This is a genomic window from Pseudomonas ulcerans, from assembly GCF_036324125.1.
Taxonomy (GTDB): domain Bacteria; phylum Pseudomonadota; class Gammaproteobacteria; order Pseudomonadales; family Pseudomonadaceae; genus Aquipseudomonas; species Aquipseudomonas ulcerans.
Genome location: NZ_JAZDQN010000052.1, coordinates 1 through 41889, shown reverse-complemented (window position 1 = coordinate 41889; position 41889 = coordinate 1). Strand labels below are relative to the sequence as shown.

The following is a 41889-nucleotide window of genomic DNA, read 5'->3' as shown; positions in this document are numbered from 1 at the left end:
CGCGATGGCCGCGAAAGGCGCCGGTGGGAGGGGACCCGGAGCGAAGCGTAGGGCCTGATGTGGGAGCGAGCGGTTTTCGTCCATTTTGCCAAGACAAAATGGACCCGCCGTAAAGGCGGAAAGCGCCGGCGCAGTCGCCGCCGCGACCGGATAAGCTCGCAGCACCAGCACCAGCACCAGCACCAGCACCAGCACCAGCACCAGCACCAGCACTACAAAGCAAACGATGTGTTGATACTGATGCCCATGCCGGGGAGATTCAGCCCAACTGGTCGAGCAAGCCCTTCAGCTTCCCGCACCCGACCTCGTCCAGCGGAAACACCGGCGCCCGCGGCACGCCGCAATCGATCCCGGTCAGCTTCAGCCCGGCCTTGACCGTCGCCGGCAAGCCACCCTTGAGGATGAAGTCGAGCAACGGCAACTGCCGGTAGAACAGCTCCCGCGCCCGCTCCAGGTCATTGCCGGTCACCGCCCGGTACAACTGCTGGTTCAGCACCGGGATCAGGTTGGCCGCCGCCGTGCACCAGCCGGTGGCGCCGGCGATGAAGGCTTCCAGGGCCAGCGGATTGCAACCGTTGTAGTACGGCACCTGGCCTTCGCCCAACTGCTGCAGGGCATGCATGCGCTGGATGTCGCCGGTGCTCTCCTTGACCATGGTCACGTTCTCCACCGCCTTGACGATGCGCAGGATCAGTTGCACCGACATGTCGGTACCGCTGGTGGCCGGGTTGTTGTAGAGCATGATCGGGATGCCGATGCTGTCGCCGATGCGCTGGTAGTGACGCAGGATCTCCGCCTCGCTGAGCTTCCAGTAGGCCGCCGGCAGCACCATCACCGCGTCGGCGCCGTGTTCTTCGGCAAAGCGCGCGCGGCGGATGGCGTTGGCGGTGGTCAGGTCGGACACGCTGACGATGGTCGGTACGCGCTTGCCGATATGGCTGAGGCTGAATTCCGCCACCTGGCTCCATTCGCGGTCGTTGAGGTAGGCGCCTTCGCCGGTGCTGCCCAGCGGGGCGATGGCCTGCACGCCGCCGTCGATCAGGCGCTCGATGGACTGGCCGAGGGCAGCCAGGTCGAGGCTTTCGCCTTCGCGGCCGCTGAACGGGGTGACGGTATAGCCGATGATGCCGTGGAAAAGAGTGTTCATGCGCAAGGCTCCAGAGCGGTCAGTTCAGGCAGTCGGCGTGCTTGCGCAGGCTTTGCCGGGCGAAATAGTTGAAGGCGGCGCCATGGCGCTTGGGCCGGTCGATCCAGTCGTGGGCTTCGCGGGCCAGGGCCGGGTCGATCGGCTGGATGCTGCCAGCAGACATGGCCAGCAGTTGCAACTGCGCCGCGCGCTCGATCAGGTTGGCGGTGACACAGGCCTGCTCGATATCCGCGCCGGTGGACAGCTGGCCGTGGTGAGACAGCAGGATGGCACGCTTGTCGCCCAATGCCGCGGCGATGATCTCGCCTTCCTCGTTGCCCACCGGCACCCCCGGCCAGCGTTCGAGGAATGCGCAGTCGTCGTACAGCGGGCAGACATCCATGTGCGAGACCTGCAACGGCACCTCCAGCATCGACAGCGCCGCGACATGGGTGGGGTGGGTGTGGATGATGCAGTTGACGTCCGGGCGGGCGCGGTACAGCCAGCTGTGGAAGCGGTTGGCCGGGTTGGCCATGCCCTGGCCCTCCAGCACTTCCAGGTCCTCGTTGACCAGCAGCAGGTTGCTGGCGCTGATCTCGTCGAAACCCAGGCCCAGTTGCTGGGTGTAGAAGGTCCCGGGCTGCGGGCCGCGGGCGCTGATCTGTCCGGCCAGGCCGGAGTCATGGCCACGGTCGAAGAGAATCCGGCAGGTCAGGGCCAGCTTTTCCCTGACAGTCCACGTATTATCCGCCAGCGAGCCTTGCATCCGCGCAAGGGCCTGCTGGACCAGCTGGTCCTTGGGCAATGCCATTGTGTTGCTCATCGGGGTGTCCTCGGTGAGGTGAGTGCGATGTCATGGCTGGCCCGCCCCGCGAGCCTGAGAAACCAACGGGGCGGTCAATCCGGATGACACAATCAAGGCTATATGACACAAAGTGTCATAAGCAAGGGAAAAGTTGCATAGTTCACGGGGATCCACCGCAGCGCATGTCTATCCGTTTGAAATTATTGAGAAAAAAACTGGGCATTACCCTTGAGGTGCTGGCCGAGAAGTCCGGCATGACCAAGAGCTACCTGTCCAAGGTCGAGCGCGGGCTCAACACTCCGTCGATCGCGGCCGCGCTCAAGCTGGCCCGGGCTTTGGGGGTGAATGTCGAGGAACTGTTCGCCGAGGACGCGCCGAACACCACGCGCTACAGCCTGGTGCGCAGTGGCGAGCGCCAGTCGCTTGCCGGCAGCGCCCAGGGGCCGGGGTACGCGGTGCTGGCCAACCAGATCGGCCAGCGCAGCCTGCTGCCGTTCCTTATCAGCCCGCCGATGGACTTCAGCGATTCGACCTTCAAGGAGCATCTGGGCGAGGAATTCCTCTTCGTCCATGACGGCCGGGTCGAGGTGGACTTCATGAGCGAGCGGGTCATTCTCGAACGTGGCGATGCCCTGTATTTCAATGCGCAGACCCCGCATCGCCTGCGCTCCCTGGGCGAGTCGCCGGCCCAGTTGCTGGTGGTGGTGCACGACGCGGGGTAGGTCTTGCCGCTCATCCCAGGGCAGGGGGCGCGATAGCATCGCGGTTTTCCCGGCCCTCAAGGATGATCGCCATGACCCCGCCCTCCCGCGGCTACACCCGCATGCTCAATACCCTGGTCGACCAGCGCACCGCTGCCGCCCCGCGGCACAGCCCGTGGTTTCATCTCGATCCCGGCGAGCGCGCCGACTTTCTCGCCGAGGTCGATGCGCGGCTGCTGGAGATCCGCCACACCACCCTCAACGTGCTTGCGGCGCAGCACTACAGCATGCAGGACAACCCTCGCGGCATCGACGAGCACCTGGCGCTGTTGCGCCAGCGGCGCGCGGTACTGGATGACGACAGTCCGTACCGCCAGGCGCTCGACCGCGACATAGCCCTCTATGCCCGGCAACAGGCCGCCCTGCATGGCTTCGAGGGCGCCTGGCGCAAGGCCCTGCGGCTTCTGCGCGCGGGCAATGGCCTGGATTCGCCATGCCCGGGCCTGTTGCTGCGCCTGCAGCGGATGAGCGATTTGCTGCAGCGCAAGATCGACGGCGAAGGGCCCCCGCCGCGGATCGGCCTGTTCGCCCGCCTGCAGGGCTGGAAGGCAGTGGCGGAGCGTTATCGTGCAGTGCTCGACGCACCGTCGCCGGCCGCGGTCGCCGCCCTTGAACGCATTCCTGCGACGTCCGACGCCTTGCCGGTGAATCTCTCGCTGCAACTGATGGAAGAGCGTCCCGGCTACGTGCGCATGTACGTGGCCCTGGTCGACCCCAGCTATGGGCACCGATACAAGGACCTGCACCTGGAGCATGGCCGGCTGGTCACCCGTACCCGCGGCCTGATGAATTTCTCCTTCGGCACCCTGGCGCGGTCCCTGGCGTGGCAACAGCACTATCGCCTCAAGCACGAACCGCCGCAGGCCTGGTCGCCGACCTTCGCGCCGATTCGCTCGGTACTGGTGCGCACGGCGTTCATCGAGGCGTTCCTCGGCGATTACCTGGTGTCCGAGAGCAACCTGCGCGGCGGCTTCCTGGTGCGGGTGATGGACGATGGCTGGTTGCTGCGGGTGGTCAATGTCGACCGCAAGGTGTGCAACCAGATCGGCATCGAGGCGTTCGACGATCCCGCTGGCGAGGCGCGGGTGCGCAACGTGCGCCTGCCACGTCGCCTCGACGACCTGCTCAACCGCCATGCCGACATCGCCAGCTTCCAGACCATCGCGCTCGCGAGCTATGGGCGCAGTCACTACGATACCGATCGTGACGGTCGCTTCGTCAGCCTTCGCGAGGTCGAGCGCAGGCTGGGTTTCGGCGCGCGCCTGTACCTGCTGGAACTGCCGCTGCAGGGCGAGTACCTGGCTGCCACGCCATTCGCGGTCATGGAGGTGCGCGGTGGCAGGGCCAACAGTCGGCACCTGGGCGTGGCCGAAGTGCAGAGCGCCTACGCCCATAACCTGGCGTTCTTTAACCGGCTCCAGGCCTTGCGCGAGCTGGGCGAGAGTGCTTGCCCATGGCTCAACAGCACGGTAGAGCGCAGCGCTTTCATGGACCAGTGGCTGCGCTTGCTGGAACGCAATCACCTGACCCCGGGCGGGGTGCTGCCGGTGCCCGGGGTTCCCCGCGACAGCCTGCGCGATATCAAGGGCAATCACCTGGGCAAGGTGCGCTGGGAACGGGCTTTCGCCGACCGGGTCTGGCAATGGCCGGCGCTGGACCCGCTGCTGGCCGGGGTGGCGCAGCAGGTGTCGCGGCATGTCGACCTGGCGGGCCTGCTGGATGACCCGTACCTGCAAGGCATCCTGTTCCAGGCACGGCAGTGGCTGGGTGATCCGCCTCAAGGCCTGTCGCATGAGGCACGGCTCCTGGCGCTGTTGAACCGGTCGCTGGGCGTGTCGGATGGGCAGGACAGGCTCGACAACGCGAAGGGCCGCAGCCTGCGCCGGCAGGTGCTGTTCCAGGCCCTTCGCGCGCTGGCCGGTCCCCCCGGCCCGGGCAACCGCCTGCAGCGCCCGGACCCTTACCTGATCCTCAATGCACAGCCGGAATTCTTGTTCGGGGTGGACGACAGCTGGCTGGTGGCCGAGGACAAGTACCGCGGCTATCACCAGTTCGTCGCCGATCCGGAGCATCCGCACAGTCGCCGCATGAATGAGCTGGATGTGCCGTTCACCGGCGGTATCAGCGAGGTGATGCACGCGTGGTCGAGCAAGGCGCCATGGCTGCTCGATGGCCTGCCGACGCTGACGGCGTACTGGCGCTTCCAGTTGGCCAACAGCGCTTTCTGGTTGCGCAACGGCTATTACTCGCTGTTCGAGACCCTCTACCTGGCGGCTGTCGAGGAGCCGGTCGGCGAGGATGGCATCGGCGTGGCGCTGCTGGCCCTGTTCGAACGCTGCCGCGCTCTGGAGACCGCGCCCGGTGCCTTGTACGACGGGGTCATGGCGTTGCTCCTGCCAGTGCTCAATCATGACCTGACACCGGCCGACCAGTTGAGCGTGCCGCGCTACTCCGCCGCGTTGCCACTGGAGGCGCGGACTGACGGGTGATAGTCTCACTGGCGTTTTCGTACAACCCCGGGAGTCTTTTCGATGAGCAATGGTTCGACTTTCTGGCGCGATCCGGCGCTGGCCTTCATCGAGGCCCGGGGTGTCGCCGATGGGCGCAAGGTCTGTTACGCGCGGCATTCCCATGAAGGCTTCTCCATCGGTGCCATCACTGCCGGGCGCAGCACCTATTTCGACGGCCAGCGCTGGCACGAGGTGGAGGCCGGCAGCGTAGTGATGATGAACCCGGGGGTGGTCCATGCCTGCAACCCCATCGCCGACCAGCCCTGGTCGTACCTGATGCTCTACGTCGACATGCCCTGGTTGCGCGGGCAGGGTTTCGAGCCCCTGGCGCAGACCCTGAGCACCTCGCCGACGCTCTATCGGGGCCTGGTCGCCCTGTATGAGCGCCTGACTGACAGCCACTGCGCCAGCGAGGACAAGCGCCTCGCGGCCGAGTGTTTCTTCGGCCAGTTGCGCGAGCAGATCGAGGCGGCGCCGTTGGCGACAGGGCAGGGCAACGAGCGCCTGCAGCGGGCGGCCGACTACATCCGCGCGCACTGCACCGAGCCGCTGAAGCTGGAAGACATCGGCGAGGCGGCGGGGCTGTCGACTTCCTACCTGATCCGCGCCTTCAAGCAGCATTTCGGCCTGACGCCCCATGGTTTCCTGCTCGACCACCGGGTGCGCTATGCCCGTGCGCAGTTGCGCCAGGGCCGCTTGATCGCCGAGGTCGCCCATGAGGCCGGCTTCGCCGACCAGGCCCATTTGCAGCGGGCCTTCAAGCAGCACTTGGCGGCGACGCCGGGGCATTACCGTTCAGCCCAGTAGCAGGTAGCCAGCGCTGGCGGCCAGCAGGCCGGCCAGGGTGCGGTTGAACAGGCGCATGCGCCGGGGCTCTTCGAGGTGCCGGCGGATCACCGTGCCGGCCCAGGCCCAACTGCCCAGGGACAGGTAGCAGATCACCAGGTAGATCAGCGTGAACTGCCAGAGCAGGGCGCTTTCGCCCTGGCCGACGAACGCCCCGACCCCGGCGACGCAGGCCAGCCAGGCCTTTGGATTGAGCCACTGCATGGCGGCGCCATGGAAGTAGCCGGGGGCCTTGTGCGGGTCGCCGTCACCGAGGCGGCCATCGTCGCTGGCGAGTTTCCAGGCCATGTACAGCAGGAACAGGATGCCGGCCCAGCGCAGGGCCTCGGTCAGTCCCGGCCAGCGCAGCAGCACGGCGTGCAGGCCGAAGCCGATCAGCAACAGCAGCAGGCAGAAGCCCAGGGTCGCCCCGGTGACATGGCGCAGGGCGGGGCGCAGGCCATGCCGCGCGCCGGAGGCCAGGGCCACCAGGTTGACCGGGCCGGGGGAGATGGAGGAGGCCAGCGCGAAGGCGGCCATGGACAGCGACAGGCTCATGAAAGGCTCTCTCGATTGGGGGAGGGAGCCTGGAGACTATCGGCGCGGGTGGGGCGGGTATTGAAGAAAACTGCCCTAGGGCCTGAAGCGCGGACCCTGTAGGAGCGGGTTCACCCGCGATTGCGATAGTGAATTCACCGACGCCATCGTGGCGGTCCGGCGTTCCGGTAAACCCGCTCCTACAGGGTCCGTGTTAGCGCAAATACTGCTGCTCATGCTTCCTCGAACATCTCCATGAATGTCGCCACCAGCCGCCGCGAGCGCTGTTCATTGAGGCATACCAGCGTCTCCTTCAAGCGCCGCTGGCAATCGACGATCGGCACCGCGCACACCCGCGAATCGGCGCCGAATTCCGCCGCCGACACCACGCCCACGCCGATCCCTACCACCACCGCCTCCCGCGCCGCCTCGCGACCTTCCACCTGGATCGCCGGGCGAATGCGCAGCCCGGCACGGCGCATTTCCTCTTCCAGGGTCTGCCGCGTTACCGAGCCGGGCTCACGCAATACCAGCGGCGTGTCGTCGAGGTCGGCGAGGTGGATCGAGGTGCGGCCGGCCCAGGGATGATCGCGGGAGACGAAGGCCACCATGGCTTCGTCGCGCAATGGCAGGCAGAACAGGCGGGGGTCCTCGACGTCGCGACCGAGCAGGGCGATATCGGCCTGGTAGCTGAACAGGCGGGCCAGGGACTCGTCGGTGTTGCCGGTCTCGATCTTCACGCTGATGCCGGGAAAACGCTGGCAAAAGCGGGCAACCTGGCGCAGGACGTGCACCGGCGCATCCACCGCCAGCACCAGCGTGCCGGTCTGCAGGGCCCGGGAATCCTGGAGCAGTTCGTTGGCCTCCGCCTCGCAGGCGAACAGGCGCTGGGTGATGCCCAGCAGGCGCTCGCCAAGATCGGTCAGTTGCACCGAGCGCTTGTTGCGGTGGAACAGCAGCACGCCGTAACGCTCCTCCAGCTTGCGCACCTGGTCGGAGATCGCCGGCTGGGTGAGGAACAGCCGCTCGGCGGCACGGGTGAAGCTGCCGTGCTGGGCGACGGCATGGAACGCCTTGAGTTGAGCCTGGAAACCGACATTGCATCACCTGTAACAAGCTGGGCTTATATTTGAAATACGATAAATCGATTTTGTTTATCAGTGTGCATTTGTTTCCATCTTCCGGCCCGCGACAGTCATCCGAATGACTGTCCGGTCATGGGCGCCTGGCGGATGAAAAGGCGACCCATCTGACCCGGTGGCGGCCATCCGTCACCGGAGTGCGCAACACAACAACAAGACAGGCGTTTTTTTCCAATTCTGCCGGCACACTCAGATCCGAGGTCAGATTCATGAACAAGCACACCCCCGACATCCAGCGTTGGCGCATGCAGATCTTTGCCATCACCTGGCTGGCCTACGCCGCGTTCTATTTCACCCGCAAAGCCTTTTCGGTGGCCAAGCTCGGCATCGCCGAGGACCCCGACTTCACCCTCGACAAGATGGCCATGGCCAATCTCGACGCCCTCTACCTGGCCGCCTACGCTGTGGGCCAGTTCACCTGGGGCATGCTCGCCGACCGCTTCGGGCCGCGGGTGGTGGTCCTCGGCGGCTTGCTGATTTCCGCCCTCGCAGCAGTGGTAATGGGCAGCTACGCGACCTTCCCGGTCTTCGCCAGTTGCATGCTGATCCAGGGCCTGGCTCAGTCCACCGGCTGGGCCGGGCTGTGCAAGAACATCGGCAGCTTCTTCCCCGCCGCGCAGCGCGGCCGGGTGCTGGGGCTGTGGAGTTCCTGCTATGCCTTCGGCGGCCTGGTGGCTTCGCCCTTCGCCGGCTGGTGGGCCTACACCCTGGTCGGCACCTGGCACGCGGCGTTCTTCTCCAGTGCCGCCGTGGTGGCGGGGGTGGCGCTGCTGTTCTTCCTGCTGCAACGCAACAAGCCCGAGGATGTCGGCCTGCCGGCGGTGGAACCGGAGCCGCAGAGCATGGCCCCGGCCAGCCACCTGTGCAGCATCTGGGCACCGCTGCGCGACATCCTGCGCAACCGCACCGTGCTGGTCCTGGGCCTGGCCTATTTCCTGCTCAAGCCGGCGCGCTACGCCATCCTGCTGTGGGGACCGGTGATCGTCTTCGAACAGATGCCGTCGGTGGGCAAGGTCGGCGCGGCGATCATTCCCACCGCCTTCGAACTGGCCGGACTGCTCGGCCCGATCATGATAGGACTGGCCTCGGACAAACTGTTCGGCGCCCGGCGCATGCCGGCCTGCGTGATCAGCCTGGTGGTGCTGACCGTGGTCCTGGCGCTGTTCATGGGCGCGCTGCACACCGGCAGCGTGGCGCTGGTGGTGGCCCTGCTGTTCGTCATGGGCCTGACCCTGTACGGGCCGGATTCGATGATCAGCGGCGCCGCAGCCATCGACTTCGGCACGGCCAGGGCCGGCGCCACGGCAGCCGGTTTCGTCAACGGCTGCGGCTCGGTGGGGGCGATCCTCGGCGGGTTGCTGCCGGGCTACTTCGATGGCGTCACGGTGTTCATCATCTTCGCCGGCTGCGCGCTGTTTTCCGCGCTGGTCCTGCTGCCGCACTGGAACAGCCGGCCAGCGACCCCGGGACATGATCCGCAGGTGGCGCCGAACACCGCCATGGCCATCAAGCCGGTACGCACCTGAGGCCAGCACGGGCAATCGACATTTTTGTCGATTGCCCGTCGCCGCGCGTATAAACTGCACGCCACTTTGTCGGTCGTTTCCTGAACCGACACCTGAAACAAGAGAGTCGACATGGGCGCACAGTGGAAAGCCAAGCATAAAGAACAAGCTGCCAATGCCAAGGGCAAGATCATGGGCAAGCTGGCCAAGGAAATTCAGATCGCCGCGCGCAGCGGTGCCGACCCGGACATGAACGCCCGCCTGCGCCTGGTGGTCGAGCAGGCCAAGAAAGCCTCCATGACCCGCGAGACCCTCGAACGCGCGATCAAGAAAGGCGCCGGCCTGCTGGGCGAGCAAGTGCAGTACCACGCGGTGAAATACGAAGGTTTCGCCCCGCACCAGGTGCCGCTGATCGTCGAGTGCCTGACCGACAACGTCAACCGCACCGTCGCCGAAGTCCGCGTGCTGTTCCGCAAGGGCCAGCTGGGCGCCGAGGGTTCGGTGTCGTGGGACTTCAATCACGTCGGCCTGATCGAAGCCACCCCGGACAGCGCCGATGCCGACCCGGAAATGGCCGCCATCGAGGCCGGTGCCCAGGATTTCGAGCCAGCCGATGAAGGCGCGACCTTGTTCATCACCGAGACCACCGACCTGGACAGCGTGCAGAAAGCCCTGCCAGCCCACGGCTTCACCGTGATCTCGGCGAAGATCGGCTACACCCCGAAAAACCCGGTCAGCGCGGCGAGCCTCGACGCGGAAGCCCTGGCCGAGGTGGAAGCCTTCCTCGAAGCCATCGACGGGCATGACGATGTGCAGAACGTCTACGTGGGCCTGACGGCCTGAGCCATCGACACCCCAGGGGGCCGCTTTTGCGGCCCTTTTTTTGCGATTCCCCTACGACTTAAGTTCGATAGCAGCGCCGTACCATCCAGCCATACTCGACGTTCGCCCTTTAACAACAACAAACATAGGGTTATGCATCGATGAGCTACCAGCAGTGGTATGACCGCTCCATTTCCGCGCCCGCCGAATTCTGGGCGGAACAGGCCAGGCGCCTGGCCTGGTTTCGCAAGCCGACGGAAATCCTCCGCGACAATCCCGACGGCACCCATCAATGGTTCGCCGACGGCCGCCTGAACAGCTGCTACCTGGCCCTCGACCAGCACATCGAGGAAGGTCGCGGCGAGCAGCTCGCCCTGATCTACGATTCGCCGGTCACCGGCAGCCAGCAGACCTACACCTTCCTGCAGTTGCGCGACGAAGTGGCGCGCCTCGCCGGCCTGTTGCGCGAGCTTGGGGTCCAGCAGGGCGACGGGGTGGTGATCTACATGCCGATGGTGCCGCAGGCGGCCATGGCCATGCTGGCCTGCGCGCGCATCGGTGCGGTGCATTCGGTGGTGTTCGGCGGTTTCGCTCCCCACGAACTGGCCCTGCGCATCGACGTCGCGCGACCGCGGCTGCTGCTCACCGCCTCCTGCGGCCTGGAGTTCGACCGGGTCATCGAATACAAGCCGCTGGTCGACCGGGCCCTGGAACAGTCGACCCACCAGCCGCGCAAGGTCCTGGTGCTGCAGCGTCCGCAGGCCCGCGCCACGCTGGTCGAAGGCCGCGACATCGACTGGCAGGCGGCGATGATCGCCGCCGCGCCGGTGCCGCCGGTGGAGCTGGCTTCCGGCGATCCGCTGTACATCATGTACACCTCCGGCACCACGGGGAAACCCAAGGGCATCGTTCGCGAGAACGGCGGCAATGCCGTGGCCCTGCGCTTTGCCATGGAGCATGTCTACGGCATGCAGGCCGGCGAGGTGTGGTGGGGGATTTCCGATGTCGGCTGGGTGGTGGGGCATTCGCTGATCGTCTACGGCCCCTTGATGAATGGCTGCACCACGGTGCTCTACGAGGGCAAGCCGATCCGCACCCCGGATGCCGGCGCTTACTGGCGGGTGGTCGAGCAGTACCGGGTCAACGGCCTGTTCTGCGCGCCGACGGCGATGCGCGCGATCCGCAAGGAAGACCCGGACGGGCAGCTGCTGCGGCGCTATGACCTGAGCTCCCTGCGCCAGTTGTTCCTCGCCGGCGAGCGCCTCGATTCCAGTACCCATGAATGGCTGGAGAACGTCAGCGGCAAGACCGTCCACGATCACTGGTGGCAGACCGAGACCGGCTGGCCGGTGACCGCGCCGTGCCTCGGCCTGCACGGCAGCGGCGGGCGCGCCGGTTCCAGCAACCGCGCAGTGCCGGGGTATCACGTGCGGGTGCTGGACGAGGATGGCCATTTGCTTGGCGCTAACCAGCAGGGTGCGATCGTCATCGCCCTGCCGTTGCCGCCGGGGTGCAGCCAGACCCTGTGGGACGATCATCCGCGCTACCTGGAGTCGTACCTGCAGGCCTATCCGGGCTATTACCACACCGGGGATGGCGGCTACCTGGACGAGGAGGGGTTCGTCTATATCATGGGTCGCACCGATGACGTCATCAACGTCTCCGGGCATCGCCTGTCCACCGGCGAGATGGAGGACCTGGTGGCGCGCCATGGGGCGGTGGCAGAGTGCGCGGTGGTTGGCGTGCGCGACGAGATCAAGGGCCAGGTGCCCCTGGCGTTGCTGGTGCTGAAGGACGGCGTGGACAGCAGCGAGGCGCAGTTGCAGGCCGAGCTGGTGGCCCTGGTGCGCGAACAGATCGGCGCGCTGGCCTGTTTCAACCGGGTGCGGGTGGTCAAGCGTTTGCCCAAGACCCGTTCGGGCAAGATCCTTCGCGCGGTGTTGCGCAAGATCGCCGACCAGCAGCCGTACGTGGCGCCGTCGACCCTGGATGATCCGGCGGTGCTGGTGGAGATAGAGGAGGTGTTGGCGGGGTTGGCGCGGGTGGGTTGAGGATCTACACATCTCGCTCAAGCCAAGCGCGTATCTTGTGGGAGCGGGTTCACCCGCGATGACGGCGGTGAACCCAGCATCGTCATCGCGGGTAAACCCGCTCCCACAGGGGACGCGTCCGGTATTCAGCCCGGGACAAGATTGTAGATACCCATGCCGCGATCAGGCCCCTCGACGTCACTCAGAAGTCATACGTCAACCGCGTGTAGTAATACCCCCCGGTAAACCCATACGGCGAGTAGACCCCGTAGCCACTGACCATGGTCTTGCTGCTCGGCGCCTGCCGCTCGGGATACACGTCGAACAGGTTCTTCGCCCCCACGGCCAGGTTCAGCCCCTTGGTCAACTGGTAGCCCAAATCCAGGTCGGTGATCCAGCGGGCCTTGTACACCCGGTCCAGGGAACGGTCGCTGGCGTCGTTGACCTCGCGGTACGACCCATAGCGGGTCAGCCCCAGGTTGACGCTATAGCAATCCAGCCGCCAGCTGCCGCCAAGGATCAGCTTGGTCTTGGGCTGCACCCCGGCGATCAGGTTGCGCGCCTGGCGGTTCATCAGCTCGTAGTCCTTGCCGAGAATGCTCACGCTCTGCTTGTAGTCGAGGATCTCGGTTTCGTTCCAGTTCCACGCCGCCGTCCATTTCACGCTGCCGAAGCCGCCCAGGTCCTGGTCGTAGTTGCCCACCAGGTCGACGCCCTTGGTCCGGGTGTCGGCGCCGTTGGTGAAGTACTGCCCGCCGGAGGTCGAGTCGATGCCGTTGTCCACCAGGGTCTGGGTCACCTCGGGACCGAGCAGGGTACCGGTGAGAGTGATGCGGTCGCGCACGTTGATCACGTAGGCGTCGGCGGTGAACGACAAGCGGTCGCTGGGCTGGAAGGTCAGGCCGAGGCTGTAGTTGCTGGATTTCTCGGGCTTCAGCGCCTCGGCACCGAGGGCCTGGGCCGCCGCCGAATCCACCGGCAGCACGCCGTAGTTGATCGACTGGTACACGCCGTTGACCACGCCATAGGTGGTGGAGCGTGCACTGAACAGGCTGTTGGCCAGGGACGGCGCGCGGAAACCGTTGCTCACCGTGGCCCGCAGCGCCAGTTGCGGGGTGAACTCGTAGCGGGTACTGAGCTTGCCGCTGCGGGTCGCGCCGATGCCATGGTCGTAGTGTTCGTAGCGCAGCGCGGTGCCGAGGTACCACTGCGGCAGCGGGTTGAAGCCCACGTCGATATAGCTGGCGACGCTGTTGCGGTGGGTGCTGCCGGCCTCGGCCGGCGAGATGCCGTTGGTCACCTGGGCTCCCGACGCGGCGCATTGTCCCGGTGCCCGGCAGTAGCCGCCGTCGGCCCAGCTGGCCCAGTCGCCGTCTTCCACTTCATAGCCGTCGCGGCGCTGCTCCAGGCCCCAGGAAAGGTCCAGCGGCTTGCTCAGGCCGACCTCGAAGGCGCGATGCAGGTCGAGGTTGCTGGTCAACTGGCTGGCGATCCAGGTGCCGGATTCGAAGTGGTTCGGCGTGGCTTCGCCGAGGGACGGGTTCTGGTTGTTCCAGGTGCCCTGTTCGGCGGCGTTGCGCCCGTAGGTGGTGGACAGGTCCCAGTCCCAGATACCAACCAGGCCCTTGGCGCCGAACGCCGCCTGGAAGTCGTGTTCCTCGATGTACCAGGTCGGCGTGTAGCCGGACGGCCGACCGTTGGGCCCGGTGGTGATGGTGTTGACGATGGTCGGCAGGCGGAAGTTCTGCCCCTGCTCGGCCTTGCGGTACGACCAGGTGCTGAAGGAGTACAGGCTGAGGTCGTCGTCCAGCGGCAGCTCGGCGTTGTAGCCGAGGGTCAGCAGGTTGATCTTCGGCGTGCCGTAGCCGCCATAGGTGACCTTGCCGGCTTTTTCGTGGGCTTCGGCCGTGCTGTAGCCGTTGGCACTGGCCTTGTTGTCGTCGTTCTGGCTACGGGCATCCAGGGCCAGCTGCAGCACGCCGTCGTTGCCGATCTCGAAGCCCTTGTTCAGGCTCTGCTGCACGGTCTGCTTCTTGCCGTCGTAGCCCTGGCCGACGTTGGTCACCGCGGTGCCGCTGGTGTCGGCCTTGAGGATCACGTTGATCACCCCGGCGATGGCGTCGGAGCCGTATTGCGCGGCGGCGCCGTCGCGCAGTACCTCGACATGGTCGATGGCGCTGATGGGGATCAGGTCGAGGTCGGCCGGGGCGGCGCCGGCGTTGATCCCGCTGATGTTCAGGGTGGCGCTGGTATGGCGGCGCTTGCCGTTGACCAGAACCAGCACCTGCGCCGCGTTCAGCCCGCGCAGGTTCGGCGCGCGGGCCATGCCGCTGGCGTCCCAGCCGGTCTTTTCCGGCAGGGTGAAGGAGGCCACGGTGGCGCTCAGGGCTTCCATCAGGCCGGGCTTGCCGGTGGCTTGCAGCTGCTTGGCGCTGATCACGTCGATCGGCGCCGGGCTGCTGGTGACGGTGCGTTTCTCGCTGCCGCGGCTACCGGTGACGATCACGGTGTCCAGGCGCGAGGTGTCGCTGGCGGGTTCGGCGGCAAGCGCGGGGAAATTCAGGCCGGCGAGCAGCGCGGCACCCAACAGTGGGGTGCGCGCCGTCGCCGCCGGCCAAAGGGCGGGACGGGCAGTCTTCAAGGCAGATATTCCTGTTCGGGTTGGGTCCGGGCGTAGTCCCCGGTTCACGGCGCCTTGGCGGCGATGGCTTCGATTTCCACCAGCGCGCCGGGCAGCGGCAGGGCGACGACCTGCAAGGCGGTGCGGGTCGGCTTGTTGGGCTGCTCGGCCGTGGCGAAGAAGCGCGTGTAGGCGGCCTGCAGGCCGGCGAAGTCAAGGTTGTTGCCCTTGGCCGGGTCACCGACCAGGAACACCCGCAACTGGACGATATCGCCCAGGTCCAGGCCCTGTGCCTGGAGGATCCCGCGCAGCTTGGTCAGCACCGAGAACGCCTGGGTCTCGGTATTGCCGTAGGCGGCGATGCTGCCTTTCGGCGCCTTGGGGTCGGCGACATCCGGCAGGGTGCCGCTGATGAAGGTCAGGCGCGCCGAGGCCGGCACCGTGACCACTTGCGAGATGGGGAAGTTCGAGCCCGGCGGGTCGACGCGCTGGATGCTTTCGGCGTGGGCGGTGTTCAGGGTCAGGCTCATCAGGGCTCCGAGCGCCAGGCTGGTGGTCTTGTACATGGGACGTTCCTTGTCGGGGTTCAGGCGGCGGCAACGCCGGGGTTGGACTGGCTGGCGTGCTGGGCGATCAGGCCGACCACCCGCCGCGCCGATTCGGCGGCGCTGTTCTGCCAGATGCCGACCCCGCCATGGGCCAGGGCGTCGCTGGCCAGCCAGGTGCGGCCTTGCGGCTGGTTGAGAATGTCGTAGGCCGGCTGGGCCACTTCGTCGTGGACGATCCACGGCGCCTCGCTGAAGGGAATCTTCGACCAGTTCACCACCACCGGCCGGCCCAGCTTGTGCGAGTGGCCGGGGTGCAGGGATTCCACGGCGGCGCGGGACGAGGCGATCTGCGCCTGCCACGGCTTGGCGGCGAAGCCCTCGGCCACCTCGCCGTTGTTGTAGGTCGCCACCAGCACGCCCTGGGCGCTGTTCAGCCGGTCGCTCGGGTACCACAGGGTGCGTGCTTCGTGGTTGATGTAGGAGAGTCCGCCATAGATCTGGAAATCGGTTTCCCAGAAGCGCGGCGACTGCCAGGCCACCTTGTTGGCCTTGTCGCCCTGGGCCTGGCCGAGGGCGTTCTTGAAGGCCGGGGTGAAGTTGCTGTCGAGCTTGCGCAGCAGCGGCAGGGGCAGGGCGATTACGGCGTAGTCGGCGTCCTCGGTATGTTCGCGGCCGCTCAGGCGGTCGCGCCAGACCACCCGGCTGCCGCGTTCGGAGGTCTGGATCGAGCGCACCTCGGCATTCAGCTGCACGGCGTCCTTGACCTGGCGGTAGAAGGCCTTGGGGATCTGGTCCATGCCGCCCACGGGCTGGAACATGGTCGAGGAGAACTCGGGGATCTCGTCGAACACCAGTGGCAGCAGCAGGTTGCTGTCCAGCAGGCGCTTGAGTTCCACCGGGTCGCGCTGCACCGGTGTCTGGTCGCCGGCACCGGCGAAGCGGGTGTAGCCGGAGCGGACCGAGCCGCGGTACTGGCGGTCGTCGTTGAGGTCGCCGTAGACCTTGAGGAAGTCCAGCAGCGCCTTGCGCTCGCCGGCATTCAGTTCCTGGTCGAGGCTGTTGCGCTGCACGCTGCGCGCCAGCAGCTCGCTGAGGTGGCCGCGGGTGTCGTTGACCGCCTGGCGCAGCAGCAGGGGCGGCTGCGCCAGGTCCGGCTGGGCGAGGGCGTTGCGGCTGCTGTTGACCAGCACCTGCAGTTCCACGCCGAGTTCGCGGCAGTAGCCGAGGATGGTCAGGTGATGGCTGGGCAGGCGCGCGGCGCCGGCATTGAAGAACAGGCCGTCGTCGAATTCCACGGTCTGTCGGCTGCCGTCGTTGTGCTCGACACGATCGCCGTTGCGCAGGGTCCAGACCCGGCCGCCGATGCGCTCGCGGGCTTCCAGCAGTTTCACCTCGAAGCCGGCCTTGCGCAGTTCGTAGGCCGACACCAGGCCGCTGATGCCGCCGCCGACGATCAGCACGCGCTTGCCGTTGCCGGCGCGGCTGGCCAGCTTGAGTGGTTCGAAGGTCGCCGCCTGGGCGTTGCCGGGCAGGCCGAGGGCGGACAGGCCGCCGAGTGCCGCCGAATAGCCGCCGATGGCGGCCAGGCGGGTTACCAGGTCTCTACGGGTGAGCCCCATGTCGAGTTCTCCATGAATTCGCAATATCGGCATTCCGCATGCGGCCAGGGAGAACCCGCGAAGGCGGGGAGGAGCGAGGGCGGGTGGACCCTCTGGCGGCGGCGGAAATCCATTTGCCTCCACCAGGTCGGGGTCGGTGAACAGAACATAGGCGTCTGAAAGACGCTTGTGAAAGGCTTTTTGGTTCTAAGTTAATTATCAGAAAAAAGCATAAAGATGATTTATAAAATGCAATCAGGCTATTTTGTGGTCGTCCAGCCGCTGCGCCGCCACCGCGCCGAACAGCTCCACCGGCTCCTGCAGGTTGCCGAGGTAGCGCGGGTGGAACAGCCACAGGTCGACCTGGGGCTTGAAGTCGCTGACGTTCAGAACGTCGAGCTGGTCGCGGTGCTTGCTCAGCGCCAGCAGCGGTTCCGGCACCAGGCCCAGGCCCTGGCCGTTGGCGACCAGGCCCAGTTGCAGCTCGGTGCCGAAGGTTTCCAGGTTGATCTGCAGCGACAGTCCCTGCTCGCTCAGCGCCCGTTGCAGGCCGGCGCGGAAGCCGCAGCCGTCGGGGTTGAGGACCCAGCCGCGCAGGTAGCAATCCTTGAGCTTGTAGCTGCGCTTTGCGGCGCTGCCCTTGGCCGCCACCACCCGCAGTTGCATGCGCCCGATGGAGCGGCTGGCGATGCCCTCGGGGAAGATCTTGCCGGTGGGGAAGAGCGCGGCAGCGGCATCGAGGTCGCCGTTTTCCATGCGTGCGATCAGCGAGCTGCCCCAGCCACTGACCACCTGGGTGCGCAGGTCCGGGTAGGCCTCGCGGATCTGCGCCAGGGCGTCGAGCAGGACCACGTCGCCGAGGGTCTGCGGCACACCCAGGCGCAGGGTGCCGCTGGGCGCGCCGTCGCTGGCCACCAGCTCGCGCAGGGTGTCGATCTCGCGCAGGATCGCCTTGCATTGTTCGTAGACCCGCCAGCCCATGGGCGTCGGCTTGAGCGGCTTGGTGTTGCGGTCGAGCAGGTTGGCGCCCAGGTCTTCCTCGAAATTCTGCACCCGCCGCGTGATCGCCGGCTGGGTCAACTGCAACGCCTCGGCGGCGAGGTTGGTCGACTGGCAGCGGATGACCGCGACGAAGGCGTCCATGTCATCGATCTTCATATTCGCTTCTCACATAGTGTCGGGCGGGAAAATGCTTGTGCAGAATAATCCTTCCGACGCGGTTTTGCAGGAGGGATTGTCGTGGCCGCCTTCGATCACTCGTTTACCAGAACTTCCACCAGGCGCCCTTGCCCAGGTGCTCGATCATCTTCAACTGTTCGCCAAGCATGGCGATCACCTGCTCGTTGCGCGGGTTCTGCACCTGGTAGATGCCCAGGGCCTCGCTGAACGCCGTGTGCGCGGCACGCAGGTTGTCCTGCTGCAGATGGGCCAGGCCGAGGGAGGCGAGGCAGGCGCCGACCGGTTCCAGGTCGTCGGGGGTGTCTTCGCGGTAGACCTGCACGGCGCGCTCCAGCAGGCACGCGGCCTCGCCGATGCGGCCTTGCTTGAGGTAGCAGTTGCCGAGGGTCTGCAGGCTCTGGCCGACCAGCTGGTGGCTGGGGGAAAACAGGTTTTCGCGGGTAGTGAGGACTTCGAGGTAGAGTGCTTCGGCTTCGTCATGCCGCTGCTGCGCCCAGCGCAGCCCGGCGAGGCCATCGCGCAGCAGGGCGAGGCTGGCGGGGTCGAAGCCGTCGACGCTTTCGGCCAGGGCCAGGGCTTCGTGGAAACAGTGCTCGGCTTGATCCAGGTGACCGTGGTTTCGGTGCTGCACGGCCTGGTCGTTGAGGGCCATGACGCGTGCGTTGTCGAAGGCGGTGCTGAGCATGGGACGTCCTTTGAGGATGCCTGGCGGCGGCCGTTATTGTTTTTGGAATGTGCGGATTTAATGGGAGGTTTCCGTGGTGGGTCAAGCAAATCCCGGCTTTTTTCGTGGCTTATTGACATGAGTTCGGTGGATCTTCCCATCGAAGTCCCTGGCGAAGGTGATATCGCGGCTGTGGTGGACTTCGTCATGCAGGCGCGGGCACGGATCTTCCCGATGCTGGCGGATGCGCCGATGCCGGCGGACCTGGTGGATTTCGTCGGGCACTACCTGGTGCCCGGGGCCGGGCGTTTCCTGATCGCCCGGGATGCCGGGCGTATCGTCGCGGCGATCGGTTACTTGCGCTATGACCATCGTTTCGCGCAACTGGACTATCGCGGACGGCGAGTGGTGGAGGTGGTGCGCCTGTTCGTCGAGCCGGGCTATCGGCGCGACGGCCTGGGACGGCGGTTGTACGAGGCGCTGAGGGACATGGCGCGTGCAGCGGGCGTCGAGGTGCTTTACCTGCATACCCATCCGTTCCTGCCGGGGGCGGTCGAGTTCTGGCAGCGGCAGGGTTTCGTGGTGCTGGATGTGGAGGACGATCCGCTGTGGCGGACTACGCACATGGAGTTGGAACTGGCCTGATCAACGCGCACGCAAGCGCAGGTAGCGGCTGCCGTCCAGCGGGTCTTCGATGAAGTGGCCGTGCACGCCGAAGGTGTCGTGCAGGCGTTGCGGGGTCAGCACATCGAGCGGCGCGCCAAGGGCCACCAGGCGGCCGTGGTCCATCAGCGCCAGGCGGTCGCAGCCGAGGGCCTGGTTGAGGTCGTGCAGGGCGATCAGGGTGGTTACCGGGAGGGCCTGGACCAGGGCGAGGATGCCCAGTTGCTGCTGGATATCCAGGTGGTTGGTCGGCTCGTCGAGCAGCAGGATCCGCGGCTGCTGGGCCAGGGCGCGGGCGATGTGCACGCGCTGGCGTTCGCCGCCGGACAGGCTGTGCCACAGCCGCTGCGCCAGGTGCGCCATGCCCACCGCCTGCAAGGCCTGGTCGACGATCCCGTCATCGGCGGCGCTCCACGGCGACAGCGCCGACAGCCACGGCGTGCGCCCCAGCTCCACGGCATCGCGCACGCGCAGGGCGTCGTCGGTGCTGGCCTGTTGTTCCACCACCGCCAGTTGGCGCGCGACTTCGCGGCGTCGCAGCCGGTGCATGGGTTCGCCGTTGAGGCGGACTTCGCCGCTGTGGGGACGCAACAAACCCGCCAGCAGCCTGAGCAGGGTGGACTTGCCGGAGCCGTTCGGCCCGACGATGCCCAGGGTTTCCCCTGGCCGTACCTGCAGGCTCACCCCATCGAGCAGCGCGGTGCCCTTGACCTGGTAACCCAGGCCGCTGCATTCCAGCGCGGCGGTGCATTGATCGAAGGCATTCATCGTGGACGCTGCCCCCGGACCAGGATCAGGGCGAACAGCGGCGCGCCGACCAGTGCGGTGATCACGCCGATGGGCAGCACCTGGCCCTTGAGCAGGGTGCGTGACAGCACGTCGGCGGCCATCAGGAACAAGGCCCCGCCCAGCGCACTCAGCGGCAGCAGGCGGGTATGCCGCGGCCCGGTCAGCAGGCGCACGGCATGGGGGATCACCAGGCCGACGAAGCCGATGGCGCCGACGATGGACACCAGCACCGCAGTCATCAATGCCGCGCAGGCCACCAGCAGCATGCGCACGCGGCGCACCGGGATGCCCAGGGCTGCGGCAGCGTCGCTGCCGAAGGTGAAGGCATCCAGGGCGCGGCGATGCCACAGGCACACCAGCAGGCCCAGCAGCACCACCGGCAACGCCAGCCACATCGCCGGCCAGCGGATCCCGCTTAGGTTGCCCAGCAGCCAGAACATCAGGCCGCGGGCCTGCTCGGCGCTGGCCGAGGCGGTGATCAGGAATGCAGTCAGGGCGTTGAACAACTGCGAGCCGGCGATCCCGGCGAGGATGATCTGGCCGTTGCTGCCGCTGCCACGGGCACTGCGGGCGAGCAGGGTGACCAGGGCGAAGGCGCCCAGCGCACCGAGGAAGGCACCGCCGGACATGCTCAGCATCCCCGCGCCGACGCCGAGCAGGGTCACCAGCACGGCACCGGTCGAGGCCCCGGCGGAAATCCCCAGCAGGTAGGGATCGGCCAGCGGATTGCGCAGCAATGCCTGCAGCACCGCGCCCGCCGTCGCCAGCCCGGCCCCGCAGGCCCCGGCCACCAGGGCGCGGGGCAGGCGGTAGTTCCAGATGATGCCTGCGTCGATGGGGTCGAGCAGGTGCCCGGCATTCCACAGCTTGTTGCCCAGCACCTCCAGCACCACGGACAGGCCGAGGCGGGTCTCGCCGATGCTGGCGGCGGCGATCACCGCCAGGCCCAGCAGGGCGCCGACCCAGAGGGCATGGGCCAGCGAGCGCAGGGCGAGGCGGGCGACGGCGTGCTGCATCAGTTGGCCTTGCGCAGCTTCTGGCTGGCTGCGGCCAGCACTTCGAGGCCGTCCATCAGGCGTACGCCCGCGTGCATGGCATCGGCGTCGATGATGACGATGCGCTCGTGCTTCACCGCGTCCATGTTGCGGGTGACCGGGTCGGTCTTGAGGAATTCCAGTTTCTTCTGGTAGTCATCCGCCGGGAAGCGACGGCGGTCCATGCGCGCGATGACGATGAAGGTCGGGTTGGCCTTGGCCAGGGTTTCCCAGCCCACGTTCGGCCATTCCTCGTCGGACTCGACCACGTTGCGCATGCCCAGGCTGTTCAGCATGAAATCGGGGATGCCCTTGCGCCCGGCGACGTAGGGGTCGGTATCGAGGTCGGCGCTGGAGAACCAGAACAGCGCCGACTGGTCCTGCTCGCGACGCTGGCCGGCGCCGGCGGTGACGGCTGCCAGGCGCGCCTTGAGCTGGTCCACCAGGGCCGTGCCACGGTCCTGCACGTCCATGATCTGCGCCAGTTGCTCGATGCTCTTGTACAGGCTGTCGACGCGGAAGGTTTCCAGGCGGGTGCCGTCGGCGCCGGTGAGGTTGTCCTTGCCTTCGCAGTCGGAGGGCAGCAGGTAGGCCGGCACCTTGAGTTCGGCGAACTGCTCGCGGGTGCCGACCACGCCTTGCGGGCCGACCATCCACTCGAACTGCACCGCTACCAGGCCCGGACGCTTGCCGATCACCGCCTCGAAGCTCGGCTCGTTGTCGGCCAGGCGCGCGACCTTGTCGTTCTGCGCCTTGAACTGCGGCGCCACGTCGTTGAACCACAGCGAGGTGCCGGCCAGTCGGTCGCCCAGGCCCAGGGCGTAAAACATCTCGGTGCCGGCCTGGCCGATGGTCACGGCGCGGGCGGGGGCCTGGTCGAAGGTCAGCTTCACCCCGCAGTTTTCGAGGGTCAGCGGGTAACGGGTCGGGGCGGCGAAGGCAACGTTGCCCAGGCCAAGGCAGGCCAGCAGGGCAAGGGCGAGGCGGGAAGGCGACATGCGGATGCGATCTCCATTCGAACGAGTGCGGCGGCAGATAGAGGCACCTTGCGCAGACCGGGGGGCGGGATGGTACGGGATAGAGCCGGGCAGGGCCAGCAATCATGGGATGGACAGACATCGAATGGTCGGCCCGGAGTCTTTGGGAGTTCGCCCCGCCTTTCTGGCTGCTCAGTCGCGCAGAGAACAGGTCTGGAGAGCGACGCAGACCTTGTGGGAGCGGGTTCACCCGCGATGACGCCGGTGAATTCAGTATCGCAATCGCGGGTAAACCCGCTCCCACAAGTCCCCGCTCCCACAAGCCCGTGCAGAACCAGAAGGCTATGTCTCAGGACACCGCCGCCGTCTTGAGCATCTTGATCAACAGCCCATGCAACTGGTCCACCGGCTTCGATCCTTGGGACGCTCGGCTGCGGTAAACCGCCACCTCCATCGGCTCCAGCGGCCCCAGGCCGTGCTCGGCGCCGAGGATCTCCAGGTGCTCCGGGGCGCTGCAGCGGGTCAGCACCGCCACCGCCAGGCCGCTTTCCACCGCGGCGATCTGCCCGGCCAGGCTTGAGCTGTTGTACACCACCCGGTAGTCGCGTCCTTGCAGGGCCAGCGAGTGGATGGCGCAGCGCCGCGCCAGGCTGGTGCTTTCGTAGGTGGCGATGGGCAGCGGGTCGCGGCGCCAGACATCGAACTGCGGCGAACCGACCCAGACCATCGGCTCGCGGAACAGCAGGGTGCCGCGCCGCGAATGGTCGCGGGAGACCAGGGCCAGGTCCAGGTCGCCCTGCTCGATCCGCGGGATCAGCGAGGTGGACTGTTCGCAATCCAGCTCGATTTCCACCGCGCCATAGCGCAGGGCGAAGCGCTTGAGCACCGGGGTCAGGTAGCGCGCCGCGTAGTCGTCCGGCACGCCGAGGCGGATGCGCCCGGTGAGTTCGTCGCCACGGAAGGCGTTCTGCGCGTCGCTGTGCAGGTCGAGGATGCGCCGCGCATAGCCCAGCAGCACCTGGCCGTCCGGGGTCAGCTGTTGCTGGCGGGCATCGCGCACCAGCAGTTGCCGGCCCACTGCGGCCTCCAGCTTCTTCAACTGCATGCTCACCGCCGATTGCGAACGGTGCACCTCGGGGGCGGCGCCGGATAGCGAGCCGGTGTCCACCACGGCGACGAAGCACTTGAGCCAGTCGATCTGCAGGTCCTGCATGGGGGCATGCTCCTTTGCATTCGATTAACAAATAGGTCGGATGCGTAATATGCGCTTTTCGCAAAGACGTGTCTGCCGGATAGTGGCGGGCGTCCGAAAGCGTTGCCAGAAGAACAGCGGTCCGCCGGACGGGCCGCGGATGAGGAGGTTTGTCGTGTTATCGGTTGCCAAGGGCTCCACGGAGCTGGGCTACAACGAGGTATGGGACGGGTTCCGGCAGTTGCTGCCGATCTCGATGTTCGTCGTGGTGTTCGGCCTGGCCTTCGGCCTGGCAGCGGCCCAGGTCGGGCTGGATGCGCCGACGATCATGTGGATGAGCACCCTGGTGTTCGCCGGCGCGTCGCAGTTCGCCGCCCTTGACCTGTGGGGGGCGCAGGTGCCGCTGGTGCCGTTGATTGTCACTGTGTTCGCCATCAATGCCCGTCACCTGCTGATGGGTGCCACGCTCTACCCGTGGTTGCGGGAACTGCCGGTGGCGCGGCGCTACGGGATCATGCTGGTGGTCTCCGATGCCAACTGGGCCATGGCCATGCAGGCGCTGTCCGCCGGCAAGCCGGGGCTGGGCATCCTCTTCGGCGGCGGCCTGGCGCTGTGGTCGACCTGGATCCTCGGCACCTGGCTCGGCCTGTATTTCGGCAACCTGGTCAGCGACCCGGTGAGCTGGGGCCTGGACATGGTCATGGGCTGCTTCCTGCTGTCGATGGTGGTGGGTGGCAAGAAAGACCTGCGCATGCTGCTGATCTGGGGCGTCGCCGCCGCTTCGGCGTTGCTGGCGTACGTGTTCCTGCCGGAGAACAGCCATGTGGTGGTCGGCGCCCTGGCCGGCGGTATCGTCGGCGCGGTGTGGATGGAGAAGAGCAAGGATGAGCATTGAAACCACGGGCTACGGCCCGTTGATCCTAGTCCTGGTCATGGCCGTGGTGACCCTGGCGACGCGCTGGGGCGGGGTCTTCGTGATGTCCTTCGTGCCCATCAACCGTCGCGTGCAGCAGTTCATCGGGGCGATGTCCGGCTCGGTGCTGGTGGCGGTGCTGACGCCGCTGGCGATCAGCGGCGACAACGGCGCGCGGGTGGCGCTGGCCAGCACGGCGCTGGTGATGCTGCTGGTGAAGAAGCCGTTGCCGGCGATTGCTGCGGGAATCGTCGCGGCGGCGCTGTTCCGCCACTTCTGAATCGCTGTTTCTGCGCCAGCGGTCCAGCCGCTGGCTATCTGCCAAGCTGCGATTATTCTTAATCCTGCGTGCAACGCGAGGCCGTCCGCCCGTTCCCGGGCCCGGCGCAGTCCGTAATCCGATGTCATCAGCCTTTCGAATGGCCAGAGTGCGTGCGGAAATCAAAGCGGGAAGCTCCGGCCTACAAGAACAAGACGGAGAACATTCATGGCGGCAGTCAGCGGTACTTCATCCCCGGGCAGCACGTCCGGCAAGAACATCACCCACGACGAGCGCAAGGTCATCTTTGCCTCGTCACTCGGCACGGTCTTCGAGTGGTACGACTTCTACCTGTACGGCTCGCTGGCGGCGATCATCGCCAAGCACTTCTTCGCCGGGGTCAATGAAACCACCGCGTTCATCTTCGCCCTGCTGGCCTTCGCCGCCGGCTTCGCGGTGCGACCGTTCGGCGCCATCGTGTTCGGGCGCCTGGGCGACATGATCGGGCGCAAGCACACCTTCCTCATCACCATCATCATCATGGGCGTGTCCACCGCGGTGGTCGGCATCCTGCCCAGCTACGCCAGCATCGGCGTGGCGGCGCCGATCATCCTGATTACCCTGCGCCTGTTGCAGGGGCTGGCCCTGGGTGGCGAGTACGGCGGCGCGGCAACCTACGTGGCGGAACACGCGCCGCCCGGCAAGCGCGGTTTCTTCACCTCGTGGATCCAGACCACCGCGACCCTCGGCCTGTTCCTCTCGTTGCTGGTGATCCTCGCCTGCCGCACCGCCCTCGGCACCGAGGCCTTCGAGGCCTGGGGCTGGCGGATTCCGTTCCTGCTGTCGATCCTGCTGCTGATTGTCTCGGTGTACATCCGCATGCAGTTGCAGGAATCGCCGGTGTTCAAGCGCATGAAGGAAGAGGGCAAGGCGTCGAAAGCGCCACTGACCGAGTCCTTCGCCCGCTGGGACAACCTCAAGGTGGTGATCATGTCCCTGCTCGGCGGCACCGCAGGCCAGGCCGTGGTCTGGTACACCGGGCAGTTCTACGCGCTGTTCTTCCTGTTGCAGACGCTGAAGATCGACCCGCAGACCGCCAACCTGCTGATCGCCGGTTCGCTGCTGATCGGCACGCCGTTCTTCATCTTCTTCGGCAGCCTGTCAGACCGCATCGGCCGCAAGAAGATCATCATGGCCGGCTGCATCCTGGCCGCGCTGACCTACTTCCCGATCTTCAAGGGCCTCACCGAATTCGGTAATCCGGACATCTACACCGCCCAGCAACAGAACCCGGTGACGGTGATCGCCGACCCGGCGCAGTGCTCGTTCCAGTTCGACCCGGTGGGCAAGGCGCGCTTCACCAGCTCCTGCGACGTGGCCAAGAGCCTGCTGGCGAAGAAGGCGATTCCCTATGAGAACGAAGTGGGCGAGCCGGGCGCGGTGGCCCAGGTGCGCATCGGCAACAGCATGCTGCCGAGCTTCGACGGCAGCAGCCTGCCGGCGGCGGAATTCAAGGCGGCCAACGACAACTTCATCGCGACCCTCGGCGGTGCGCTGAAGAATGCCGGTTATCCGGAAAAGGCCGATCCGGCCAAGACCAACTACCCGATGGTGCTGCTGCTCCTGACCATCCTGGTGATCTACGTGACCATGGTCTACGGACCGATCGCTGCCTGGCTGGTGGAGCTGTTCCCGGCGCGGATCCGCTACACCTCGATGTCGCTGCCGTACCACATCGGCAACGGCTGGTTCGGCGGCTTCCTGCCCACCGTGGCCTTCGCCATGGTCGCGGCCACCGGGGATATCTACTACGGGCTGTGGTATCCGATCGCGATCGCGGTGATGACGGCGGTGCTGGGCATCTTCTTCATGCCGGAAACCAAGGACCGCGACATCAACCACGCTTGAGCCGACAAGCATCCGGGCCCCATCGCAACGATGGGGCCCGTGCTGCTCACACGCCTTTGGTCGAAGGCAGCAGGATGGTCATGATCCCCAGCAACGGCAGGAACGAGCACAGGGTGTAGACCTCGGTGATCCCGTGCAGGTCTGCCAGGTGCCCGAGCAAGGCCGCGCCGATCCCGCCGAAACCGAACATCAGGCCGAAGAAGATCCCGGCGATCATCCCCACGTTGCCCGGTACCAGCTCCTGGGCATAGACCACGATGGCCGAGAAGGCCGAGGCCATGATGAAGCCGATGATCACGCTGAGCACGCTGGTCCAGAACAGGTCGGTGTAGGGCAGGGCCAGGGTGAACGGCGCCGCGCCGAGGATCGAGAACCAGATCACCGCCTTGCGTCCGATACGGTCGCCGATCGGCCCGCCGAAGAAGGTGCCGGCCGCCACCGCGCCGAGGAACAGGAACAGGTACAGCTGCGAACTGGCCACCGACAGGTCGAACTTCTCGATCAGGTAGAAGGTGAAGTAGCTGGTGAAGCTGGTCATGTAGAAGTACTTGGAGAACACCAGCAGCGCCAGGACCACCAGGGCGAAGGTCACCCGGCGTTTCGACAGGCCGTGGGTAGCCTTGGTCCCTTGCTTGAGCTTGAACAGGCTGAGGTGGTTGCTGTACCAGCGGCTCAGCTTGTACAGCACGAACATCGAGAACAGCGCCACCAGCCCGAACCAGGCGGTATGGCCCTGGCCGTAGGGGATGATGATCGCCGCCGCCAGCAGCGGACCGAACGCGGAACCGGCGTTGCCGCCGACCTGGAAGGTCGACTGGGCCAGGCCGAAACGGCCGCCCGAGGCCAGGCGGGCGATGCGCGAGGCTTCCGGGTGGAAGGTCGACGAGCCGATGCCCACCAGCGCCGAAGCCAGCAGGATCGAACCGAAGCTGCCGACGAAGGCCAGCAGGACGATGCCGATCAGCGTGCAGATCGAGCCCACCGGCAGCAGCCACGGCTTGGGATGACGATCGGTGTGGTAGCCCACCCAGGGCTGCAGCAGCGAGGCGGTGAGCTGGAAGGTCAGGGTGATCAGGCCGATCTGGGTGAAGCTCAGCCCGTAGTTGGCCTTGAGGATCGGGTAGATCGACGGCAGGACCGCCTGGATAAGGTCGTTGACCAGGTGGGCGAGGGCGCAGCCGGCGATGATCTGCATCACCAGCGGGCTGCTCTGGCTGGGGCTGGCGGAGGCGGAAACGGGTGGAGCGGTGGTACTGCTGGCAGACATGCTGGACCTTCCGGAGAGTCACGCGGCACACAAGAGGAAAATGTGCTCACAGGGGTTCAGGGTTATGGTTTCGGAGCTTATGCTAGGGGCCGACTGATCGCCTGTCTCGCGCGATTGGGACAATGACTGTCGAGAAACGGGCAAGATGATCAGACCCCTGGACGAATTCCTCCGCGATATCGACCTGGCCGAGTGGCGACTGAGCAGCAGCGCCACCGATTACCCGGAAAACTGGAGCATCCCGCCGCACTCCCACGGCAAGCACCAGCTGATCTACGCCATCGAAGGGGTGATGGTGGTGCATTCGGAACGGGAGCAGTGGACCGTGCCGCCCAGTCGCGGCATCTGGATGCCCCGGGGGCAGGTGCATTCGATCCGCTGCGTCGGTGCGGTGAAGATGCGCAGCGTGTTCGTCGAGCCCGACGAGCAGCTCGAACTGCCCGCGCACACCTGCGCGGTGAGCGTCTCGCCGCTGCTCAGCGAGCTGATCAAGGTGTCCGTGGATATTCGCCATCCCCACGGCGCGGACTCCCGGGACGCGCGGGTGCTGCGGCTGATCCTCGACGAGCTGGAAGTCCTCCCGACCCTGCCATTGAACCTGCCGCAACCGACCGAGCCGCGGCTGCGCAGGATCTGCGCGGTGCTGCAGCATGATCCTGGCGACAACGCCACCCTCGGCGACTGGAGCCTGCGCCTGGGCCTGGATGAAAAGACCATCCAGCGCCTGTTCCGCCGCCAGACCGGCATGACCTTCGGCCAATGGCGCCAGCAGGCGCGCTTGCTGGCGGCACTGGAACGGATCGCGGTGGGGGAGAAGATCATCGAGGTGGCCGGGGCGCTGGGGTATGACAGCCCCAGTGCGTTCAGCGCCATGTTCAGGAAGCATTTCGGGCGTACGCCGAGCCAGTTCTTTCGCTGATCTTCAGGACAAAACGCGGATCCTGTAGGAGCGGGTTCACCCGCGATTACGATGTCGGCTTCACCGCCGTCATCGCGGGTAAACCCGCTCCTACAGGATTCGCGTTGCCTTGTCGGCGCTGATTGAACACATTTGGTGAATCACCACATTCCATTCCCCGCATTGATGCCCCATCCGCACTGAATGATCCTGTGGCAGGCCTGCATGAACAACCACAAGAGACCTGCCATGACCCACCCCAGAACCCTCTACGACAAGCATATCGACAGCCATACCGTGTGCACCCTCGACGACCACGGACATGTCCTGCTCTACATCGACCGCCAGGTGGCCAACGAGTACACCAGCCCGCAGGCCTTCAGCGGCCTGCGCGAGGCCGGGCGCGAGGTGTGGCGGCCCAAGGCGACGCTGTGCGTGGTCGACCACGTCAACCCGACCGCCCCCGAGCGCATCGCGGCCATGCCGGATGCCGGCGGCGCACGGCAGGTGTCGTACTTCGAGGAAAACTGCCGGGACTTCGGCATCGAGCTTTTCGATGTGCTCGACAAGCGTCAGGGCATCGAGCACGTGGTCGCCCCGGAGCAGGGCTTCATCCTGCCGGGCATGGTGGTCGCCGCCGGTGACAGCCACACCACCACCTACGGCGCCCTCGGCGCCTTCGGCTTCGGCATCGGCACCTCGGAGATCGAACACCTGCTGGCGACCCAGACCCTGGTCTACAAGCGCCTGAAAAGCATGCGCGTGACCGTGCGCGGCGAACTGGGCGCGGGCCTCGTCTCCAAGGACATCATCATGGCCCTGATCCGCCGCATCGGCGCCTCCGGGGCCACCGGCTACGCCATCGAGTTCGCCGGGCCGACCATCGCCGCGCTGAGCGTCGAGGCACGCATGACCATCTGCAACATGGCCGTGGAAGCCGGCGCTCGGGGTGCTTTCATGGCCCCGGACGACAAGGTCTTCGCCTACCTCAAGGACAAGCCCCGCGCGCCCCGTGGCGAGTTGTGGGAGCAGGCCGTGGCACGCTGGCGCGAGCTGTACAGCGACCCCGGCGCCGCCTTCGATGCCGAAGTGGAACTGGACGCCAGCGCCCTGGAACCCATGGTCACCTGGGGCACCAGCCCGGACCAGGCAGCGCCCATCGGCGCGGCGGTCCCCGACCCGCACGACGAGCCCGACCTGATCCGTCGCCACGACCTGCAGCGCGCCTTGCGCTACATGGGCCTGGAGCCCGGCGCACGGCTCAGCGACATCCGTATCAGCCACGCCTTCATCGGTTCCTGCACCAATGCCCGCATCGAGGACCTGCGTGACGCTGCCCGGGTAGTGCGGGGACGCAAGGTGGCGGACGGGGTGCGTGCGATGATCGTGCCCGGCTCGACCCTGGTCCGCGACCAGGCCGAAGCCGAGGGCCTGGCGCGGATCTTCCGCGACGCCGGCTTCGAGTGGCGCCAGTCCGGCTGCTCCATGTGCCTGGCGATGAACGACGACGTGCTGGCTGCCGGCGACCGCTGCGCCTCCAGCACCAACCGCAATTTCGAGGGCCGCCAGGGGGCCGGTGCGCGCACCCACCTGATGAGCCCGGCGATGGTCGCCGCCGCTGCCGTCAGCGGCCACCTCACCGACGTTCGCCACTTCGCCCTGGAGGCCTGAGATGCAACCCTTCGATTCCGTCTGCGGCATCGCCGCGCCGTTCCTTGCCGCCAACGTCGACACCGATGTGATCATGCCCAAGCAGTTCCTCAAGGGCATCGACCGCAGCGGCCTGGACCGCGGGGTGTTCTTCGACCTGCGCTTCCTTGCCGATGGCCAGCCCAACCCCGACTTCATCCTCAACCAGGAGCCGTGGCGCTGGTCGCGCTTCCTTGTGGTCGGGCCGAACTTCGGCTGTGGTTCCAGCCGCGAGCATGCGGTGTGGGGGCTCAAGCAACTGGGGATTCGCGCGCTGATCGGCAGCAGCTTCGCCGGGATCTTCTTCGACAACTGCCAGCGCAATGGCGTGTTGCTGATCCAGTTGGCGGAGGAACAGGTGCAGGCACTGGGACGGCAGGTTGGCGAGGCGGGGGAGGCGGAACTGTGCATCGACCTGCCGGCCCAGCAGATTCGCCTGCGCGATGGCCAGAGCATTGCCTTCGACATCGATCCGCTGCGCAAGGAGGCGCTGGTACTGGGGCTCGACGCCATCGGCAGTACCTTGCAACGCACTGCGCAGATCCGTGACTTCGAAGCGCTGCACCTGCAGGCCAACCCCTGGCTGGCCTGATTCAGGCAACCGCGCAGCGCGCAGGTCTCAGGCCGAGTACTGCCTGAGATAATTCTCGAGAAACTCCACGCAGACCCGCAGCTTGGCCGAATCCGACAACCGCGTCGGGTACACCGCCCAGACGTTGGCGCTCTGCGTGTAGTCGTGCAGCACCTGCACCAGCTTGCCCTGCGCCAGCAGCGGGCGCACATCCCACAGCGAGCGCAGCAGGATGCCCTTGCTGCCCAGGGCCCACTGCAGAACGATCTCGCCGTTGTTCGACGACAGCGGCCCGCTGACCCGCACCGCTTCTTCCCGCCCGCCATTCTTCAGGTGCCAGATCCCGAACGGATTGTTGCGCTCCTTGAGCACCAGGCAGTCGTGTTCCGCCAGGTCCTTGAGGGTCTGCGGCGTGCCGCGCCGGGCCAGGTACTCTGGCGTCGCACACAGCACCCGATGGTTGTCCAGCAGCTTGCGGCTGATGTGCTGGCCGGGGATGTCGTCGCCGACGCGGATCTCCAGGTCGAAACCCTCGGCGATGATGTCCACCACCCGGTCGAACACGTCCAGGCGCACTTCCAGGTCCGGGTACAGCGAACTCAGCTCGGCGATCGCCGGGGCCATGTGGTTGCGCCCGAAGCCGAAGCTGCTGCACAGGTGCAGCATGCCCCGCGGCGCCTTGCGGGCGTCGGTCAGTTCGCCGACGAAATCGTCCAGGTCATCGAGGATGCGGATCGCCCAGCGCTGGGTGCGCTCGCCGGCCTCGGTCAGGGCGATGCGCCGGGTGGTGCGGTGCAGCAGGCGGGTGCGCAGGGTTTCCTCCAGGATGCGGATGCGCTTGCTGACGTAGGCCGGCGACTGTCCCAGCTCGTCGGCGGCGCCGGCGAAGCTGGCCTTGCGGATCACCGTGAGGAACACGCGGAGGTCTTCGGGGAGGGGTGATTCGATACGATGTGTGTTCATAGGCCCCATGGTTTGCACGTTTATTCCACCATGCGCGAAGGATAGCATCCCTCCATCGATGCGCCGAGCCGCGGATTCGGGCATCGCCACTCCTCCTACAACAACAAACAGAGGAACGACCATGAGCCTGGTCTCCGACTCCGTGGCGGCGCCTGCCGACGCCACCGCTTCTCCGCTGCGCCGTCTGCTGCGTTATGAAATCGGGGTGATCCCGCTGCCGTATTTCCTCGCCATCGCGCTTATCGTGTTTCTTTCCGCGCACTTTGGCCTGCTGCCCAAGACCATGATCGGCGGCCTTGCCGTGATCATGACCCTGGGCATGTTCTTCGGCCAGATCGGCCAGCGCCTGCCGATCCTCAGGGAAATCGGCGGCGGCGCCATCCTGTGCCTGATGCTGCCGTCGATCCTGGTGTTCCACGGCTTCTTCGGCAGCACCACCATCGATGCGACCAAGATGCTGATGAAGGACGCCAACTTCCTCTACTTCGTCATCGCCAGCCTGGTGGTGGGCAGCATCCTCGGCATGAACCGCTTCATCCTGGTCCAGGGCATGCTGCGCATGTTCGTGCCGCTGCTGGTGGGCACCCTGGCCGCGGTGACGGCGGGGCTGCTGGTGGGTACGTTGTTCGGCTACAGCGTCTATCACACCTTCTTCTTCATCATCGTGCCGATCATCGGCGGCGGCATCGGCGAAGGCATCCTGCCGCTGTCGCTGGCCTATTCGAGCATTCTCGGCGGCAGCCCCGAGCAGTACGTGGCGCAACTGGTGCCGGCGGCGGTGGTGGGCAATATCGTCGCGATCATCTGTGCCGGGGTGCTGGCGCGCCTGGCCTTGCGCCGCCCGCAGCTGAATGGCGACGGCATGCTGATCCGCGCCCGCGACGAGAACGACAGGTTCCGCGAGAAGGAAGAGGCGGCGCATGGCATCGACTTCCGCTACATGGGCGCCGGCGTGCTGGTGATCTGCGCCTTCTTCGTGCTCGGCGGGCTGCTGGAGAAGGTGGTGCACATTCCAGGGCCGGTGATGATGATCCTCGTCGCCGTGCTGTTCAAATACCTGCAAGTGCTGCCGGCACGGCTGGAGGACGGCAGCAAGGCGTTCTACAAGCTGGTGTCCACGGCGTTCATCTGGCCGGTGATGATCGGCCTGGGGATGCTCTACGTGCCGCTGGACAGCGTGATGAAGGTGTTCTCCGTCGGCTACGTGGCGGTCTGCGTGGCGGTGGTGGTAGCCATGACCCTGGCCGGGTTCCTGATCGGCAACCTGCTGAAGATGTTCCCCATCGAATCGGCCATCGTCACCTGCTGCCACAGCGGGCTGGGCGGCACCGGGGACGTGGCGATCCTGTCGGCGGCAGGAAGGATGTCGCTGATGCCGTTCGCGCAGATCTCGACGCGGATTGGCGGGGCGTCGACGGTGATTCTGGCGACGCTGTTGCTGGGGATCTTCCACTGAAGTCCGGATGAATCCCCACGCTACTGGCAATGCTCAATCGTTCAGGTGATGGACAAAGGTCGCCCCGCTGTACTCCCGGCGGAACAATCCCCGCTCCACCAGGCGGGGCATCACCTGCTCCAGGAACAGATGCACCGACTCCACCGAGCCCCCCGGTGCCGCGATAAAGCCGTCCATGGCGCCGGCCTCGGCCCATTCGACGATGCTGTCCACGGCATCGTCCACCGTTCCGATCACCTGCCAGTGCGCCGCCGAGATCACCTCCGGCTTGAGCAGCAACTGGTCCACGCTCAACGACTCGCGTTCGATCAGGCGCCGCAGCAGGTTGGTGTGGGTGCGGCTGTTGGTCTTCGCCAATGGCGGCGGCAGGTCGGCGGCGGTCACCGGGCGATCCGCCGGCCACTGGCTCAGGTCCAGCCCGGTCATTTCCTTGATCGAGGCGAACTTGCGCTTGCGGTCGAGGCGGGCGTGGGTCTGCATGAACAATGCGCGTGCCTCTTCCCGCGTGGGCGCCAGGTACAGGCTCAGGCCCGGCAGCAGGCGGATGTCCTGCGGGTCGCGGCCATGGTGCTCGGCACGGCGTGACAGGTCGCGGCGCAGCTCCAGGGCGGCGTCCATGTCCGGCGTCGGCGAGAACACCAGGTCGGCCACCGAGGCGGCGAAGTCGCGGCCGGACTCCGAGGCGCCTGCCTGGACGAAGGGAATCCGCGCGCCACCGAAGGCCGGCAGGTTGAGCGGGCCCTTGACCTTGAAGTGCTGGCCCTCATGGTTCACGGGGTGGATCAGCGAGGTGTCGGCGTACTGGCCGGCAGCGCGATCCAGCTTGAGCGCCTCGTGGGGGAAGCTGGCCCAGAGTTGCTGCACCAGCTCGGTGAACTCGGCGGCACGCTGGTAGCGTTCCTCGGCGCCAGGCATCTGTTCCAGGCCGAAGTTCTCGTGGCCCTGCAGGGCGGTGACGATGTTCCAGCCGACCCGGCCGTTGCTGATCCAGTGCAGGGATTGCAGTTGCCGGGCCACCACGTAGGGCGGGTAGAAGGTGGTGGAAACGGTGGAGACCAGGCCGATATGCGTGGTCGCCTGGGCCACGGCGGCGAGCAGCACGGTGGGGTCGAGGCTGGCGAAGCCGGGGGCGTGCTCCATCACTTCGACGGCGAGGCTGCTGACGTCCGGGCGGAACACGAAGTCCAGGTGCGCGGCCTCGGCGCGGCGCGCCAGGTCGATGGCGAAGTCGGCGCCGAACAGGCCTTCGATATTGCTGTTGTCCTGTCGCCAGCCGTCGCCGCTGAGCCAGGTGGGAGCGAGGGAGAGGCCGATATGGAGTTTTTTCTTGCTCATGTGCAGATCCTTGGTATTGCTCGAATCCCTGTGGGAGCGGGTTCACCCGCGATTGCGTCGGTGAATTCACTACCGTAATCGCGGGTAAACCCGCTCCTACAAGTCACCGCTGAGTCAATGGGTCATGTGGTGTTCTACGAGAGCTGAATCAGAACGCCCCCTTCACCCCGACACCGAACATCCGCGGCGTGGTCATGCTTGCCTCGGTGCCGCCGATCCCGCGGTTCTGCTGCATGTACAGCGGCGAACGATCATCGAACACGTTCTTCACATAGCCATACAGCTCGACCGCCTTGCTGAAGCGGTAGCCCACCCGCGCATCGGTGAGGGTGTATGAGTCCACCGCGTAGGTCTTGGTGTTGGCGGTATCCGAGTAGTAGCCGTCCACATGCCGCACCTGCGCCGAAAGGTTGAGCTTGTCGGTGACATCCCAGCTCGGCCCGAAGCTCAGGCTGTAGCCCGGCGAGCGGGCGAACTCGTTGGCTTCATAGCTGTTGTTCGAGGAGATCTTGTCGATCCGGGTACGCAGGGTGCCGGCGCTGGCCTTGAGGGTCAGGTTGTCCAGCACGCGGTAGTCGGCGGTCAGTTCCAGGCCGTAGGCATGGGCCTTCTCGGCGTTGATGGTGTAGGACTGCGCGATGCCGGTGGAGATCACCACCGGGATGTTGTACTGGGCGTCCTTGTGGTCCATGTAGAACAGGTTGCCGCTCAGTTGCAGGCGGTCGTCCAGCAGGCTGGCGCGGGTGAACAGCTCGTAGTTCCACACCGACTCTTCCTTGAACGCCATCCAGTTGCGGGTGGTCAGGTTCAATGCCACGCCGCCGGGGTTGTAGCCACGACTGAGCATGCCGCCGACGGTCCAGTCCGGAGTCACGGCGTAGGCCAGCGAGACTTTCGGCAGCAGCGCCGAGAAGGTCTTCTGGTAATCCAGCGGGGTCGGCGCCAGGACCGAGCGGCCTTCACGTTCGATGCGGTCTTCCTGGTAGCGCAGGCCGGTGCCGAGGGTCCAGCGATCGCTGAGGCGGTAGCTGAGGTCGCCGAACACGCCGAGGTTTTCCTTGGTGTCGTCGAAGGTCGACAGGCCGGCGAGCCGCAGGCTTTCATCGGACTTGGTCCTGGCCACGTAGACGCCGGTGGCGCCGCTGACCGTGCTGTCCTGGTCGCCGAAGGCCAGGCGGGTTTCGTTGGACAGGTTCTTCTGCACGATGTCGGCGTCGCCGTTGCCGGGAATGCCGGTGTAGCGCTGCACGTGGGACAGCGAGTACTGCGCCTGGTTGAGCAGCTTGAGGCCGTTGTCGAAGTCGTAGCTGAGGTCGAGCACGCTGGTGTTGGTCGACTGCTCCCAGTTCGGCATGGTGGTGGTGCTGTGCTCCAGCTTGTGGAACGGCGCCGCCGCGGCCTCCTGGCTCGGCCGGTTGGCATCGCTGTGGGCGAAGGTGTACTTGGCTTCCAGGCCGGGCAGGGCGCTGGGCAGCCAGAGCAGCTTGGCGCGGGCGGTGGTGTTGCTGAAGTTCTTGTCTGCCTTGCCTTTCTGGAAGTTGGCGCTGGTGTAGTCGATGAAGGTGTCGCGCGCCGAGTGGTCGACGGCCAGGCGCCCGGCCAGTTCATTGCCCAGCAGCGGTCCGGAGACCGCCAGCGAGGTGCGGCGGGAGTCGTAGTTGCCGACTTCGGCCTGGTACGCGGCTTCCGGGGTGAAGCTCGGGTCCTTGGTGTTGACGATGATCGCCCCGGCGATGGCGTTGGCGCCTTGCGAGGTGGTCTGCGGGCCGCGGAAGACCTCGATGCTGTCCAGGTCCCAGACCGAGGTGGCGCCGAAGTACATCTCGTTGTAGTTCAGGTAGTGGCCGTCGAGGTTGATGGTCGCTCGCGGCACGGTGCCGCCCCAGAACACGTTCTGCCCGTTGTTCGGGCCCTGGCTGTCCATGCCGCGGATCACCGGGGCGCCGACGCTGTCGGTGTAGATCACGTTGGGCACGTCGTTGAGCACCTCGGTGACGGTCGCGCTGCCGGTCTTTTCCTTGTCGATTTCCTTGGCGCTTTTCACCGTCACGGACGAGGCGGTGTTCTTCAGTTCGCGCTCGACCTTTTCGCCGGTGATGACGATGGGCTCGAACAGCAGCGGCTCGACGGCAGCTTCCTGCGCCATGGCCTGGGTGGCGCCCAGCAGCGTCGACAGGGTCAGGACGCTGAAACCGCGGGCGAGGGTGAGGGGGGAATAGGCGTTCAACAACAGCACTCCTGAATGAGAATGATTGCGTTTTGTCGCAAGGCTATCACGCGGCCATTACGTTCCTCAATAAAGAATTCATTCCGCAATGTGGTTTGTCGTTCAGTTGCGTGCCTTCCCCCCCAAATCAAAATCGGTATCATGCGCAGCGCCCTTGCCTTGCCATTGGCGCCCATAGCCTGCAGAAGGAACAGCCGCGACCCAGCGGCGAGGAGAGTCATTTGAAGACAGACGAGTCCGCCCTGGACGACGCCGAGCAATCCCCAGGCGAGAAGCGTTCCGGGACCATCCAGTCGGTGGCCATCGCCACGCGTTTCCTGCAGGTGCTGGCCAGCGCCGAGCACGAACTGGCCCTGGGCGAGGTGGCCCGGCGCACCAACACGGGCGGGTCCACCACCCACCGCTACCTGCAGAGCCTGGTCAAGGAAGGGCTGGCCCGGCAGGACCCGGCCACCGGCCTGTACGACCTTGGCCCGGCGGCATTGAGCATCGGCATTGCCGCGCTGAAGCGGGTCGACGCGGTGGAAATCGCCGCCAGCCACATGAAGGCCCTGGCCCACCGGCAGGCAGCCAGTGGTGGCGTGGCGATCTGGACCGAGCGTGGGCCGACTCTGGTGCGCTGGTACCGCAGCGCCTATTTTTCGGTGAACCCGCTGGCCCTCGGCGACATCCTGCCGGTGGACAACACCGCCTGCGGCCTGGTGTTCCAGGCGTTCCTGCCCAAGTCCGTGATCGATGCCGCGCGCAAGCAGCAGCCGGCGCATTTCCGCGGCACGCCGCCGGGCAAGGCGGTGCTGGACGAGGTGCGCGAGCGGTGCTGGGCGGAGATGACCAGCCACCTGCTGTCGAACGTTACCGGGCAGGCGGCGCCGGTGTTCGATGCGCAGGGGGAGATTGTCTGCTGCATGACCACGGTGACGGATCTCGGGCGCTTGAATTCGCCGGAGGATCGGGATGCGTTGTACCGGGAAGCGCGGGTGGTGAACCAGTCGACCGGAGGCAGGGGGTGGGCTGAGTAGATGCCCAGCGCATGGGAGCGGATGAGTCCGCTCCCATGCTGACCGCGTCGCCTATTGGCGCCGTGCCAGTCCCCTGGGCACCACCATCGGCGTCCCCGTCACCGGATCCGGAATGATCAACGCCTCAAGGCCAAACACCCGTGCCACCAGTTCCTCGGTAAACACCTCTCCGGGCGCGCCGCTGGCAATCACCTCGCCATCCTTCATCGCCACCAGGTGCGTGCCGTAGCGACAGGCCTGGTTCAGTTCGTGCAGCACCGCGACGATGGTTCGCCCCTGGCGGTTCAACGCCGCCAGCAACTCCAGCAACTCGATCTGGTGGGCGATATCCAGGTAGGTGGTCGGCTCGTCCAGCAACAGGATCGGCGTCTGCTGCGCCAGCACCATGGCGATCCACACCCGCTGGCGCTGGCCGCCGGACAGTTCGTTCAGCGGCCGCTCGGCCAGGTTCTCGACCCCCGTCGCCCGCATTGCCTCGTTCACCGCCTGTTCGTCGCTGCGTGACCATTGGCGCAGGAACGACTGGTGCGGATAGCGCCCCCGGGCCACCAGGTCGGCCACGGTGATGCCGTCCGGCGCCGTCGCGCTCTGCGGCAGCAGGCCCAGGCGCCGCGCCACCTCGCGAGCGGGAAACTCGCCGATCGGGCGCTGGTCCAGCAGCACCTCGCCGGCACTGGGAGCCAGCAGGCGGGAGAGGGCACGGAGCAGGGTGGACTTGCCACAGGCATTGGGGCCGACGATGACGGTAAAGGAGCCGTCGGGAATGGTGATGCTCAGGTCGCTGGAAATGGTCCGCTGCTCATAGCGCAGGGTCAGCGCATCGGCCCGCAGGCGGTGCGTCATGGCGGGAAATTCCTCGGGAATGATGGCGCGGCAGTATTGCATGTGCGGAATTTATTCCGCAATATGGAATGCGAAACGCTCTCAATCGTATCATCTTGAGATTCGCGGTGCCTCGAACCACATCAAATCCCACTGACCTGCCGATACCCTCATGAAAAACCTCACCCCCCTCCTGCGCCTCGCCGGCACCACCCTGGCCCTGCTGGCCGGCCTGGCCCAGGCGGTAGAACCGCCGAAACGCATCGTCTCCACCAGCCCCAGCCTCACCGGCATCCTGCTGGCCATGGACGCCCCGCTGGTCGCGACCGCCGCCACCACGCCGAGCCGGTTGTCCGACGGCAAGGGCTTCTTCACCCAGTGGGCGAAGGTCGCCGACGAGCGTGGGGTCGGGGTGCTGTACAAGAACCTGGTCTTCGATATCGAAGCGGTGATCGGCCAGGACCCGGACCTGCTGGTGATCTCCGCCACCGGCGCCGACAGCGTGATCCAGCACCGGGGCGAGCTTGACGCCCAAGGCATTCGGACCACGGTGATCAACTATTCCAACCAGAGCTGGCAACAGATCGCTACCGAACTGGGTCGCCAGGCTGGCCTGCAAACCCAGGCCGCCGCCGCGATCAAGCGCTTCGACGACTATGCCGCCGGTGTTGCCGCGACCCTCAAGCCATCGGCCGGTACGGTCAGCGTGGTCGGCTACAACATCGGCGGCAGCTACTCCATCGCTCGTGTGAACAGCCCTCAGGCGCAGGTGCTGGGTGCCCTCGGCTTCAAGGTCGAGGGGCTGCCGGCGGCGCTGGAGCCGCAGGTGCAACGCAGCTCCGACGTGGCCTTCATTTCCCGCGAGAACCTGTCGGCCGGCATCAGCGGCGACAGCGTGTTCCTGCTCAGCGCCACCGACGCAGACGTGCAGGCCTTCCTCAACGACCCGGTGCTGGCCAACCTGCCGGCGGTGGTCAACAAGCGGGTCTACGCCCTGGGCCCGAGTTCGTTCCGCATCGACTACTACTCCGGGCGCGAGATGATCGACACCGTTGCGCGGAATTTCCGCTAAGTGACGCTGGCGATTTCCCTACCCCGGGCCCGCCGGCGCAGGCGCACGTGTGGCCTTGTCATCGGCCTGGCGTTGCTGGCCATCGCCGTGCTGCTGAGCCTGGCGATCGGCTCGCGGACCCTGGCGCCGGGCGATGTGCTGGAAGCCTTCCGCAGCTTTGACCGGCATGACGACGCGCACCTGATCGTCCGTGAAATGCGCGTGCCGCGCACCCTGGTGGCGATCCTCGCCGGCCTGGCCCTGGGCCTGGCCGGTGCGATCATGCAGGCGGTGACGCGCAATCCCCTGGCTGAACCCGGCCTGCTCGGGATCAATGCGGGCGCGGCACTGGCGGTGATCGCCGGGGCGGCCGCCTTCGGCATGACCAGCATGGCCAGCTACGTGTGGTTCGCCTTCCTCGGCGCCGGGCTGGCGGGCACGGCGGTGTTCCTGCTGGGGCAGGCCCACGAGACCACCACCAACCCGGTGCGCCTGGTGCTGGCGGGGGCCGGGGTGTCGGTGCTGCTGGCCTCGGTCACCGGGGTAATCATCCTCAACGCCCCGGCGGAAGTGTTCGACCAGTTCCGCCATTGGGCCTCCGGTTCCATCGAGCGTGCCGACTTCAACGCGGTGGCGGTGCTGGGGCTGGCGGTACCGCCGGGTGCGCTGGCAGCGCTGGCCATCGTCGGCAACCTGAATGTCCTGGCGTTGGGCCGCGACCTGGGGCAGGCACTGGGCGCCAGTGTGCGTGGCACCTGGTTGCTGGCCTGCGTCGCGGTGATGCTGCTGGCCGGCGCGGCCACGGCGGGGGCCGGTCCCATCGCCTTCGTCGGGTTGGTGGCGCCGCACCTGGCGCGCTTGCTGGTGGGGCCGGATTACCGCTGGCTGCTGCCGTACTCGGCGCTGTTCGCCGCAGTGCTGTTGCTGGTGGCCGACGTGCTCGGGCGGGTGGTGGGCGGCAGCACCGAGATCGCCGCCGGGATCATCGCGGCCTTGCTCGGCGGTCCGTTCTTCATTGCGGTGGTGCGCAAATACCGGTTGAACAAACTATGAATGTCTTTCGTATCGCGGGCTGGTCCGTGCGCTGGCAGCCACGGGTGGCGCTGGTGTGCGTGCTCCTGGCCGTGCTGGCGCTGGTGCTCGGCGTGGTGCTGCTGGGGATCGGCAGCCTGCACCTGAGTCCGGCGCAGGTGCTGGCCGCACTGGGCGGCACGGGTGATGACCCGACGGCGCAACGAGTGATCACCCGGGTGCGCCTGCCGCGGGTGCTGACCGCCTTGCTGGTAGGGGCATCGCTGGGCATGGCCGGGGCGATCTTCCAGTCGATCTCGCGCAATGCCCTGGGTTCGCCGGACATCATCGGCTTCACCACCGGCGCGGCCAGTGGTGCCATCGTGCAGATCATCCTGTTCGATGCCGGGCCCCTGGGCACCTCGCTGGCGGCGGTGCTCAGCGGCATGGCCACGGCGGCGCTGGTATTCGTGCTGGCCGTGAAGGGGCGCAGCACTGGGGGCTATCGGCTGGTGCTGGTGGGGATCGGCGTGGGCGCGATGCTGTCCGGGTCGAATACCATCCTGCTGGTGAGTGGCGATCTCGACCAGGTGATGACCGCGCAGTTGTGGCTGGCGGGGTCGTTGAACACCCGCACCTGGGCCCATGTGCTGCCGGCGGCGCTGGGCTTGCTGCTGATCGCGCCGGTGGCGTTGTACCACGGGCGGCGGATGAACCTGCTGGAGATGGGCGATGACACGGCGAGCCAGCTGGGCGTGGCGGTGGAGCGCACGCGCTTGCTGATGGTGCTGGCAGCGGTGGCGCTGACGGCGATCGCCACGGCGGCGGCCGGGCCCATCGCCTTTGTCGCCCTGGCGGCCCCGCAACTGGCGCGGCGGGTGAGCGGGGCGGCGGAGTTGCCCCTGGTGTCCGGGGCGCTGATGGGGGCGGTGCTGTTGCTGGCGGCGGATCTGCTGGGGCAGCGGTTTCCGTGGTCGTTGAACATGCCGATCGGGTTGACCACGGGGATGCTGGGCGGGGTTTACCTGTTGTGGTTGCTGGCGAGGAATCGGCGGATGTAACGCCGCCACGGACCCTGTAGGAGCGGGTTCACCCGCGATTGGGGGAGTGTATTAACCCCCGCCATCGCGGGTGAACCCCCGCCCACCACGACGGTGGCGGTTTCACGGACCG

General features: G+C 66.5%; 36 protein-coding genes and 1 pseudogene. 18 read left to right on the top strand and 19 right to left on the bottom strand.

Annotated elements, in window-relative coordinates; translation table 11 throughout:
- The 3 genes from V0R59_RS28290 to V0R59_RS28280 form a co-directional block, all read right to left on the bottom strand.
- Window positions 1-213: hypothetical protein (locus tag V0R59_RS28290; protein WP_330105853.1), on the bottom strand; the 213-nt coding region annotated here is incomplete at its 3' end.
- Between the two features lie 46 nt (window positions 214-259).
- Window positions 260-1147, bottom strand: a complete 888-nt coding sequence (locus V0R59_RS28285; RefSeq protein WP_330075533.1) for a dihydrodipicolinate synthase family protein — start codon at window positions 1145-1147, stop codon at window positions 260-262.
- 19 nt (window positions 1148-1166) lie between these two features.
- Window positions 1167-1949, bottom strand: coding sequence for an aldolase (locus V0R59_RS28280; RefSeq protein WP_330075532.1), 783 nt, complete (start codon window positions 1947-1949; stop codon window positions 1167-1169).
- Between the two features lie 164 nt (window positions 1950-2113).
- On the opposite strand from V0R59_RS28280, the gene V0R59_RS28275 reads away from it, so the two are divergent.
- The 3 genes from V0R59_RS28275 to V0R59_RS28265 all read left to right on the top strand — a co-directional run bounded on the left by V0R59_RS28275 (window position 2114) and on the right by V0R59_RS28265 (window position 6009).
- Complete coding sequence (locus tag V0R59_RS28275) at window positions 2114-2653, top strand: helix-turn-helix domain-containing protein (RefSeq protein WP_330075531.1); 540 nt, start codon at window positions 2114-2116, stop codon at window positions 2651-2653.
- A 71-nt stretch (window positions 2654-2724) separates the two neighbouring features.
- A complete protein-coding gene (locus tag V0R59_RS28270) occupies window positions 2725-5181 on the top strand; it encodes a hypothetical protein (protein WP_330075530.1) in 2457 nt (818 codons plus the stop codon).
- Window positions 5182-5223: 42 nt separating this feature from the next.
- Window positions 5224-6009: an AraC family transcriptional regulator gene (locus tag V0R59_RS28265; RefSeq protein WP_330075529.1), complete on the top strand. Its 786-nt coding sequence runs from the start codon at window positions 5224-5226 to the stop codon at window positions 6007-6009.
- On the opposite strand, the gene V0R59_RS28260 is transcribed toward V0R59_RS28265, so the two are convergent.
- Both V0R59_RS28260 and V0R59_RS28255 read right to left on the bottom strand, forming a co-directional pair.
- Window positions 5998-6585 (bottom strand): LysE family translocator, encoded by a 588-nt coding sequence (locus V0R59_RS28260; RefSeq protein WP_330075528.1) that lies wholly within the window; start codon window positions 6583-6585, stop codon window positions 5998-6000. The genes V0R59_RS28265 and V0R59_RS28260 overlap by 12 nt on opposite strands.
- 212 nt (window positions 6586-6797) lie before the next feature.
- Window positions 6798-7649 (bottom strand): annotated as a pseudogene (locus V0R59_RS28255) (LysR substrate-binding domain-containing protein); the annotation flags it as partial.
- Between the two features lie 266 nt (window positions 7650-7915).
- On the opposite strand from V0R59_RS28255, the gene V0R59_RS28250 reads away from it, so the two are divergent.
- The 3 genes from V0R59_RS28250 to V0R59_RS28240 all read left to right on the top strand — a co-directional run bounded on the left by V0R59_RS28250 (window position 7916) and on the right by V0R59_RS28240 (window position 12084).
- Window positions 7916-9232, top strand: coding sequence for an MFS transporter (locus V0R59_RS28250; RefSeq protein WP_330075527.1), 1317 nt, complete (start codon window positions 7916-7918; stop codon window positions 9230-9232).
- A gap of 111 nt (window positions 9233-9343) precedes the next feature.
- A complete protein-coding gene (locus V0R59_RS28245) occupies window positions 9344-10054 on the top strand; it encodes a YebC/PmpR family DNA-binding transcriptional regulator (RefSeq protein ID WP_330075526.1) in 711 nt (236 codons plus the stop codon).
- A 140-nt stretch (window positions 10055-10194) separates the two neighbouring features.
- Window positions 10195-12084, top strand: a complete 1890-nt coding sequence (locus tag V0R59_RS28240; RefSeq protein WP_330075525.1) for a propionyl-CoA synthetase — start codon at window positions 10195-10197, stop codon at window positions 12082-12084.
- Window positions 12085-12265: 181 nt separating this feature from the next.
- Here V0R59_RS28240 and V0R59_RS28235 read toward each other — a convergent pair whose 3' ends face one another.
- The 5 genes from V0R59_RS28235 to V0R59_RS28215 form a co-directional block, all read right to left on the bottom strand.
- On the bottom strand, window positions 12266-14704 hold the full coding sequence (locus V0R59_RS28235; protein ID WP_375547381.1) for a TonB-dependent receptor plug domain-containing protein: 2439 nt from the start codon (window positions 14702-14704) through the stop codon (window positions 12266-12268).
- A gap of 44 nt (window positions 14705-14748) precedes the next feature.
- On the bottom strand, window positions 14749-15249 hold the full coding sequence (locus V0R59_RS28230) for a RidA family protein (RefSeq protein ID WP_330075524.1): 501 nt from the start codon (window positions 15247-15249) through the stop codon (window positions 14749-14751).
- Window positions 15250-15269: 20 nt separating this feature from the next.
- Window positions 15270-16850 carry a flavin monoamine oxidase family protein gene (locus V0R59_RS28225; protein ID WP_330075523.1) on the bottom strand — a complete coding sequence of 527 codons (1581 nt, stop codon included), beginning with the start codon at window positions 16848-16850 and terminating at the stop codon, window positions 15270-15272.
- Between the two features lie 234 nt (window positions 16851-17084).
- Window positions 17085-17987, bottom strand: coding sequence for a LysR family transcriptional regulator (locus V0R59_RS28220; protein ID WP_330075522.1), 903 nt, complete (start codon window positions 17985-17987; stop codon window positions 17085-17087).
- Between the two features lie 103 nt (window positions 17988-18090).
- The gene (locus V0R59_RS28215; protein ID WP_330075521.1) at window positions 18091-18693 is read right to left on the bottom strand and encodes a tetratricopeptide repeat protein; all 603 of its coding nucleotides are present in this window, start codon (window positions 18691-18693) and stop codon (window positions 18091-18093) included.
- 117 nt (window positions 18694-18810) lie between these two features.
- Between V0R59_RS28215 and V0R59_RS28210 the strand changes: the two genes are divergently transcribed.
- Window positions 18811-19317, top strand: coding sequence for a GNAT family N-acetyltransferase (locus tag V0R59_RS28210; protein ID WP_330075520.1), 507 nt, complete (start codon window positions 18811-18813; stop codon window positions 19315-19317).
- Here the strand turns inward: V0R59_RS28210 and V0R59_RS28205 are convergent, their stop codons facing one another.
- The 4 genes from V0R59_RS28205 to V0R59_RS28190 form a co-directional block, all read right to left on the bottom strand.
- Window positions 19318-20103 (bottom strand): ABC transporter ATP-binding protein, encoded by a 786-nt coding sequence (locus V0R59_RS28205; RefSeq protein WP_330075519.1) that lies wholly within the window; start codon window positions 20101-20103, stop codon window positions 19318-19320. It lies immediately after the preceding gene.
- The gene (locus V0R59_RS28200) at window positions 20100-21140 is read right to left on the bottom strand and encodes a FecCD family ABC transporter permease (RefSeq protein ID WP_330075518.1); all 1041 of its coding nucleotides are present in this window, start codon (window positions 21138-21140) and stop codon (window positions 20100-20102) included. The genes V0R59_RS28205 and V0R59_RS28200 overlap by 4 nt, the downstream gene beginning before the upstream one ends.
- On the bottom strand, window positions 21140-22156 hold the full coding sequence (locus tag V0R59_RS28195) for an ABC transporter substrate-binding protein (RefSeq protein WP_330075517.1): 1017 nt from the start codon (window positions 22154-22156) through the stop codon (window positions 21140-21142). The genes V0R59_RS28200 and V0R59_RS28195 overlap by 1 nt, the downstream gene beginning before the upstream one ends.
- 328 nt (window positions 22157-22484) lie before the next feature.
- Window positions 22485-23348, bottom strand: a complete 864-nt coding sequence (locus V0R59_RS28190; RefSeq protein WP_330075516.1) for a LysR family transcriptional regulator — start codon at window positions 23346-23348, stop codon at window positions 22485-22487.
- Window positions 23349-23487: 139 nt separating this feature from the next.
- Here V0R59_RS28190 and V0R59_RS28185 point away from each other — a divergent pair, with 139 nt between their 5' ends.
- The 3 genes from V0R59_RS28185 to V0R59_RS28175 all read left to right on the top strand — a co-directional run bounded on the left by V0R59_RS28185 (window position 23488) and on the right by V0R59_RS28175 (window position 26407).
- Entirely contained in the window at window positions 23488-24222 is a 735-nt protein-coding gene (locus tag V0R59_RS28185) for an AzlC family ABC transporter permease (RefSeq protein WP_330075515.1), read from the top strand.
- Window positions 24212-24520, top strand: a complete 309-nt coding sequence (locus tag V0R59_RS28180) for an AzlD family protein (RefSeq protein WP_330075514.1) — start codon at window positions 24212-24214, stop codon at window positions 24518-24520. Before V0R59_RS28185 ends, V0R59_RS28180 begins: the two co-directional genes overlap by 11 nt.
- A 207-nt stretch (window positions 24521-24727) precedes the next feature.
- Window positions 24728-26407 (top strand): MFS transporter, encoded by a 1680-nt coding sequence (locus V0R59_RS28175; protein WP_330075513.1) that lies wholly within the window; start codon window positions 24728-24730, stop codon window positions 26405-26407.
- Between the two features lie 46 nt (window positions 26408-26453).
- Here V0R59_RS28175 and V0R59_RS28170 read toward each other — a convergent pair whose 3' ends face one another.
- Window positions 26454-27674, bottom strand: a complete 1221-nt coding sequence (locus V0R59_RS28170) for an MFS transporter (RefSeq protein ID WP_330075512.1) — start codon at window positions 27672-27674, stop codon at window positions 26454-26456.
- A gap of 145 nt (window positions 27675-27819) precedes the next feature.
- On the opposite strand from V0R59_RS28170, the gene V0R59_RS28165 reads away from it, so the two are divergent.
- The 3 genes from V0R59_RS28165 to leuD all read left to right on the top strand — a co-directional run bounded on the left by V0R59_RS28165 (window position 27820) and on the right by leuD (window position 30853).
- Window positions 27820-28593, top strand: a complete 774-nt coding sequence (locus V0R59_RS28165; protein WP_330075511.1) for an AraC family transcriptional regulator — start codon at window positions 27820-27822, stop codon at window positions 28591-28593.
- A 228-nt stretch (window positions 28594-28821) separates the two neighbouring features.
- Window positions 28822-30243, top strand: coding sequence for a 3-isopropylmalate dehydratase large subunit (gene leuC, locus V0R59_RS28160; RefSeq protein WP_330075510.1), 1422 nt, complete (start codon window positions 28822-28824; stop codon window positions 30241-30243).
- Window position 30244: 1 nt separating this feature from the next.
- Entirely contained in the window at window positions 30245-30853 is a 609-nt protein-coding gene (gene leuD / locus V0R59_RS28155; RefSeq protein WP_330075509.1) for a 3-isopropylmalate dehydratase small subunit, read from the top strand.
- A 27-nt stretch (window positions 30854-30880) separates the two neighbouring features.
- Here the strand turns inward: leuD and V0R59_RS28150 are convergent, their stop codons facing one another.
- Window positions 30881-31795: a LysR substrate-binding domain-containing protein gene (locus V0R59_RS28150; protein ID WP_330075508.1), complete on the bottom strand. Its 915-nt coding sequence runs from the start codon at window positions 31793-31795 to the stop codon at window positions 30881-30883.
- Window positions 31796-31916: 121 nt separating this feature from the next.
- On the opposite strand from V0R59_RS28150, the gene V0R59_RS28145 reads away from it, so the two are divergent.
- Window positions 31917-33251, top strand: coding sequence for a 2-hydroxycarboxylate transporter family protein (locus V0R59_RS28145; RefSeq protein WP_330075507.1), 1335 nt, complete (start codon window positions 31917-31919; stop codon window positions 33249-33251).
- 33 nt (window positions 33252-33284) lie between these two features.
- Here V0R59_RS28145 and V0R59_RS28140 read toward each other — a convergent pair whose 3' ends face one another.
- Together V0R59_RS28140 and V0R59_RS28135 are read right to left on the bottom strand one after the other, a co-directional pair.
- Window positions 33285-34586, bottom strand: a complete 1302-nt coding sequence (locus V0R59_RS28140; RefSeq protein ID WP_330075506.1) for an NtaA/DmoA family FMN-dependent monooxygenase — start codon at window positions 34584-34586, stop codon at window positions 33285-33287.
- 148 nt (window positions 34587-34734) lie between these two features.
- Entirely contained in the window at window positions 34735-36813 is a 2079-nt protein-coding gene (locus V0R59_RS28135; protein ID WP_330075505.1) for a TonB-dependent receptor, read from the bottom strand.
- 242 nt (window positions 36814-37055) lie between these two features.
- Between V0R59_RS28135 and V0R59_RS28130 the strand changes: the two genes are divergently transcribed.
- Window positions 37056-37832 carry an IclR family transcriptional regulator gene (locus V0R59_RS28130; RefSeq protein WP_330075535.1) on the top strand — a complete coding sequence of 259 codons (777 nt, stop codon included), beginning with the start codon at window positions 37056-37058 and terminating at the stop codon, window positions 37830-37832.
- 51 nt (window positions 37833-37883) lie between these two features.
- On the opposite strand, the gene V0R59_RS28125 is transcribed toward V0R59_RS28130, so the two are convergent.
- The gene (locus tag V0R59_RS28125) at window positions 37884-38675 is read right to left on the bottom strand and encodes an ABC transporter ATP-binding protein (protein WP_330075504.1); all 792 of its coding nucleotides are present in this window, start codon (window positions 38673-38675) and stop codon (window positions 37884-37886) included.
- Between the two features lie 151 nt (window positions 38676-38826).
- Here V0R59_RS28125 and fepB point away from each other — a divergent pair, with 151 nt between their 5' ends.
- From fepB to V0R59_RS28110, 3 genes are read left to right on the top strand one after another with little or no spacing between them, the layout of a single operon-like run.
- Window positions 38827-39726: a Fe2+-enterobactin ABC transporter substrate-binding protein gene (fepB, locus tag V0R59_RS28120; protein ID WP_330075503.1), complete on the top strand. Its 900-nt coding sequence runs from the start codon at window positions 38827-38829 to the stop codon at window positions 39724-39726.
- A 6-nt stretch (window positions 39727-39732) separates the two neighbouring features.
- Complete coding sequence (locus V0R59_RS28115; protein ID WP_375547382.1) at window positions 39733-40758, top strand: FecCD family ABC transporter permease; 1026 nt, start codon at window positions 39733-39735, stop codon at window positions 40756-40758.
- The gene (locus tag V0R59_RS28110) at window positions 40755-41777 is read left to right on the top strand and encodes a FecCD family ABC transporter permease (RefSeq protein ID WP_330075501.1); all 1023 of its coding nucleotides are present in this window, start codon (window positions 40755-40757) and stop codon (window positions 41775-41777) included. The genes V0R59_RS28115 and V0R59_RS28110 overlap by 4 nt, the downstream gene beginning before the upstream one ends.
- Window positions 41778-41889: the final 112 nt, after the last annotated feature.

Bases quoted from the DNA above. Each gene is read 5' to 3' on its own strand.
- V0R59_RS28285 (WP_330075533.1), bottom strand. From the start codon at position 1,147: ATGAACACTCTTTTCCACGGCATCATCGGCTATACCGTCACCCCGTTC.
- V0R59_RS28280 (WP_330075532.1), bottom strand. From the start codon at position 1,949: ATGAGCAACACAATGGCATTGCCCAAGGACCAGCTGGTCCAGCAGGCC.
- V0R59_RS28275 (WP_330075531.1), top strand. From the start codon at position 2,114: ATGTCTATCCGTTTGAAATTATTGAGAAAAAAACTGGGCATTACCCTT.
- V0R59_RS28270 (WP_330075530.1), top strand. From the start codon at position 2,725: ATGACCCCGCCCTCCCGCGGCTACACCCGCATGCTCAATACCCTGGTC.
- V0R59_RS28265 (WP_330075529.1), top strand. From the start codon at position 5,224: ATGAGCAATGGTTCGACTTTCTGGCGCGATCCGGCGCTGGCCTTCATC.
- V0R59_RS28260 (WP_330075528.1), bottom strand. From the start codon at position 6,585: ATGAGCCTGTCGCTGTCCATGGCCGCCTTCGCGCTGGCCTCCTCCATC.
- V0R59_RS28250 (WP_330075527.1), top strand. From the start codon at position 7,916: ATGAACAAGCACACCCCCGACATCCAGCGTTGGCGCATGCAGATCTTT.
- V0R59_RS28245 (WP_330075526.1), top strand. From the start codon at position 9,344: ATGGGCGCACAGTGGAAAGCCAAGCATAAAGAACAAGCTGCCAATGCC.
- V0R59_RS28240 (WP_330075525.1), top strand. From the start codon at position 10,195: ATGAGCTACCAGCAGTGGTATGACCGCTCCATTTCCGCGCCCGCCGAA.
- V0R59_RS28230 (WP_330075524.1), bottom strand. From the start codon at position 15,249: ATGTACAAGACCACCAGCCTGGCGCTCGGAGCCCTGATGAGCCTGACC.
- V0R59_RS28225 (WP_330075523.1), bottom strand. From the start codon at position 16,850: ATGGGGCTCACCCGTAGAGACCTGGTAACCCGCCTGGCCGCCATCGGC.
- V0R59_RS28220 (WP_330075522.1), bottom strand. From the start codon at position 17,987: ATGAAGATCGATGACATGGACGCCTTCGTCGCGGTCATCCGCTGCCAG.
- V0R59_RS28215 (WP_330075521.1), bottom strand. From the start codon at position 18,693: ATGCTCAGCACCGCCTTCGACAACGCACGCGTCATGGCCCTCAACGAC.
- V0R59_RS28210 (WP_330075520.1), top strand. From the start codon at position 18,811: ATGAGTTCGGTGGATCTTCCCATCGAAGTCCCTGGCGAAGGTGATATC.
- V0R59_RS28205 (WP_330075519.1), bottom strand. From the start codon at position 20,103: ATGAATGCCTTCGATCAATGCACCGCCGCGCTGGAATGCAGCGGCCTG.
- V0R59_RS28200 (WP_330075518.1), bottom strand. From the start codon at position 21,140: ATGCAGCACGCCGTCGCCCGCCTCGCCCTGCGCTCGCTGGCCCATGCC.
- V0R59_RS28195 (WP_330075517.1), bottom strand. From the start codon at position 22,156: ATGTCGCCTTCCCGCCTCGCCCTTGCCCTGCTGGCCTGCCTTGGCCTG.
- V0R59_RS28190 (WP_330075516.1), bottom strand. From the start codon at position 23,348: ATGCAGGACCTGCAGATCGACTGGCTCAAGTGCTTCGTCGCCGTGGTG.
- V0R59_RS28185 (WP_330075515.1), top strand. From the start codon at position 23,488: ATGAGGAGGTTTGTCGTGTTATCGGTTGCCAAGGGCTCCACGGAGCTG.
- V0R59_RS28180 (WP_330075514.1), top strand. From the start codon at position 24,212: ATGAGCATTGAAACCACGGGCTACGGCCCGTTGATCCTAGTCCTGGTC.
- V0R59_RS28175 (WP_330075513.1), top strand. From the start codon at position 24,728: ATGGCGGCAGTCAGCGGTACTTCATCCCCGGGCAGCACGTCCGGCAAG.
- V0R59_RS28170 (WP_330075512.1), bottom strand. From the start codon at position 27,674: ATGTCTGCCAGCAGTACCACCGCTCCACCCGTTTCCGCCTCCGCCAGC.
- V0R59_RS28165 (WP_330075511.1), top strand. From the start codon at position 27,820: ATGATCAGACCCCTGGACGAATTCCTCCGCGATATCGACCTGGCCGAG.
- leuC (WP_330075510.1), top strand. From the start codon at position 28,822: ATGACCCACCCCAGAACCCTCTACGACAAGCATATCGACAGCCATACC.
- leuD (WP_330075509.1), top strand. From the start codon at position 30,245: ATGCAACCCTTCGATTCCGTCTGCGGCATCGCCGCGCCGTTCCTTGCC.
- V0R59_RS28150 (WP_330075508.1), bottom strand. From the start codon at position 31,795: ATGAACACACATCGTATCGAATCACCCCTCCCCGAAGACCTCCGCGTG.
- V0R59_RS28145 (WP_330075507.1), top strand. From the start codon at position 31,917: ATGAGCCTGGTCTCCGACTCCGTGGCGGCGCCTGCCGACGCCACCGCT.
- V0R59_RS28140 (WP_330075506.1), bottom strand. From the start codon at position 34,586: ATGAGCAAGAAAAAACTCCATATCGGCCTCTCCCTCGCTCCCACCTGG.
- V0R59_RS28125 (WP_330075504.1), bottom strand. From the start codon at position 38,675: ATGACGCACCGCCTGCGGGCCGATGCGCTGACCCTGCGCTATGAGCAG.
- fepB (WP_330075503.1), top strand. From the start codon at position 38,827: ATGAAAAACCTCACCCCCCTCCTGCGCCTCGCCGGCACCACCCTGGCC.
- V0R59_RS28110 (WP_330075501.1), top strand. From the start codon at position 40,755: ATGAATGTCTTTCGTATCGCGGGCTGGTCCGTGCGCTGGCAGCCACGG.